The following is a 57,671-nucleotide window of genomic DNA, read 5'->3' as shown; positions in this document are numbered from 1 at the left end:
AATGGGAGCCGCCGTGTCCTCTATAGGGAGAAGGCGCCCGTCCCGGCGGTTGACAAGCAGGGTGTTGGACAAGGTCAGGGGCTTGCCCTGCTCCAGCACGGCTTTTACTGGATCGTCGATCGGGTCGCGGGTCTCCTCATCCAGGATGGTCAGAATCTGGCTCCACTCCTTGCCCAATGCCTCCTGCTGTCGGCAACCGGCAATTGCCTCGGCCGCCGGATTCATGAACGTGATGCGACCGGCGGCATCGGTGGCCACCACTGCGTCACCGATACTGCGCAGGGTGGTGGCAAGCCACTGTTCGCTCTCGCGGAGACGACGCTCCAGGGTGTGGCGGTAGAGTGCCATCTCCACGGCTGTGTGCAGCTCGCGCTCTTCGAAAGGCTTGAGCACGTAACCAAACGGCTGCGTGATCTTGGCGCGCTGCAGGGTGGTCTCGTCAGAATAGGCCGTCAGGTAGACCACCGGGATATCCAGGTGGCGGCGGATCTCCTCGGCCGCCTGCACTCCGTCCATCTCCCCCTTGAGCTTGATGTCCATGAGCACGAGGTCCGGCCGCTCGCGCTGCGCCTTGGCGATGGCATCCTCGCCCGAGGCTGCGATGCCCACCACCTGGTAGCCAAGAGTCTGCAACCTGCGCTTGATGTCCATGGCGGTGATGGCAATGTCCTCCACCACCAATATTCTCGCCTTCGTGCCCATTATCGTCTGCATGTCCTCCCTATGGCCCACTCAGCGTCTTGGAACGCTCGCTATGGCCGATTCCTCCGCCCAGGGGAGCAAAGAGGCAATCCCTGCTTCGCCGCCGCGCAAAGGCATCTCAAGAACTCCCAACGGCTGTCAGTCTACCGCCCTCCCCTAGCTTCTCTTCTTTCGATGAAAATGATATCAAGCTTGAGTAGGCTCGACAGCGAGCGGTTGAGCCGGGCTCGTTTGCCCTGATTTGCCTGCCACAACCGCTCCGCCGTTCCCCGGATCCAAACGCTCCCGCAACTCCTCAATTTGGCGCGAGACGCCGAGGACGAACTCATCTTGGTCCCAGAAAACGTTGCCCAACTTGAGGCCCTCATCGGTAATGAACAGCTCGCGCAACTCAGAGACGTGGCGCATGCCGCGCGACTTGACGACCAGTAGTCCTCGGTTCAACCGCTCGGCAGTACTGACCTGACGAAGGCTGATGATGGTGTCCGCCAGACAGTTGAGGCCTGAAACCCATGCGTTGCACGAGTGGGTGTCCCCACCAACGTTGGCCGTCACCAGGAGCGTGATCCCTCGATTCTTCGCCTCGCTGATCAGGTAGAGTGGAAGTTGCAAGTCGGTTGCCTGACTCTGGATACGTTGCAAGGCGGAAAGAGAATCGCATGCCACCACTGCAGGGTGAAAACTGTCGATCTCCCTCAGCAGCAAGGTGAGGTGCTCCTCGCTGCCGTGCGCCTCAGGCAGCACGCCGATCAGGCGCATGAGCCCTTTGCTCTCCCACTGTTCTACGTTCATGCCCACACTGCGAAAGTTCCGACGGAGTTGGGCAGGCGACTCCTCGTAGGAGACGTACAGGGCTCGCTCGCCACGGGCGCAGGCAGCATCCAGGCACGACATGGCCAGGGATGACTTGCCGGTCCCTGTTTGCCCCGCTATTAGCACTGCGCTCTCGCGATAATAGCCACCCCCCAGCATATGGTCCAGCGCCAGCACGCCTGTGGAAATTCTCTCCTCGCTCACCGCGCTGGAAAGACCAAAAGTGGACAACGGCAAAATTAATAGGCCGTCGGGAGTGATTTGGTAGGGACATTCGTGCGCGCCATGCGAGGTACCTCGGTACTTCAACACGCGTAATCGCCGGCTTGCCACGTTGTTGATCATGCGGTTTTCTAGGCTGATCACGCAGTCAGCCAAGTACTCCTCGGCCGCGCACCGCTTTCCATTGCGGGCCTCTGCCGTGGCGGTCATGACCAGCGTAACACCTAGCTGCTCGATGCCGCGCATGATCACTTTCAGGTCCGACGCGTCGTAGTGTCCCTCCCCAGGAGATGGCAAGGTCAGGTTCGTCTCATCCAGGGCAATTCGCTTGGCACCGGTATGTTTGACCGCATATGCAACGGCTTCCACCAGCGCCTCCGGTTTGAGAAACGGTTCCTGGACCCCGTCGCCGCGCTTGGTGTGGAGGTCGGCGAGAACCAGACGGTTGTCGCGCAGCAAAGGTTCAAGGTCCCAATTCATCGTTTTCAGGTCCGCCAACACCTTGTCACGCGGGTCACTAAAGTTAACATAGATTCCTGGTTCACCGTACTGGGTGGCACCCCGGTAGAGGAACTCCATGCAGAGGATGGTTTTCCCTGCACCTGGCGAGCCGACCACTACGGTGGTGCGCCCATAAGGCAGCCCGCCATTGGTCAGGTCATCCAGACCCACTATGCCGGTCAACGTCTTCGGCAGAGCAGTTCTTTTGCCCATTTGATTCATGTGCAGCCTTCTCCTGTCTTACACGGCAGCAGGTTGTTGCACCGGTTTATCGCATGAGTTTGCGCGCGTGCATCTCCAGGTCCTGCTGCTGATGCTCACGGTGGATCTCCAACAAGATTGAGGGCTCAAACGTCATGCTCGGTGGAAGCTCGATGCCACAGGCCTTGAGCTTCTCGGTGCACTTAGGTCGCACTCCTGTTGCCTTGAAGCTTCCTACCACCGTACCGTCAGGAGCAATTCCGGTTTTCTCATAGACAAAAATGTCTTCCATGGTGATGGTATCGCCTTCCATGCCCGTCACTTCGGAAATGCTCAACACCTTGCGCGTGCCATCACTGAGGCGAGAGATCTGCACCACCAAGTCGATGGCGGAGGCCATGTATTCCCGAATGGCCCTCTCCGGCAAATTGGAAGTGGCCATCAAGACCATGGACTCGAGACGGCGCAGAGCGTCCCGGGGCGAGTTGGCGTGGAGCGTGGTCATCGAACCGTCGTGGCCGGTGTTCATGGCTTGCAGCATATCAAAGGCCTCGGCGCCTCGGCACTCGCCCACGATAATCCGATCGGGCCGCATCCGCAATGCGTTGATCAGGAGCTCCCGCTGCGTGACCGCTCCCTTGCCCTCCACATTTGGCGGCCGTGTCTCCAATCGCACCACGTGCTCCTGGTGTAGCTGCAGTTCCGCCGCATCTTCGATAGTGACGATGCGCTCCTCTCCAGGTACAAAGCTCGAGAGCACATTGAGGAAAGTGGTCTTTCCTGAGCCGGTACCGCCCGAGATAAGGATGTTGAGTCTCGCCCGCACTGCCCCCTGCATGAGCACGGCCATGTCGCGGGTCAAACTACCGATCTCTATCAGGTCCTCCATGGTGAACTTGCGCACACCGAATTTGCGGATGGACAGGGCCGGCCCATCGATGGCCAACGGCGGGATGATGGCATTCACGCGCGAGCCATCCGGAAGGCGCGCGTCCACCATGGGACTGGACTCGTCCACGCGCCGTCCCACCTGGGAGACAATGCGATCGATGATGTGCAGAAGGTGGTCGTCATCCTTGAACACAGTGTCTGTGCGCTCCAACTTACCGAAGCGCTCCACATAGACTTGCTTGTGGCCATTGACAAGGATGTCTGAGATTGTGGGGTCGGCCAGGAGTGGCTCCAGCGGGCCCAAGCCAAATGTCTCATGCTGGATCTCCGCCAACAGCCGCTCTCGATTGACGCCCGCCACCGGGAGGCTTTCGCTCTCCGAGTCCAGCAGCTCCTCGACAATCTTGCGCACTTCCGCCCGCAGCTGCTGTTCCGGGATCGCCCCGATCTGCGACAGGTCCAGCTTGTCGATGAGCTTGCGGTGGATGCGGGTCTTCAGCTCCTGGTAGGCTTTCTCCCGCTCGCCGCTCGCGGCCTTCCTCGGTACCGGCCCCTCAATCACTCCTTCACCCGTCAGGCCAAATTTTGCCAGTCGCGCACTTACCGCCGCATCCATCCTCTGTCCACTCCCATGACCCTACCGTTCCGTGCTACGCCGCCTCACTGAAGCGCTTGTCCAAGAACTCCGCCAGTTCCATCAGACTCTTGTTCAGCTTCGACTTTCCATCTCGCGAAGCGAAAGGCTCCCCCTTGTTTACAGCCGCCACACAGTCGCCGTACTTGTGATTCGGGATCCTCCAATCGATAGAACGCTTGACCAACTGCTGAAACTCCTCCAGCATGTACTCGTTCTGACTGGCATGCCGGTTCGAAACCAACAAGGTCTTGCTCAGGTCGAACCCCAGTTTCTGCAGAAGATCGAGCGTACGATTGGTGTTAACCAGCGATGGCACGTCCAGGTTCACAACCAAGAGGAGCAGGTCTGTCTCATCCAGGAACAACGCCGTTGTCTCATCCACAAACCGGTCCAAGTCTACCACGATATAGTCGTACTCTTGGCGCAGCAAGCCAAACATCTTGCTGAGGTCACCTGGCAAGACCTTGTAACTCCCGTTGGTGGCTTTGGGTGGCGGGAGGAAGTAGATCCCCGACTGGTGCTTCGGGAGCACGCGCTTTAGGGACTGAGGGTCGATCTGATCGATATCCCGTAACAAGTCCGTGAGCGAGATCTTAGGTTGGATGTCCAGAAAAATTGCGACCGAGCCGGTTTGAAAATTGGCGTCCATAACCACCACCGTCTTCTGCAAAGAAGTAAGGTGGACGGCAAGATTTGTTGCGATGGTGGTCGCCCCGAGCCCTCCCTTGACGCCGTACACAGAGACAACTTTGCCCGCCTTCTGCGGGATCAAACCTAGGGTGACCTTTGTGTTCAAGAAACGGCGGACCGCTGCCGCCAATTCATGTCGGTCAATGGGGCGCACCAGATACTCACGCGCCCCCGCTCGCATAGATTCCAACAGTAGCTCTGGCGAACCACTGTCCGCAGTAAAGAAGGCCGTCATATTTGGCAGGGACAGGGCCGCCCGCGTGAGGAACGACAGCGCTTCGCTGGCGTTAGGAACTCCACTGAGAATAAGTAGGTCCGGGCGGTGAGTACGCACCTGCTGCATCCCATCAGTGAGATTTGGGCTTTTCACCACCGGGTCGAACACACCAATCTCATTGAGCACTTCCTCAATCAGCTGCACGGAAGCCTCCTCAGGCTCCACAATGACCGCCGACAATTTGCGCGTCTCGGCCACTTCTTGCGGCTTTTGCTGCTTTCGCGACTTTCCAAGCATTTCCACACCCACCCAGTTTCTTTGCCTGCTCGGGCTCGTCCTACACTCAGCCCGCGCTCATTCCGTTCGTATCTCCTCCACCTCCGCCGGCCGCATCGGCTTCACAATGTGCGGCACAATCAGGATGATTAACTCACTCTCCTCTGTTCCGGCACGCTTGCTCTTAAACAGATTGCCCAGGATGGGAATATGTCCCAGCACCGGGATGCGGGACATGGTGTTGATCATCTCCCTGGTCATCAGGCCGCCGATCACCAACCCTTCGCCGTCCTTGAGATGAACCGTGGTCGATGCCCGCCTGCTCAGGAGGGACGGAATGCGGAACCCGTTTAGGATTATTCCATTCTCGAAATCTAAACTGCTCACCTCCGGTGCTACCCTGAGCTGGATTGTTTCGGAGTCTAAAATGGTGGGGACAAATCGGAGTCGCACGCCGAACTCCTTAAACACGATGGTCACACCCTGAAAGTTGACGATGGGTACAGGAAACTCGCCTCCGGCCAAGAAGCTGGCCGTGTCGCCGTTTGCTGCCACCAGGTTGGGCTCGGCCAGGGTGGTCAACACGCGGCGTTCCTCCAAGGCGCGAATTACCGAGGAAAGCTTCTGGCTGGGGATGGAGAAGAAGAAACTTACGTTCTCATCGACAACTGGAGGGATTTGCGGGGTGTTTACCCGTCCGGCAAAGCTGCCTGCGGTGAGCTGCTCGGAGCCCACCCTCAACTGTTCGATGATGAAGTGTGCCCCCAATTCGCGCAACGCCCCACGGGTCATCTCCGCAAAGCGCACCTGGAGCATGACCTGCTCGGCTGATTCCTTGCGCGTGACCTCCACCGTGTATTCCTGGTACGAGGTCTCGTTGGTCCACACCACCACGTTGGTGGTGCCGACCTTCTTGCCTACCACTAACATGTGCCTTGGTGTGGTGACCGTGACGTCGGCGATCTCCGGGTCGGCAACGAACACCTTTGCTATGCTTGCCGGGAATTCCAAGACCGCCGACCGCGAAGGCTCCAGCTCCACGTAACGTCCATTCCATTTTTGACCGGGGGCCGCAATGAGCTGGACGCTGACGGTCCACACCAGCAGGGGGAGCCACGCACAGAAGGCTTTCCACCGCTCTCCCCGTCCTCCGTCACACTCTCTGTTCCTCATCTTCCTCATCCCTTCCTCTTCCCATCCTTACATTGTCGCCCAAAAAGACCGGTGCTCAAGGCTCTCTTGGTTCTGCACCCTCCTTGAAACTAACTTCCGATTTTTTCCCCTGACGAAAAACCTCCACTGTGTGCTCTTGCTGTTTTGCCTGAGGCGTGGGAGCAGACCTCGGACGGTAGCTTGGCTGCGGAGAGGCCGGTTTGGGGACCTCGATGAGCTCAGTGAGCGAAGCCCCTTTTGTTTCATGACGCAAGGAGTCGGCAGCGTTCCGGAGGATGAGCTGCAGCTTGCCCTCGGTGCTCGCCAAGGCCAGTTTCTCCGCCTCCTCTGGTGTGACCAGCAAGGTCACCGCCTGCACCGACATGGGTGAGTCACTCTCGCGTTTTGTCTCCTGGTCCACTGCCACCACCTCCACGTTTTGCAGAATGATCTTCGTCTTGGCCGTTTCCTTCGAATAACCTGTGGAGGTGGTGACAATGACGTCCACACGACAACCGGGCAGGATGAAGCCGCTCACGCCACTGACCACATTGACCCCCACGGTCATCGCCACCTTTCCCGGGGGAATGACACTGGAAAGGCCCTTGCGGGAACCAACCGGGGCCAGCTTCCGCTCCGTGATGGGGTCGCCGGCCAGGATCTCGTACCGCACCACTCTGCCCACTACCTCGTCGATGCTTCGGAAGCCGTCGCTGGGGGCGATTTCCACGGGCCAGCTCTTCACCGTCAGGACGTCCCTGTTTAGTTCGGCGCCGATCTTGAGATCGGCTGCAGCGACTACCACGCCGACCGTGGTGGGCTGCACGGGGGACTCGCTCTCCGCCCGCGCCGACAGCTGGGTGATGCGTCCCTTGGCAATGTATGCCGCCCCCAGCGAACTTGCCAGCGCAATCGGCACAAGGATCTTAGCCTTCACCATGGTTGTCCTGCTACCTCATTATCAGTCCACCATCCCAAGCGGGGTTTCTTCCCCGCCCCGTCTGCCACGTATCCAGCTCACCCCTCCCAGCGCATTACCGCCGTGTGAGAGATGTTCAGCTGCCCCCCAAGGCCCGGCACTAGACCGCCGGTCAGAAAGGTGTGAGGGATCGTCACTGTGCAGCGAACGCTGTTGTTGCCATCCGGGCCCGACACGGACACCGTGTAGTTGTTGTAGCCCGCAGCAGTGATGACGTTGATAGCTGCCTGCCGTGCACTGCCGGAACCGGCACCGGTCGCCGCCACCCGAGCCCCCTCCCGCGCCGCACCGCTGGCCACGTTGAGTGTCATCATCGCCCGTCCAAATTCGATGATCGCCGCCAGGATCACGAGCATCAGAGGCAACACCAGCGCGAATTCCGCTAACGACTGCCCCCGTTCGCCAAACAAACGTCTTTTTGTGCCTGGTCGTAGCACTTTTGCCTATCGCCTCCTCGCTTTACCACACCATAGCCAGCAGTGCGCCTCCGCCGATGGCCACGCCGTAGGGAACGGTCAGACGTGTGTTCTGCCCTGTCGCGGCGCCCAGTCGATTCTCTCCTGTCCATCTTTGTTTTCCCATACCTCGTTGGGCAGCCATGAACAGAGAGAGCATTGCGCCCAACACTGCCATAAAAAAGAGGGAACGAGGCAGCGCGGCCAATCCCACCCATGCCGCCATTGCTGCGGCCAGTTTCACGTCACCGCCCCCCATCATGCCGCCAGCATACAGCAACGCCATCAGTGCAAAAGCAAACGCCATCCCCCCTGCCCCGTCAAGTGCCATGACTGCTCCCCCCAACAGCCCCCGCATCAGCAGGGCTAATGCCGCTGCTGGATATGTTAACCAGTTGGGTATGCGGCGCCAGCGCCAATCGTAGTAGCCTGCCACGAAAGCCAGGACACACACTGCGCCGCCCACCACTGCTTTGAGTAGGGTCGTTTCCATCCTGCCTGTCCACTTTCTCACCGGCATGAGGAGGGAGGGCACCGCCTCTCCCGATGAGGAGGCTATGTCGGCACCGGATTCGTTGGTGCTTGAGGCGCTTGCCTCATCTTGTTTTGGTGCCAGGCCCCCCCTCCTCCACGCTCAGTGCGTGCTGCTACGCGTCACAACGCATTGGCAATCTGGGTCAGCAGGTTGTTAATGTTGCCGCCTAGCAGCGTCAGGGCCGCGATGCACACGATCGCCACCAGGAAAATGATCAGCCCATATTCCGGAAGGGTCTGACCTTCTTCCCGCCTGACCAGTGACCAAAGCTGCTTGAGAGCCATCACGCACCTCACCTCCCTTCGTCCACAAGTTTGGGGTTCTTAGCCTATGTTAACAACCAACTACACGTCTGCCACCACGAAGCACGTCTGGCTGGAGCACATGCCTCCTTATTGCAGTGCCCCACCGGCCGTCGTCAATGGAAGACTCACGCGGACCCCCAGTGCCGAAAGCAGAGCAATACAGGCAATGACCACGAAGAAAACTGTAATCGCGTATTCGAAGAGGGTTTGACCTTGTTGGCAGTCAGAGATCAGTCGCACCCATCGGCGTACCACTGCCACCACACCTGTCGCCACCCTACCCATCACACCTGACCTCACCTTTCGCGCTGCTGCGCCCACCACCCGACATGCATCGGTACGACACCCCACCTCAGGCTGCCGGGGTACTACACAAGCGGGGATTCGTAGACCGGGCGTCAACCGCCCGCCACATGGGCATCCTACCGCCCATCAACAGGGGAGAGGTTCCACATTCTGTGACAAGCGCGCTTCGTCCACCTCCGCATGTTGCTTTCTTTCTGCACGATTTTGCCACCGCCCACAGGCTGACAGGGGCGGCGTTCCGGCCATCAAACTTACAAGATGTGTGCCACCCTACGCCCAATGGATGTCCAGGCCTTCAAGTGCCAAAATATTAGACAGTTATTTGGCCTGAACCCCTCGTGTGAGTTAACAGTGTCCGGGATGGAAAGCGCGAAAGGTGTGGCGTGGAAGACACAGTTAGGGAAAAGAACCTGCTAATGCCATGACATTACTGAAGGTTACCTTTGTGGCAAAGACTCCACACAGCTTGCTTGTGCTGTCCACGTTGTGCCACACTCTGCGGCCCGGACGGACAGCCGCACTACTCCTTGATGAAGCGAAAGGATTTGGATATGAAGAAGACTCAGAAAGCAAAACAGGGGCGCTATGAGACGGGAGAAAACGGCAGGACTGGCAGAACCAACTCTTGACCTAACTAGCTATCGGAGCGGGTCTCTTCCCGTGAGGAGCGTTTTGACCTGGTCCAGACAGTCAGCAAATGTCTGGAACGGGGCGTGAGGCAGGTGCTTGGTGCGACAGTAGCGAAGCAGGTCCCCTTTTGCCAGCACAAAGTCCGCCTCCTCAGCACCGCAGCGGTCGGACAGCCCGTCACCCACATAGATGACCACCTCGCCGTCGGCGCGATGGGTGCGAACATGGTAGCCCTTGCAGTTGCCACACACTCGACATCCCAGCTCAAAGTAGGGAAACTCAGGGATGATGACCCCATCGTCGCCGAAGATCAGATGGTTGCTGCGAAAGGGGATATGCCCAAGGCCATGCCGGCGAAGGATTCGCTCGATGTAGAAGTCAAGACCGTCGCTGAGCACCATGAGCGGCACCTGGTGCGCGGCGCAGAAGGAGGCGAAGCCGGAGAAGTACGGGTCCAGCTGCTGTTCGTCGGCATAAGCAGCAATGCTATCGGCGGTGGCGCGGGCCAACTTGCATTCTCGCTCCAAGCACTCCCGCGAGGTGATTAGACCCTGCTTCCATGCCTGAACCGCTTTCTGCCAATCGGGGTGGGCAAAACGTGCGAATAGGCCGTCGCCCACGTCCTTGGCCGCTACCGTGCCGTCAAAGTCTGTGAAGATGCGGAGCTTCATCGGCGTAAAAAGAGGCGCCCGCTCAAGGCAGGCGCCTCGGTAGCTTTCCTGAAGATGTTCTACTTGGACCGTTTTTGTCCACCGTAGCGAAGTGCCGCTCGCGCCGCTGCGAGCCGGGCAATGGGCACCCTGAACGGCGAGCACGAGACATAGTCAAGGCCCACACGGTGGCAGAACTCGATTGAGGCAGGGTCACCACCGTGTTCACCACAGATGCCGATTTTCAGGTCCGGCCGCACCGAGCGCCCTTTCTGGACTCCCATCTCCACAAGCTGCCCAACGCCGGTCTGGTCCAGAGTCTGGAATGGGTCCTCCGGCAGAATTCCCTCTTCCAAGTAGGAAGCCAGGATGGCGCCCACGTCATCACGGGAAAAACCGAAAGTAGTCTGAGTCAGATCGTTGGTGCCGAAAGAGAAGAATTCAGCACTGCGCGCGATCTCATCGGCTGTCAAGCAGGCGCGCGGAATTTCGATCATCGTACCCACAAGGTAGCGGAAAGTTACCTGGTACTTGCTCATCACCTCTTCGGCAACCCTGCGGATGATCTTCTCTTGGTGCTGGAACTCTTTGAGGGTCCCCACCAGGGGCACCATGACCTCAGGGTAGACCTTCACCCCCTGCTTGGTCAACTCTGCGGCCGCCTCGAAAATGGCGCGCGCCTGCATCTCAGTGATTTCCGGGTAAGCAATACCAAGGCGGCAGCCGCGGTGGCCCAGCATGGGGTTCGCCTCATGGAGCGAGGCAACGCGCGCCTCGATCTTCTTAGCCGGCACGTTCAGCTGCTCTGCCAGCTCCTTAATCTGCTTCTTGTTCAGGTTGATGAACTCGTGCAAAGGTGGGTCAAGCAGGCGGATGGTAACCGGCAATCCTTGCATCGCCCGGAAGATCCCCAAGAAGTCTTTCTTCTGATAGGGCAACAGTTTAGCCAGGGCTTTGCGCCGCTCGCGCTCATTGTCCGCCAGGATCATCTGCCGCATGGCGAGGATGCGCTTCGGATCAAAGAACATGTGCTCGGTGCGACACAGTCCGATGCCCTCTGCGCCGAATGCGCGAGCTTGGGCTGCGTCCTCGGGTCGGTCGGCATTGGTGCGCACGCCCAAAGTGCGGAATTCGTCTGCCCACTGCATGAGCTGCTGGTACGCCTGGTTGCGCTCCAAGTCGGGGACCACCAAAGGTAGTTTTCCCGCGTACACACGGCCGGTCGTGCCGTTGATGGTGACCCAGTCACCCTGCTTCAGCACCTGGCCGTTAACGCTCATCTTCTTGTTGACCGCGTCGATCTCCAACGCACCGCAGCCAACGATGCAGGGTTTGCCCCAGCCGCGTGCGACGAGCGCGGCATGACTGGTCATCCCCCCTTTAGAGGTCAGAATGGCCTCTGCGGCGTGCATACCGTGCACGTCCTCCGGCGAGGTCTCGGTACGCACGAGGATGACGCGTTGCTTCACCTTGCCCAGTCGTTCTGCCTCGTCGGCAGTAAACACGATCTGTCCTGTGGCGCCACCCGGTCCCGCGGGCAGACCCACGGCCAGTGGCTGAACATGACGCTCCTTTATCGGGTCCACCATGGGATGGAGCAGCTCGTCAAGCTGCGAGGGCTTGACGCGCATGATGGCTTCTTTCTTATCGATGAGCCCTTCGTTGCACATGTCCACCGCCATGCGCACTGCTGCCTGTCCATTCCGCTTGCCCACGCGCGTCTGCAGCATCCAGAGCCGACCTTCCTGGATGGTGAACTCGATGTCCTGCATGTCCCGATAACGCTTCTCCAGCGTCTGGCGGATGCTCTCCAGCTGCTTGTAGAGCTCAGGCATCATCTCTTCGAGGCTGGGCAAATGCTTGTTGTCAGGAGTCTTGTTGGCTTTGTTAAGTGGATAGGGGGTGCGGATGCCTGCGACCACATCCTCACCTTGGGCGTTCACCAGCCACTCGCCGTAGAACACGTTTTCGCCAGTGGCGGGGTTGCGCGTGAAGGCCACTCCCGTGGCGGAACGGTCGCCCATGTTACCGAACACCATGCTCTGCACGTTCACTGCGGTACCCCAGTCGTCGGGAATGCCCTCGATGCGGCGATAAGAGACCGCCCGCTTACCCGTCCACGACTGGAACACGGCGCCGATTCCACCCCAGAGCTGTTCCATCGGATCATCGGGGAACGGTTTCCCCAACACCTGCTCCACCTTCTTCTTGAAAATGTCCACCAACTTCTTCAAGTCGTCAGCCGTCAGTTCGGTGTCCAGTTTCACCCCGCGCTTCTTCTTGAGCTTATCCATTTCGTGCTCAAGCTGCTGCCGAACGCCCTTGCCCTCCTCCGGCTCGATGCCCGCGGCCTTTTCCATCACCACGTCTGCGTACATCATGATCAGCCGGCGGTAGGCGTCGTAAGCGAAGCGTTCGTTTTGGGTCTTGGCGATCAGTCCGCCAATGGTGCGGGAGGTCAGCCCGATGTTGAGCACAGTCTCCATCATCCCCGGCATGGAACTGCGCGCCCCTGAACGGACAGACACCAGAAGCGGGTTCTCCGGGTCACCAAAGCGGCTCCCCATGAGTTGCTCAGTACGCCGCAACGCATCTTCCACCTGCCGCTTCAAGCCTGGGGGGTATTGTTTGTTATTGGCATAGTAGTAGGTGCAGACCTCAGTGGTGATGGTGAAGCCCGGAGGCACAGGCAGGTTCAGGCGACACATTTCCGCCAAATTGGCTCCTTTGCCGCCCAGCAACTCCTTCATGTCCGCATCCCCTTCTGCCTGCCCTTGAGCGAAAAAGTAGACGTACTTCTTCTCTCCCATCCGAATTCTCCTCCTCAACCTAATTCCGAAGCGTTGTTATCCACTCTCCCTGTACCTAGCGGCCCTAGTGGCCGATGCAGCACTTCGGCCACATCCGGGATAGTTCGCGCTCAGCCGCCAATGGTAGCCTTTTTCCCTAAGATGGCGCTGTAAGTGCGCGGACTGTTCAAAACCTCAAGCGCCTTCTGCACCACCTGGTCGTCATCGAGCGTCGCGGCAATCCCCGCCGAAGTGCCCCACACTTTGGTCACGATCTCTCGCTCCAGCGACTGGCGGATGTAGTCCAGGCTCTGTTCGAACTCACGTTTCTTCTGTTCCGCGATTGCGGCGCGAATAGCCTGAACCTGGGGCGCGACACTGGAAAGGTAGCCACTCTTGCGTGCAGCCTTTTCGAAGGCATCCAGCTCGGCCTCCCCATCCGTCTTGTACTCGAACTTTTTCTCTGCCAGGAATTGCCTGAACTCACGCACCATCTTCTCGTCCGCCACAAACTCGCGCGGCAGGTCCGGATGGCGCTGCACATAGTTCACGGCAAAGTTGAAGAACATCGACTGACTGAGCAGAGCGAATTCAAGGCGACTCAATGTATCAGGATTCACCTGAATGTCGGGCACAATGCCGCCGCCGCCACGCACCGTCCGCCCGGAGGAGGTACGATACTCCTTTTTCGGATCCGCGGCCTGTTCAAGACGCGCAATCCCTTCGGCGTAAAGCACGCTGGTACGACCCTTGTCAAAGACGTCGGGATTCTGGATAAGGCGGCCGCTGGGGATGAAGTACTCCGAGGTGGTAATCCGCAACGTGGACCGTGGCCCCACGCCCACCACGCGCTGGACCAGCCCCTTGCCGAAGGTCGTATTGCCGATAACTACACCTCGGTCCAGGTCCTGAATAGCACCGGCCACAATCTCCGAGGCAGAGGCACTATACGAGTCCACCAGCACCGCCAGCGGCAGGTCCTGCCACACGGGGTCCTTTTCCGCTCGATACTCGCGGTCATCGCTCTTGACCCGCCCCTTGGTGGAGACAATCAGCTCCCCTTTGGGGACGAAAACGTTTGCCACCTCGACTGCCGCCTCCAACAATCCTCCTGGGTTAGAGCGAAGATCGAGGATGAGTTTCTTCGCGCCCTGCTCCTTCAGCTTTGCTACCGCGCGCTCCACTTCGCTGCCCGCATTGCGGCCGAAGCGGGTCAGCCGTATGAATCCCACGTCGCCATCTATGATCGTAGCACAGTTGATGTCCTCGACCGTGATGACATCGCGAATGAGCCGGAAGGTTAGTACCTCATCGACCCCTTCGCGCCGGATCTTAACGACCACTTCGGTGCCTGGCTCTCCACGCAGAAGCTGCGCGGTCTCGGAAATGGTCAGGTCCTTGGTGCTCTTCCCGTCCACTTCGAGGATCTGGTCCCCCTCGCGAATGCCGGCGCGAAAGGCCGGCTTGCCGTCGAACGGTTGCTCCACCACCGTAGCCCAGCCATTGCGCATGCCGATGCGCATGCCCACGCCCCCGTACTTGCCTGAGGTGAGGATCTCCAGTTCATCGTCCTCTTCGGCCTTGAGAAAGACGGTATAAGGGTCCAGGCGCTCCAACATGCCGTCGATAGCTGCCTGGACGCACTTCTCCGGGTCGACCTCCTCGATATACCGCTGCACCACCGACTCATAGACGTTGCTGAACAGAATGATGCTCCGCCGCAACTGCTCGTTGTAGTCGGGGCCGCGGTTGCCGACTACCGTGGAAAGCCACCCGCTCAGGCCCACAGTGACCACTATGAGGGCGGCCACCAACCCCACCTGCTTCTTGGTGCTCATTGTGCACCTCCATATGACACAGCCATAGACTCCTACTCCCCCAACACGCGGTCCACCAACTGCCGGATCTCCTCGGCAATCGCCTGCACAGTTCTATCGCCTTGAACCACCTTGACTCTTGACGGTTCCGCGCGGGCAATCTCCAAGTAGCCTTTTCGCACCCGCTCGTGAAAGGCTCGCTTTTCCTGCTCCAAACGATCAAGAGGCGCGCGCCCTTTCCTCTGCAGGGCCGCCTCCACGTCCAAGTCGAGGATGATGGTCAGGTCCGGAATCACACCACAGGCGCCGAGGCGGTTGGCCAATGTGACCTTCGCCAGGTCCAGCTGCCTTCCGTACCCCTGATAGGCAGTGGTCGAATCGTAGAATCGGTCACAGATGACCACCATATCCCGGGCCAGGGCCGGTCTAATGCACTCCTCCACCAGCTGAGCGCGCGCTGCCTCGTAAAGCAAGAGCTCCGTCCACGGAGAGATGGCGCCGTTAGCCGGATCAAGCAGGATCGCCCGGATCTGCTCGGCTATCGGAGCGGTGCCAGGGTCGCGCACAATGATTGCCGCGCGGCGCTTGGCGCTTTCTAACCAACGGCGCAGCTCGGCCGCCTGCACGCTCTTGCCCGCCCCGTCGATCCCCTCAAAAGTTATCAGCCGCCCTGCCACTTCACACTCTTCGCGCCACTTCGCCGCCATTGCCATGCAGGCGCCTGTAGGTGATCCCCAGCCGGGTCACCTCCCCAAAGCCGTGCACGGCCCAAAGACCCACAAGGCCCCACCCTATTATGAACGCCCCCACATAGTTCAGCCCGACCTCGAAAACGAGGACAGAGACGATAGTCAACCACATCAGAAAGCGCAAATCACCTGCGCCGCGCAGGCTCCCGGCCACAGATCCCAGCAATGCCTTGGGGATTTGTGTCAGGGCAAATACCCAAATGGCCATGGCGCCCTTGGCCATCACCGCGGTTTCACGTCTGGTGAGGAACAGCGACATAATTTGCCGGCTGAAGAGTACCAGACCCGCCGCGGCCGTCACTACAAAAGCCAGCGTAACCAGCATGGAGAGGCGGGCGATGCGGAGGGCACGCTCGGAGTGCCCCGCACCCAGCTCCATCCCCACCAGGGTCATCGCGCCCAGGCCGAAACCCATGTAGGCCATCGACAGCACTGCCTGCACCCGAACAAAGACCGCATGCGCCGACAGGGTGGCCAACCCCAGCTGGGCGGCGTAGCTCATGACACATAACACGCCCACCGAAGTGGCCAGCTGCTCGACCGTTGCCGGCAGACCGGTGCGCAGCAAGCGCCTGAAAGTTTCGCCGTTGGGATGCAGGAATTCCCGCATGGGCAAAAAGAGTCGCGCACGCCGGCTCCGCAACAGTGCGAACGTGAGAAAGAACCCTACCGAGTGGGCAATGCCCACTGCAAGTGCTGCTCCTTGCACCTCTAAACGGGGCAACCCGAACCATCCGAAGATCAGCGATGGCGCCAGGGCCAAGTTCAACCCGTTGACCACCATGTTAATGACCATGGAGTGCCCTGTGTCGCCACTACCGCGGATGATACCCACCCCAATGAAATTGGTGACGATCAACGGTGCAAAGAACGCAACCGTACGCAAGTAGGTGACACCGGCCCGTTCTGCCGCCAGACCCGCCTCCTCCGCACCGGCCCTGCCGATCAGCTTGAACAGGTGGATGGCACCCGAGTACCAGATCACGGCGAAGAGGAAGGCCGCCGCCACGCCGATGATCATGGTCTGGCCAAGCACATGATTGGCCTCCCACCGGTCACCGCGCCCGAGAGCCCGGGCGATAACAACCGAGCTACCCACCACGAAGGTGAGAAGAACCGCGAAAAAGACTACCACAATCTGGATAGCCATGGCCACGCCAGCAAAGGCGGCGGCGGAAAGCCTCCCCACCAAAATGGCCTCAATGGTCCACATGATGGTCTGGGAGGACAGATCCACCACGGCGGGCATCGCGGTTTTGAGGATGGTCCTCAGGTGACCAGCGCGTTGCACGCGGAACAGGCCTTAGTCGTAGTATTCAAGCCCTAAGTGGGTGATGAGCTCCTCGCCACGGAGATGGCGCAGAGTATTCTTCAGCTTCATGAGCTGAATGAACAGATCGTGCTCCGGGTAGAGTTCAGGAGCACACATCGGGCTCTTGAAATAGAACGAAAGCCACTCCTGGATGCCATGCATCCCGGCGCGCTGCGCCAAGTCCATGAACAACACAAGGTCCAACACGATCGGCGCGGCAAGGATACTGTCCCGACACAAAAAGTCCACTTTGATCTGCATCCGATACCCGAGCCAGCCGAAGATATCCAGGTTGTCCCACCCTTCCTTGTTGTCCCGGCGCGGTGGGTAGAAATTGATCCGCACTTTGTGGTAGAAATTCCCGTACAGCTCCGGATACAGGTCCGGTTGGAGAATGTACTCCAGCACCGACAGCTTGCTCTCCTCTTTTGTCTTGAAAGAGTCGGGGTCGTCCAGTACCTCGCCGTCGCGGTTGCCGAGGATGTTCGTGGAAAACCAGCCATCCAGGCCCAACAGGCGCGCCTTCAGGCCTGGGGCGATGATAGTCTTCATCAGGGTCTGGCCAGTCTTGAAGTCCTTCCCCGCAATGGGCACGTGCTTTTCCCGCGCAAGCTGCACCAACGCCGGGATGTCCACCGTCAGATTGGGGGCGCCGTTGGCAAAAGGCACGCCGCTCATGATGGCCGCATAGGCATAGATCATGCTGGGCGCGATGGCCGGGTCATTGTCCTTCAGGCCCTTCTCGAAGCTGCGGATGTCCTGGTGCACAGCGCTGGGGCGCATGAAGACCTCAGTGCTCGCGCACCAGACCATCACCATTCGGTCCAGGCGCTGCTCAGTGCGGAAGCGCTCGATGTCCTCCATGAGCATCTTGGCAAGCTCGTACTTTGTGCTCGCCTTTTTCACGTTTGGGCCGTCAAGACGACGCACATAGTCCCTGCTGAAGACGGCCGGCCAGGGGTGAATAGCCGCAAGTTCGTCCTTCACCTTTTCCAGGTCGCTCAGCTCCAACACCCCCGCCTTCAGCGCCGACTCATAGCAGTTGTCGGGGAAGACATCCCACCCACCGAACACCAGGTCGTCCAATTCGGCAAGCGGCACAAAGTCTTTGATTTTAGGCACCCGCTTTTCCGTGCGTTTGCCCAAACGAATAGTGCCCATTTGGGTGAGGGAGCCAAAAGGCTTACTATGTCCTTTGCGCACCAACTGCACGCCGGCGATGAACGTAGTCGCCACTGCTCCAAGCCCCGGCAACAACACCCCAAGCTTCCCCTGCGGTTGTTTGATTTCCACTGGCTGGCTGCTCAACTTCGTTCCTCCCTTGCTAACCATGACACCACTACTTGCCAGAAAGCGATGTTGGCTTGACAACCCTATTCCGGTCATCAACGTGGACGATCTTTGTGCGGAATGTGCGTGCCTCGTCCTCGGGCACCCAGGCGAAGGAAAGCAGAATCACCAAGTCGCCTGGATGCGTGTGCCTGGCTAACGCCCCATTGGCACACACGATGCCAGAGCCGGCCTCCCCTTCGATCACATAGGTTTCGGCGCGGCTGCCGTTATTGAGATTGAGTACGTGCACCTTCTCGTTGGGAAGCAGGTCGGCGGCCTCCATGAGCAGCCGATCGATCGTCAAGCTCCCCTCATAGTTCAAGTTAGCGTCCGTGATGCGGGCGCGATGAATCTTCGATTTACACATTTCGCGAAACATCTACCGTTGCATCTCCTCCCTTAGACCTGTTTTCCGGCCTTGGCCGGCACGCTACGCTTTCGGGGTGTCCACCGGCTTGTCCATGCTCTGAGAACGCGCCACTTTATCGGCGGCCCACACGTGATGGAGCCGCTGGGCTGCGGTGAAGTTGGACAGCACGGCGATGATAAAGATTGCCCCGATCAGCGCATACTCATGGATCAGGCTTCCCAGCCCCACGAGTACCAGCCGCTCCGGCCGTTGCATCAGCCCCACTTTGCATTCAAATCCCAGCCCCTCCGCGCGGGCGCGCACGTAGCTGACCATGAGCGAGCCGGCCAGAGCCACGCAGATCGCCACCGACACCAGAAGGTGCTGGCGTGCAACAAAGTAAAACGCCATGCCGAAGAAGGCTATCACCTCCGCGTAGCGATCCAGGGTTGAATCGTAAAGTGCCCCAAATCGCGTAACACGATTGGTAGCGCGGGCAACTTTGCCGTCCAAGGTGTCCAAGAGCCCGCACAGGAGCACCAAGGCCCCGCCCCAGCGCAGGCGTCCAGCCCCGTAGCATACGCCAGATGCGGCCCCCACCAGCAAGCTAAAGGTGGTGAACCAATTCGGGTTCAAATCCAGCCTGACTAGCCACCGCACCAGGGGGTTCAAGCTGTCGAGAAACCCCTCTTTTAGTTTCGGCGGCAGAATAAAGAACTTCATGACCGCAACAGACCTTTCATCTTTTCATTCGCTGGCCTTGACCAATCTCTCCCCTCGAGGTTTTCCTGCCACGATGAGCACCACCTCGCCTTTGACCTTTTTGCGCTCGAGAGTGGACACCAGCTCGCTGAGAGAGCCGCGGATGACCTCCTGGAACTTTTTCGTCAGCTCGCGCGCCATTACCGCCTGCCGGTCACCAAGCACCCGCAGCAGGTCGCGAAGGGTGCGGAGGAGGCGATGTGGCGACTCATACAAGACCAGCGTACGAGTCTCCTCCCGCAAGGATTCCAGGCGTGTGGTGCGCCCCTTTTTCGCAGGCAAGAACCCTTCGAACGCAAACCGGTCTGTGGCCAGTCCGGAAATAACCAGCGCGGTCACCAAGGCCGTAGGCCCAGGAATTGCCTCCACCCTGAGGCCGTTGGCCAACGCCTCCCGCACCAGGTGCGCCCCCGGATCTGAGATGCCCGGTGTGCCGGCGTCTGAAACCAGGGCCAACGACTGGCCACTCTGCAGGCGCGCGATAAGCTGCGGTGCCTTCCGCGCCCGGTTGTATTCGTGGTAGCTGGTCATGGGCGTATGGATGCCGTACTCGGCCAGGAGCACGGCCGTGCGGCGCGTGTCTTCGGCCGCAATGAGGTCCACCTGACCCAGCACATCCAGCGCCCGCAGGGTGATATCCCGCAGGTTACCGATAGGGGTGCTCACCACATAGAGCACCCCGGACTCCACCACGAATTTCTCGACCGCGACTGACCCTCCAGGACTGAAAGTAGCCGCATGCCTCCCTACGCCGGCCTGAGGACTTCAGTACTCTCCTTACACTTGATGCCCAGCTTCTCCAGCTCGTTGAGGATGGGCACATAGATCTCCGGCCACACCGGAATGATCACACCCTTCCTGGTGATCTTGCCTTCCAAAATGTAGCGCGCGCCGATGGCGGCCGGTAATCCCACCGTACGCGACATAGAGGAATCACCGCCCGGTATCCCAAAGTCAATGAGGCTGGAGGTGATTTTTTCCCGACGCTTCTCTTTGGGAAAATCGGCTACAAAGTCGTGTACAAGAACGATCATGTCCCTCTCATTGGGACGATAGGCCATCTTCTGCAGCATGCGCGCCGCCAGAATATCAAGGTTGGAGCCTTCTTCCATTGGTAGCGGATCACTGCTGAACAGCCCCAGCCACTCCAGCCTGTGCATAACATCCGAGTCGACCGGTAGTTTCAGGAATTCGGCAGCCGCTGCCCGTAGGTCTTTCCCAGGCGCCGCACCCACGAGTTGGCGGGTGAGATCCGCAAACGTCATCCCCTTCACTTTGCGAACCTTATCGTCAAGCATACCAAGCTCGACAATCTTTTTCATTGTCTTGCACCACCCCAGATTCCGGAAGGTGCCCCGGAACATAGTCTTGGTCTCCTGGATGCCATAGGTGTTAATGTACGGCAAGGAGTTGCGGTTAGGATAGACTTCCAGCTCACCCAGGGTATCTACCTTCCTTGTCCAGTAGTGGTCAAAGAGTGCCTCGCCAGGTATTTCGACCACCTTGCCGTCTTTCAGGTACTTGGCGGCATTGCGACCGGCCATGACTACGCCCCGCGGGCTCCAGGAAAACTTGTACCCAAAGGGATTGTCGTTGGCTTCCGGTGCGGGGAGTCCGCCGCAGCAGGACTCAAAACTCACGATCTGTCCGCCCCTACTGTGCACACCGTCGATGATACGCATTGCCGACATGTGATCGATGCCCGGGTCTAAGCCCAGCTCATTGAGGATGGTGATGCCGGCTGCTTTTGCTTCGCCATCCAGGGCGGCCATGGCATCGCTCACATAGGAGGTGGTCACCATGTGCTTCTTGTGCTTGATGCAGTGCTTGGCGACCACGACATGGTACGTGTACGGGACCATGCTGATGGCGAGGTCGCACCCTGCCACAAGCGCATCCAAATGAGCCTCGTCGTCCACCAACAAGGCTTCTGCCACGCCGCGCGGATGTCCCTCAATGAGGGCCTCAGCCTTCGCCACCGTGCGGCTCGCTACTGTCACCTTCAGCCCTGGCTGATCTAAGAGGTACCGAACCAGCGGCCGCGCCACCAGACCTGCGCCAAGAATTAGAACATTCTGCATACCAATTTCCTCCAGCCGTTCCTCTATGGGTTTGCCACGTACTGCTCCAGATACCGATAGTCAGGCGTCAGCGTGCCACGATGTACGATGACCGCTCGCTTGATTTCCGGCGGAAGCGCCAGCTCGTCAAAGCTCACCTCGTAGTTGGCGGTGACGATGGCCGGCACATACTCCTTGAGCACGCCGCTAAAGTAGACCGACGCAGCGCGGGGGAGCTCACACGGCAGGTTATCCACGGCCAGCACCACCACGCCGCGACCCTGGTGCCCCGGAGTGATGGTTTCCGTAAGGGGGTCATATACAAAAATCGGGTCGTCTGGGGTAGTGGCCCGCAGCGTGCACTCGATGGAGCCTTCCACATCGCAGGATATATCGCCGATGACGCGCAGGCGAGGTCGTTCGTTCCGCGAGAACAGAGCACGCAGGTCCTGTTTGGTCACCAGCCGCGGGTAGCGCGCATCCCAATAGATGCCATTGACCAGCACCGACAACTGGGGTACGTATTCTGCAAACCGCCCTTCGTATCGTTCCGGGTGGCAGTAGTAGTCCTGCAGTTCGAAGCGCCCATTTGGCATCACGGGTCTCACCATATCTTCTTCACGAAAGACGACCTTGTAAAGCGTCCTGGCGCCACACCATCCATCTTCTTGCAGCTCCAGCAGCTGGGAAGGCGAGATCTTGCGATGGGGCAGAAGATCGAAGATCTCCTGTGCTCCCTGGGACACATGCCCATACCCGGCAAAACCGCACACGAAAGGAACCAAGCCCTCGGGGAGCCCAGTGGTTGCGATTGCCTCTCCCACGCGCTGGACAGCCTCTTTGGCCTCTTGCAAAGTAGGGTAGCGGTGTGCCGGCTGTAGCGCCGCAAAGGGCGTGTCAAGACCCTCGTAAGCGAGGCGCTGCCCTAGGGCCCATAAAGTGTCAATCATGCCGGCAAGCCCGGCGTGTCGACCGAAGAAAATGAGCCGCTTTCCGCTCTCGTCCACGATACGCTCATAGTCAATAAGCGTGCACCCCAGCTCCATTAGACGGCGCAACATGGACATGTTGTGCTTCTGCCCCTTTATCACATGAGCAAAGAACACATAGGTACCGCCAGGCCGGAAAAACTCGGCCGGGATTTCCTTCACGGCGAAAACCACCGGACAGTGGCCGATATCCTCTGCGACCTCGATACCAAGTTCCCGGTACTGCTCGTCGCTAAACACACGGATCGGCGAGCTCTGCACCACACACTGCAGGCCATGTTCTGCACAAAGAGCCTGGACATGGTGGGGCGTCAATGGTACCCGCCGCTCCCAGCGGTTCTTGTCCTCGCGCCTTATGCCAAAGAGCCTGTTCACGCGTTCCTCAGTCTGGTCTACTCAGTCCCCGAACTTGATCCCTTGCGCCAAAGGCAGCTCGGTTGACCAGTTGATGGTATTGGTCTGCCGGCGCATGTAGGCCTTCCACGCGTCGGAGCCGGCCTCGCGCCCGCCGCCCGTCGACTTTTCGCCACCAAAGGCACCGCCGATTTCCGCCCCGCTTGTGCCGATGTTGATGTTGGCAATGCCGCAATCGCTTCCGCGCGCGGAAAGAAATGTCTCTGCGGCAAGCAGGTTGGTGGTGAACATGGCGGAACTCAGGCCCTGCTCCACACTGTTGTGAATCTCGATCGCCTCATCCAGCGTGGAAAAGGGCATCACGTAGAGAATAGGCGCAAAGGTCTCCTCGCCCACGATGGGCATGTCCGGGCGCGCCTTCACGATGGTGGGCTCCACATAGCAACCTGACTTGAACTGGGGTCCTGTCAACACGCGACCACCGTACACAATCTCGCCCCCCTGCTCCTTGATGATTTCGATGGCGCGGAGAAAGACCTCCACCTCGGAGCGCGCCACCATGGGACCCATGAGCACACCCTTTTCCAGCGGATTGCCGATGCGCACCTGCTTGTAGGCGTTGACCAAGCGCTGCAGCAGCGAATCGAACACCGTCTGCTGCACGATGAGCCTCCTGGTAGTGGTGCAGCGCTGACCGGCGGTTCCTACCGCGCCAAAAAGCACCGCCCGCACAACCAGGTCCATGTTGGCATCTTCCATGACGATGATCCCGTTGTTGCCACCCAGCTCAAGGATGGTCCGCCCAAGGCGCTGGCCCACCACCGCGCCGATGCGCCGCCCCATCTCGCAGCTGCCGGTGGCGCTGATCAACGGGATGCGGGTGTCGTGGATCATCCTCTCGCCCACCACCCGACCGCTGCCCACGGCCAGATTGACGATACCTTCCGGAAGGCCATTGGCCTTGAGCACGTCTGCCATGATCTTGTGCACCGCGATGGCGCAAAGAGGAGTTAGAGACGAGGGCTTCCAGATCATGGTGTCCCCGCAGACCAGCGCAATCATCGCATTCCATGACCATACGGCCACGGGAAAGTTGAAGGCAGTGATAATCCCCACAATGCCTAGCGGGTGCCATTGCTCATACATGCGATGCATCGGTCGTTCCGACTGCATGGTGAGTCCGTAGAGCTGGCGCGAGAGACCCACGGCAAAGTCCGCCATATCGATCATCTCTTGCACCTCTCCCTCCCCCTCGGGAAGGATCTTGCCCATTTCGAGGGTGACTAACTTGCCAAGCGGCTCCTTGTATTCGCGCAGTTTTAACCCAATCTGACGGACCACTTCGCCCCTTTTGGGCGCCGGCACCATCCTCCACCATTTGAAGGCTTCCTGGGCTTTAGCTACGATCGCCTCGTATTCTTGCTCATCCACTTGCCGCACGGCGGCGATAACCTCCCCATCGATGGGCGAGACCGACTGCAAAAGCCCGCCGTTCCCTTTCAGCCATTGGGTGCCTGTGCAGCCGCCAGAGTTCTCCTTCTCAATGCCGAGGGTTTTCAGAAAGTCATACATGAACCAGCTCCTCCGTCGCTAGTGCACCATCACCGCCTTTGCCCTAAGCCCCCAGAGAACGCCCAGGGCTGCCTTCCGAGCCGTTAAGTATAGCAAAATTCCTCGTAAATATCAAGCTCAAACGCCTGGCATTGTGCCTCACTGTGCCAGCGCCACGTTGAGGAGGCTGCCCACAGTGAGGCTTGCGAGGACCATGATCACGCTGGCCCCCAGCATGTCCTTCCACCCCAACTCTCTCAGCATAACCACGAAGGTCGCCATGCACGGAAAGTACATCGTCAGCACCACGCTGGCAATAACCAGCTGCTTCACGGTCAACCCGAGGGGCGCCAGCATGCCCACTGCCACGTCTTTGCGCAAAAAGCCGACAATCATCGCCGCCACGGCCTCTTTGGGTAAGCCCAACAGGCCCGTCACTACTGGCGCAGCGAGTTTTCCCATGAACGCCACGACCCCAAATCTGTAGAGAAGATTCACGACAAAGACGCCGAGGAGAACGAACGGGACCGCCTCCTGCAAAAACCACCGTAGGCGGATGAAAAGCTTGCGCAGCAATCCAGGCACGAAGGGGAACCGGTACGGGGGAATCTCAACAAAGATCTCCGGACTCTCTCCGGGCAGAATGAGGTTCATGGCGATACCAAGTACGATACCAACGGCAAAGAGGACCCCAAATACCATGAGCAGTGCTGCGGTGCCATGTCTCCCCACAAGGCCAATGATCACGGCGGTCTGGGCGGTACATGGGATGGCAATGGCCATGAGCGTCGCCGCGATGAAGCGCTCGCGCCGCGTCTCTAATACCCGGGTGGCCATGACACCCGGCACATTGCACCCGCACCCCAAGAGGAGCGGCACGATTGCTAAGCCATGCAGGCCCAGGCGGTGCATGATGGTGTCCAACAGCACACCAAGACGAGGCAGGTAGCCCGAGTCCTCGCCCAGGCTCAACACCAAATAGAACGCCACCACATATGGCAGCACTACCGCAAAGTCCACAAACAGGCCGGTGGTAAGAAGACCCAGCGATTGGAGAAAATCGATCCTCCCGTCGATGAGTCGCCCTACCAGCACATCGTGGAGAATGCCGCCCGAGCCCAAGAGGCGCGACAGGCGCATCATCAGCGGCCCCCAGTACCGCTGGAATGCCGGCTCCATCAGACCAGTGGCCAGCCCCTCGCCGAGGAGGCGAATGATGCGGAAGGAGAGATACAGCACGGCCGCCGCGATCACCGTCCCGGTGAAGGGCTGAAGGGATGCGTCACTCAGCTTTTCCAGAAGCGTATGATGCCGGTGCCTCACCTCCTGGACTGCCCGCACCACCTTCCCCACTTCTGCCCAGCGGTCTTCCTCATTGAATTGCCACCGGCCAATGCGGGCGTTGGCCAAGCTCTCCACGAGGGCACGGATACCCTCTCCGGTAATAGCGACCGTCGGAACCACCGGTACACCGAGAAGCTGCGCGAGCCCATCCACATCCACCGTCACGCCAATGTGCCTGGCCTCGTCCCACATGTTGAGCGCCACCACCATCGGCACCCCGGCCTTGAGGAGTTGCAAGGTCAGGTTGAGGTTCCGCTCCAGGTTGGTGGCGTCCACCACGTTGATGACGATGTCCGGCCTTTCGCCCTCCGTCGCCGCTTCCCGCAGCATGAGAACCGCAACCTCCTCGGCACGGGACGACGGAGACAGCGAGTAGGTGCCCGGTACGTCAATGACCTCGACCTCCTCGGCACCGAGCCGCATGCGGCCCTTGGTGTACTCGACTGTAGTACCAGGGTAGTTGGAGGCTATGACGTGTGCGCCGGTCAGGCGGGAAAAGACCACGCTTTTCCCGACGTTGGGGTTTCCCATCAACAGGATTCTGCGGGGTCTCTGGCCGGCTTCTCGGCTCATCGCCTCACGATCACCTTGCGCGCCACGCCGAAGCCGATGGCGTATTGGCTTGCGCCTACGCGGAAAGCCACCGGCCCGTGCAGCATCTGCCCCGCCACCTTGGTCACGGTGACCCCTGGCTGCACTCCAAGTGCTTCCAATCGCCTGATCAGTCCTGGGCCGCCCACAATTCTCACCACTGTTCCGCTCTCACCTGGTCGCAATTCGGTCAGATCCACCTCGTCAGCGCTCACGTCTGTCTCGCTCTTTCTTAGGCCCTTCAACCACCGCGCGAGCCACCATCGGCACCTTGCGGTTGTCCTGTACGTGAACCACCGCCTCATTTCTCCATCATGAGTCTACACGTTCCTGTAGAAAGATGGACTCTCTTTCTCGCCCCCGCGCGAAATTCCTGCTGGGCGAGTGGGAGAAGGACTCCCTGCTGGCAACCCTTGCTTCTGGCCCGTGCAATGATACAAAAAAAAAGGCTCCTGTGCAAGGTCTTTCTCGGCCGTTTGACCCTGCCAGGAGCGCAAGCAGTGCGCTAAACAGCCGTCTCAGTCGGCGGGCGGCACCTCAAAGTGCTCCAGGCACCGCGCGCAAGGACCTCTTTGGCACAACATCTTGAACAGCTGAATGAGCCCCTGTTGGCGGCAGGCGGTATCCACAACCCCTTTACCCTGCGCCCCGAATAGCCTCAGGGTCATTTCTCTCACAATGGCGTTCTCCGCGAGGAGTGGCGCCTGCACATAGACTTGGGCGAGCAGCGTCTGCAGTTGTCCATCCCCCGTCTCTCTTGCATAAGCCATGAGGCAAGGCAGCACGACATTGACCACCATGTCCGCGGCACGCTCAGGTCCTACCAGCTTGCCGCCGCCCGTCATCGGACTACTCCCAGAAACGTCAAAGCAATAGTGTGTCCGCCAAAATGGATCGGATTCCACAGTAAGGGATGCGCTCAGCTGCCTGCCGACTTGTGGGATGCGGCGTTGGCCCGCCTGAACGATCCGCATCAGGCCACCGAGGAAACCGTGTTCGTGGAAGCGTACTGCCAGGGCAGCAAGAGCAGCGATGCGCCGAGTGGGAAAATTCTGCGGACGCAGCCGAAAGAAAAGCCACTCCTCTCTGTGCAACGGGTCGATTTTGCGACGATAAGGGAAATGCTCCCACTCTGTCCGCAGCTGGCCGAGGAAGTCACGGAGCTCATGGTCCGCTTCTACCAGGGACCCTTCTGAGGGCAAGAGCCCGGCGGCGCCGAAAAGGTAAGCCTGGGCACGCACCCATGCCGTGTCGGCGTCCAAGCCCCTAATAGCTCGGGATAGCTCGGCGTAAGGGAGTCGGTCGGCAAGCTTCCGAAATGCGACTTGGTTCTTAGCGTAACCCAGCGCTTCTGCGAGGCCACGATAGAGGATCTGGTCCCAACCGTCGATGAGGCGCTCTTCTTGGTACCGCATGCACTTGGTGTTCAGCCGCTCATCCCCCGCCAGCTCCACGATGTGGAGAATGCGCGGCCGGCTGGCCTCACGCAATGCACAAGCTACCGGCTCCGGGCCCGGTGGGGCTTGCCCTTCGGCAGCCAACTGCTCGGCCGGCTTGACAAGAAACTGGTCGAGGTTCAATACCGGGATCTCCTCGCCGTCTTGGCGCAGAGTGCGCTCCTCGGGGTCCACGTCCATAGTCACCACATGCAGCACCACGCTGTTGTACCGTGGATCGCGGTGGTGCCCATGCCGGTACCAATCAACGGCCACAGGATGAATCTCAATGTCGCCGCAGCACATCTTGCCGTCGACGATCAAGGTGGCGCCCCGAAAGTCGGGGCCGGCATCCGGGTTGCGGGTGCCGCACGCCACCACCTCCACGGTTCTCCCATCCACGGTGTGCATCCTGCGTCCCACCAGGCTTCGGTCGCCCCAAAGCCGGTAGAGAAAGTGTTCCGGTGCAGGTTCCTCGATCTTCATTTCCTCCCCCTCTGTTTAGGACGGCCGTTGGTGCCCTCAGAAAGGCGCCTCTTGTTCAGCCAGCACCCACGGCCTGATGACTCCTACCGGATGTTGCGAAGGCTGTCTCTCTTCCTCCTTGCGCCATTCGCTAGAGGCAGCAGGAGAAAGTATCTGCCAAGACCTATGCGCCTATTGATCTCGCTAAATGTTTGCTGCACCAAGATCGCCGTGGGCACAGCGTGCTTTTCGCGCAGTCTCCGCAGCAGAAATAGCCCTGGAAAGCGCAGGACCGAGGTGAGGATGAAGAGGAAGTGATAGTTGCCCAGTGAAAAGCCGGCCACCTGCACATTGAGGCCGCTCAGGCGCAGAGCTAACCACCCGCCAAACGTAATGGCGATGAAGTTCATTACGCCGCTCCACGCGGAGTACGCGGCCGTGTAGCCTGGTCTTCCCTTGGCGGGCAGCGCTGCCAGCACCAGGCTAAAGATGGCCAAGTTAAAGCCGGACCAGAACACCCCCGTAAGAACAGCGTTGAGCCAGATGGGCCACGAAACGCCTGGAGGACAGAAGGCGTAGTACAGCGGCAGGTGAAGGATAGCCACCTCGCACACGGTCAACACCGGCTTGTGCCCGAATCGATCGATGAGTCTACCCCAGAAGGGTTGGGAAAGGATGGTCATCGCTGCGGTGACGATGTTTAGGTACGCGATGCCCTTAAAGTTCCAGCCCAAATTCTTCAACAGGTGGGCGGCAAAAAACGGGGTAGAAATGCCAACCGCGAACAGCCAGTAGAGGTAGAATACCAAGATGCGCCGGTAGGTGCCATCTCGAAGCGGGCGCGCCACATACTCCCCGAGTGGCGGCATGCGTTCTGGGCGATACGCGGGCTCGGGTTGCCTGCGAATGTAGTAGAAGGCCACCGCCGCAGCGCCCACCGCGATCAACTGGATGGTCAGGAATCCGCCTCCTTCCCTGCCATGATCTCGCGCCAGATCGAGGATGAGGCCGGCCACGATGCTGGTGACCATGGTGACGATTCCCACCACACGGTTGCGCCAGCCAAAGTAGCGACCCCGTATCTGTCTTGGAACCAAGTCACCCATCCACGTGAGCCAGGCAGGTGTTGCCAAGTTTTGAAGCAAGGTGCCCAGCGCGTACAGAGCTAAGAAAAGGACGATCACCTCCCCGTGCCAGAGGAACGGCAACAGTGCCATAGGCAACCACACCAGACGCCCTATGAAAGAAAGCCAGGCGCAGATTGCCTTCCGCCTTCCGGTGCGCTCCACTAGCCTTGCGCCGAAAATCTGAAAAAGCTGCATCAGCAATGGCACGGAGGTGACCAAACTCAGTTCAAAGTCATTGCAGCCGAGGAACAGCGCATAGCCGGTGAGAAACGCGTTAGTGGTCAACACAATGTGCACCGTGGCCCACGAACCCTCGATCACCGAAATGCGCAGTCCTCGCCTTGTCGCTTCCGGTGCAAGAGCGCTTGTCTTTCGTCGCCTCCTTGTATCTGAGATAACCGCCTTCTGTTCCACCTCAACACTCCGCCGCCCCGCGTGTCCTTGATTCCGTTCTAAGAGAACCTTAGAGCACCACCTCTCAGGAGCCTTTCCGCCCTCACGCGGTGCTCGCCACGCTCCCTCAATCTATCGCCTGGTGCCCTCGGCTCTTGGGCCATCACCGCCACGAGAGCATCACGAACCCATCTTCATCAATGAGCCGTGCCACTCCGTTCAACTGGCTGGGAAACCTCCTAATCCTGCTTAACGCAGATGCCTCTGTCTGCCCACGTAATAGGCGCGATTGGAAGATCACCTAGCGGTTGTGGCCGCCAATCGGTACCATATGCGCAAGAACAGGACCCTGCTAGTGAAAATACATTTTGAGAACCACAATCGTCCTGTCCGACCCAGCGCACAAAAGGCCAGGTTTCGTAAAGCATCGGCGAGGACGTTCTCAGGCTACACCTCAGGTTCTTGCAGCACCTGGGCGTGGTGCCCAAGAAGGAGATCGGCACCGTAGTCGAGTGCTTGGTGCGCCAACAGACGTTGGCAGTCCTTACGGCTCGCGTATGCCCCTTCGCCTCAACGGAACGCCACCACCACATGGGTAGGTCGAGCTTGCGCCTGGCGGAGGACCTGCTCCATCCTGAGCTGGAACGGGAAGCACGCACCCGTACGGGTCTTTTTCGCCCAGAACGCGTGCGCAACGGGTAGCCATACCCCTTGTTCTCCGGCACCCGGCTTGATGGCCCGTCCACCATCACTTCGCCCAGGGCGATGATTCAGACGATGCTGCGCCCCTGGATGAGCGTCGACAGGCCAACAGGTATGGCGCTATTCCGAGCACAGACGCCAGTTTCGCCTGCATCTCGCCACCATGATGGCGCTTCTGCTTGCATGAGCAGGACGGCCACGCCAGTACGCCGAGCGACAAGGCGAAGAAAAAAACGCGAAACAAGCAACGTCAGGTACGACCCCATTGCCCTCAAAAAAAGCACCCCACGCACGTGCAATGGGGATCAACACGTAGTTTCCCCTTCCTCCTACCGAGGCTCCCCCATGCGTATACGATCGAGCCGACAAAAAGGCCGCAGAAAGAACCTTACACCCTCGACGATTCGTCCTCGGTGGGCTTTGCAGAGCCGGACGTCGACGCTCTGCCTTTGCGCCTGGGCTTTTCGACCTCAGCTTCGGCTGGCGGAGGAGTCGGTTCCTCCGCGGCGCTCTGCTTCTTCTTCCGCTCTTCCTCTTTGATTTGCTTGATGTGCTCGATGTCCGCCTCCTTCTTGCGGAGCTTCTCCTCCAGTGTCTTGATCCGCTCCACAAGAGAGCTCACTTTCTCATCGCTCGCAATCCCGGCGCCGCCGCCCTGTGAGATGAGCTCATAGACCCTGCCGCCTAGTTCCGCGAAGAGGCGGTTGATACTATGCTTGATGGCAGCAACATCTACTTTCAGGCGGCCGATCTTGGTGTACTCGTCCGTATAGTCCGCAACCTTCTCCAAGCCCTCTTTCAAGCTCTTGCGAATGTCATCCCACAAAGACCCCATTGGTCTCACCTCCTCGGAATCTGACCACGGCTATGCTGGCGGTCTAAATTAACGCCATGGCTCGCTCATCGCAGAAGCAGGAGCTTCTCTGTCGCGACAAACTTCCCTGCCCGCAGGCGAAAGAAATAGACGCCGCTCCCCAGTGCTCTGCCCTGCTCGTCGCACCCGTCCCAGACCACGTAGGACTGGCCGCCTCTGATGCTGCGCACCTGGCGGCCGCGCGCGTCGAACAAAGTGATGGTGATCTGGTCAGGCGTTTGGTTCTCGGGAAACTCATACCTGATCACTGCGGTGTGGCGGAACGGGTTCGGGTAACAAGGGAACAAGCGGAAGGCCGTTGGCAATTGTTCCTCACCAGGTGCGGCCGCCGTGACCGCATACGCCCAGACCTTCCCATAGCCCCACCGGTCGTTTGGCACGAGGCCAGTAAAGGCGTCCCTGCGCGCAGAGTCTTGCAGCATCTGGCGGATTTGCACACTGGTAAGATTGGGGTCGCGCTCCAGTGCCAAGGCCACCACTCCGGTCACGTGCGGGGCAGCCATGCTGGTCCCGTGACCGATGCCGTGCACCCCGTCGGCAAGGACGAAGCCGTTGGGAAACTGGTTGCTGCCGGTGTAGAACATGCTGGTCGGTTCTGCAGGGTCGGCGTCGGCGGAAAAGGCGGCCCCGATCATCTCCCCTGGCGCTGCCAGCTCTGGCTTCACCCGTCCGTCGCGGGTAGGCCCAGGATTGGAAAAGTCAGACAGCTCGCCATCCTGCTTGCCGCTGAGCCCCGGCGAAGTCAGGTGGTTGCCGTCAAGGTCAATCCAGGTCCGTTTGGTGATGTAAGAGCCGACGGTGATAGCATAGAGCGCCGTGCCAGGGATGCTCACCTTCATCGTCGGATCCACAGGCTCAACGAATTCTGCTTCCATGGAAGAGGCGGCTATCCAGCCATCGAATCGGCCCGAGGTGCCGCTGATGGTGAACTCCCATGTGCCGGAGGCTGGTTCCCAGCCAGCCGTCCGGTCGTAGATCTGGATTAGCAACTCTCTGTCGCCATTGCGCGGGTCCGCCCCGCCATGCGCATTGTCCACATAGATAAACCCCTCTTTGCTGTCCTCATAGAAGAGACGACCGCTGGCAAAGGGTCCATAGCTGCGCCCGCTGGGCGTTTTCACTTTGACTGACTGGCTGCTGAATCCTGAGTACCAAAAGTCCAGCACCAGGTAGTCATCCTGCGTGGCGCTGTTCTTGTCGTACGGTGCAATCTTTACCTTGACCGTGATAGCGCTTCTGGTGGTGCTGAGCGAGCCGCTAGCGTGAATGTTCTCCTGGCCGTCATTACCGGCCGCCACTACCACCGCGCGCCCAGGGCGGCCGGGACCGACTAACTGGTCGATCGCCTGCTCTGCGGCATCCGTGCCATCGTGTGCGCCCCAGTTGGAACCCAAGCTGAGGTTCACCACGTAAGGGAGGCCCAGTTCCGTGGCCCTCGTGTGGACAAAGTGCAAGGCGTTCACCTGGTCGTCGTCGTCAATCTTGTCTGCAGCGTCCTGCCGCGTGCCCTTCACGATGATAAAGTCAGCTTCCGGTGCCACGCCCACATACTGCCCTGCAGGCTGCTTGCGACCGGTGGCACGCCCGTTCCCACCTGCGCAACCGGCCACATGGGTTCCGTGACCCACCACGTCCCTGTGCCGCAGCGACGGTCCTCCCCGCAGGGCAGCGTTGATCTCCGCCTCGGTGTAAAGCGTGCCACCGTAGTCGTCCGGACCGTCCAACTTGTTGTCCCCGTTCACGTCGCCGGGGTCGCTAAAGTCCAGCACGTACTTCAAGCGGGTGGTGCCGTTGCTGCGGCGAAAATCTGCGTGACGCCAGTCGATACCGGTGTCAATCACGCCGATAAGCGTGTGCTTGCCAGAAAGCCCGGAGGCGTTACGTACCTCGACTGCGCCCATCTCATGGGTACTGCGATCCAGACACAGCCTTCGTGCCTTGGGCGCCTGCACGTACACAACTTCATCCAGTGCCACAAGCTGAAGAATCTGCTCCTCAGTCACCGTGGCCGTGGCGATATTCCCCATCACCGCCTGAAGCTCGATACCCGCTGCCGCGATTGCCGCCCATTCCCCGCACCCTTGAATGAGCACGCGGAAGTACTGTTCAGGCGTTGTCTTGACCAGCCTAGTACCGGGAATCGAGCCCCGTGCGACTAGTTCTGGGGTTTGTAGCGCCATGCGCAGGCAAGGGTCGAGCTTCGCCCGCTGCGACTCCGACAAATCGGTTGCTGCACCGACCTCAATGCCAGCCACAAGCACAACTGCCCATGCCAATGCCGCGCGGGCGTTCATCCTGCACCTCCAGATTAAGGATCGACCACTCGCGAGCTACTCGGTGGCTGCTTCTACTCGGTGCAAAGATAGCAAAATCGCATAGGCCGAGCAAGGGGAAAATACGGAGAGCTCGGACCGTCGTGCGGGGTACCGACGACCGCGCGCTCGTGTGCAGCCGCCGGCTCTGCCATCAAGGGACCCAAGAGGGGTATTCGTTGGTGTGCTTTCCAAAGGTAACTTGCGCCAGCTCCGAGCCGTCGCTGCGCATGATCACCAAGTGGTCGCCTCGGCCGAACAGAATCTGCGTGCCATCGGCTGACCACGCCGGATGCCAATCGCTCACCCCGGTGGTCAGCCTGCTCGCCACAGCGGTGGCCAAGTCAAAGACCCAAATCTCATCGATGCCACTTACCTGTGCTCGCACGAACGCCACCCGAGTCTCGTCCGGGGACAGTGCGGGGTGTTTGATGATCGCCTGACTCACAGGTACCTCAAGCGAGTACAAGAGTGTGCTCGCCCGATTCCTCAGGTCAAACCGATACAGCCCTGCGTGATGGGCCGTGTCCACGGTCACATAGACAAAAGCGTTTCCGTCGCCCAACCATGCCACCCTGGTGTGGATAGAATCACTCACGTTCACCACATGAGAGGCCGAGTCGGTAGCCAAGTCCGCCAGCCAAATTGAGGAACGCAGATCGCGGTTGGTCCAAAAGGCGATATGGCTGTCGTCTGGCGACCATGCGGGGAAGCTGTCGTCATATTCAGACGGGCAGAGCCGACGCCACGAGGTCGTCGCCAGATCCATCACATACAGTTGCCAGTTGTAGCCCCAAAATGTACTGGCATAGATAAAATAGCTAAACACCGCGCGGTTTGCGTCGTGCGACAGGGCAAAGTTGGCCGGCACGAAGGAGCCAAAGTAGGCCACAACTTTCAGCTGACGACTTGCCGCCTCCAGCAGCATGAGGTAGTACTCGCCGGGACGGTCGTGAAGTGTGCGGCGGAAAAGGATTTTCCCCGAAAGACGCTCAAATGGAACTTGCGAAAGTTCTTCTTTGGAGACAACTTCTGGCTCAGTAGGAATGTGCTCACATGCCAACAACGCCAAAGTAATGAGCACCAAAGCTGTGGCGCCACTGCGACGAAACAGACCGCGCGTCATCGCCGCCCTCCTATTGCCCCACGCCGGGGCCGCTTGAGAATAGGCCCGATAGGTCAACTCGGTCTCTGGGCACCTCGACGTCGCCGCTCCCGCCACCACGTGACCAGCCCTATGCCCAAGAGCGCCCCCATCACCAGTGCAGCCAGCACCCACTCTGGGCGGTTGCCCTCCTGCAGTCCGTCGATCAAGAACCCGAAGGCAACGAAGAAAGCAAGCAAACCGAGCCCCTCTACGATCCACGACACGTATGCTGACTTTTTCACAGTCCCTCCGTGTATGTTCACTCCGCAAATCTCTGGCCCAAAAGAGCGCCGCTCCAGTCCGACCAGGTCCTCCTACACCAGACGGGCGTCACGGTGTGTCCAGCAAACTGACTATGAGTGTTGCCGCCACGATTGCCGCCGTCTCGGAACGCAGCCTCCGAGGGCCAAGGCTCACCGGTACAAATCCCTGGGACACCGCTGTGCTCATCTCCTCATCCGCGAACCCACCCTCTGGCCCCACCAGCACCAGCGCTTCTGGGAAAGAACCTGCCTCCCATTGGTTGACCGCCTGTAGCAGGGGCAAGGCGCCTGCAGCTTCGTGGGCGATGAGCCGCGGCCCGGAGCATGACAAATGTGCCACAACCTCGGCGAAAGGGACCGGGTCAGCGACCTCCGGCCACACCGAGCGCCCACACTGTTTCATGGCGGCAAGGGCCACCCGGCGCCAGCGATCCACCCGTGTGCCCGCAAAGCGCACCGTGCGTGCTGTGGTCATCGGCACGAATCGGGTCACTCCCAGCTCCGTGCACTTTTCCACCAACAGGTCAAAGCGCTCACCTCGCAGCGGGGAAGCGGCGATGGTCAAACAAACGCGCGGTTCGCCCACGCCCGTGTTCCACGCGATAATCTTCGCCTCCCCGCGACTCGGCGATGCAGCCACCAGTTCGCAATGGTAGCACCGTCCCCGCCCATCGACGGCGAAGAAGCGATGCCCAGGTCGCGCCCGTTGCACCACTTGAAGGTGATGCCACTCTTGCTCTACCAACCACAGGCGCTCCCCTGCCACGTTCGTGGGCTTGACATAGTAAAACTCAGCGTGGGGCATTCGCGCCATGGGCAGCCTCGTCAGCCATCAGAAGGCTACATCCAGGTCCAGAATCACCTCGCCGCTCAGCTTTTCATCCAAGGCGTATTCGGCCCGCAGCACATAGCCATACGGCAGGTGGAAGTGAAGGCCGGCGCCAACACCGCGCCACCAAGTGCGCGGCTGGGGAGAGCCCCGAAACCAGACGCTGCCGGCATCGCAGAACAAGCCCCCATTGATGCCGAACTTCAGATTCCGACCATAGTCGCGTATCAACTGCGTTGCCGGCTCAAGGTTCAAATACCTCACAGGCACGATCGTGAAACGCAGCTCCGCACCCAGTAGGACCCGGCTGTCCCCCTCCGCCACCTGGTCGAAGTGGCCTCGAATGCGCTGACTGTACCCGAGGTAAAGACGATCGTACGCAGCCACTTTCCCGTGGGAGGATGACCCGCTGGCACGCAAGGCGAGGGAAAGTGGGCCGGAGAGGACCTGGTAGCGGCGCGCGTCGACCTCCCACAAGAAGTAGTTCACCACCAGGCCCGGCATTCCCACCTTCCGCCCAGTGAAAGCTAACCACCACCCCTGGCGAGGGTACTCTTTGAGGTCCCTCGTGTCATAGGACAGCGAGATCCCCCCTTGCGGGGCACGGTCCACACCATCCTCACTGATGGTCGCCCCTGACCGCGCAGGGGCCACACGCACCTGCCGATGCCCCACAGACACCCCGAGGTAGGTGTGATAACCGAATCGCTGCCCGAACATGCACTCGAAGATCGCCACTTCCTGCTCAAACCGCGGAAACTGAGGACTAAGGTTGCGCACTCGTTGCCGGGAGACCACGAAGGTGATGAACGTGTTACCTTTTCCCAGCAGCCATGGGCTGGTGAAGACAATTTGATAGCCTGGGTTATAGCCCCACCAGGCGGCCACGCCGGCTTGCTCATTGCGCCCGCGCAAGTTCATGTGCCGCAACCCAAGGCCGTAGGAAAACTTGTTCCAATCCTTTTCATGACGCTCCAGAATGGGAACCGGAAAGACGTACCACCGTTCGCTGACCAGTATCACTACCACCAAGCCCTGGTCGGTCCTGACGGGGAGGGCTTCGACTCTAGTAAACAGACCCAGGCTTTCGACACGCAAACGGTCAAGCTCTAGTTTATATGGGTCCAATATGTCGCCCGGCTTCGTCTTCATCTCGCGCAAGATGACAAAGTCGCGCGTGTGGTGGTTGCCACTGACGACAATCTGGACCACGCGCATACTGTCGATCGGGGGAGACTGCCCAAAGCTCGCCGCAGCAATCAGGGCGCATGCGCACACCAATGCCGGCACCACATACCTCTTCCGCAGTGCAGCCATCGCTCACAGCGCGCTCAGCAGACGCAGCGTGATGCGCCAGGAGCCATCACCACCGTGCACCTGCTTGGCAAAATCCACCCGCCCAACACCGTCGCCTACCAGCACCGAGACGCCCGCATCGGCCAATACATGGTAGCCGTCAAGTTCGCTAAACAGGCTCTTCTTCACCCGCTCTACCGCCCAAGCAGAACCGGCATCGCAGAACAAACCGAGGGAAACTCGGTCGTGGCCACCTCGCCGACCTGGGGAAAACACGCGCAAGATATCGCCGCCGAAGTAGTACGCTGCGTTAAGGAGCACCAGGTTTTGACCGGTCTGCGAGTTTTGGCGAAACCCGCGCAACGACCCAACCCCGCCCAGGGCCAGCAGGTGCTGTGGCGCCAAGCTTCTCGCGCGGGCACCCACCATGGCGCGCACCACGAACCGCTGTTCAGCGAAGGTGGGACGAAAGTGCGTCACCGTAACAAAGAGACCGTCGGAGGTAAAATCCTGCCAGGTTTTTTCGTAGATGGCCTGCACCAGGGTCCCCTCAAACGGCAGCAGTGAGCTGTCCCTCCAGTCCAATTCGATGATCAACCGCACACTTTGCTCGTGCCCCTCCACGATGTGGGGATTGGCCCTGAACTGTTTCTTGCCGCCAAACAGCGCACCAGCTAACCCCTCGTCTGCCCCCATGTCCTGGTACCTGTAGGAGGCATATACCACCCTGGCGGTATGGCGGCCTTCCAGGCGTTCATCCAGGAATATCTGCCACCCCGTGCGGCCAAAGTAGTCCATAAAGTCCTCTTTCAGCAGCAGCGCGGCCAGGCTGTTTTCCACCTGGCGCAGCCGCCAGCCGTCGTTGGAAGCGGTCTCGTCAAAAAAGACCGCACCGAGCGTCAGCTGCTCGCCACGAAAGAGCCCCTGGTGTACGCCCAGCGAGTAGCGCCACCTTTTGTTGTGAAATCCGTATCCGGCACACACTGGAAAACTAAGACCAGAAATGGGCACCGGCCGTGCCGTGATGCGGGCGCCGAAAAACAGACCCTCCACGCGGTTGTAGCGCACCGCGGGCGCGCCCGACACTATTCTGCCCTCGCCAAAATACTCCGGGGGATGTAATGACCCCACCTCGAATTGGGCGCGGCTTTCCCCAGGCTGAGCTACCCAGACCAAGCCGAACAGAGTCACCAGCATCAGCACCCTGGTCCACCTGGGGATCCCATCTACGGCGCCTTTCTTCCACACGATGTCTACCCTCCCAATTGTGCGGTGTGCTTCACGGCTATGTATTGCCTTCTCTGCCCTCCATCATCGGAGTCACGGTCTCAGCGCGTCATCCAAAAACACCTTTACTGGTCCCTCCTCCGCTTGACCAAGATAACCTCAGTGCCTGCATGAGAAAAGCAGAATCTGACGTCATCCATTAAGGCACGGAGGATAAAGATGCCCCGGCCGCTCTCCTTGAGCACGTTCTCTGGCCGCAAAGGGTCTTGCAGCTTGCCCGGATCAAACCCCTGACCCTCGTCAATCACGTGCACTACCGTCCGGTTGGCGAAGAGTTCGAAGTAGACGCGTACCTTTTTTCTCTTGTCCAGTTTGTTGCCGTGGTGCATGGCGTTGTTCACGGCCTCTGTCACGGCGATGGCCAGGCTGTCGGCCTCGTCTTCGCTAAAGGCTAACTCGCGAGCCACCCGCCCAGCAAGTCGCTCGACCTGCCCCAGGCGACTGGGATCGCTGGGGACAGTGACAGTGTAAGTCTTGTAGGGCCTCTCGCTCACGCCCATCTCTCGTAGTGTTCAAAACAACCAGGTGAGGCCCAGGTCTACGCTGTTCAGGGTCTGGGGGGCCTGACCCGTAGAGTTCACTCTACGGCGGGCTGCTCGCATCTCAAATCGCACCCCAGAGGGGCCGCCATAGGTAAGACTCAGCACTGGGCCACGACTCCAGTGGTGTTCGTATTCCTCCTGCCGCCACTTGCCCTGGCTATCGAGCGAATGCCGCCATCCCTGCCGCCGATAATAGAGAAAACCTGGCGCAATCTCCATCGTGCTCGTCAGGCGGTACTTCCACGCCAACCGCACCCAGAGGCTGGTGCGCGACATGAGCGGCCGTTCTGCCCACTCGTCCCAATAAAGACGTCCATTCTCCTCCACAAGCAGGCGTGATTCCCCATAGATGCGCGAACGCTCGCTTGCTTGCCAGGACAGCGAGTCGTCAGCCACAAACTTGCGAAAGACAAAACTGCGTGTCTCCTCAAATACCTGCTCATAGTCATAAGCTACGTAGTTGGCGAGCACCTCGAACGACTGGTAGAAGAGGATCCGGGGTGAGGGCAGATAGAATCCCCGAGTGGTGAAGCGGAACACCCTGTTCCAGTTGTTATCGGCGCTGCGCTCCGCAAAGAGGTAGACGATGTGATAGAGGTTTACGCTGGCCATCACCTGAAGTTTCAGCCCCGCAGAGAACAGATGCTCCACAAGCAGAGAAGCAGCGATCCGCAATTCGTCCCGGTCGTCAAAGTTGTTCGTATCCGGCGTGTCGTAACGGAGCAGACTCATTGACAAACGACTCGCGAGGGAGTCGGCTGCGCCCATGCGGAAGCCCACTTCATTGACCAGGCTCAGGCGCGAGGAATAGTTGGCCGGTGTCACGAATGCGGCACGGGGCGAAAAGGGGGAGGGCGCCTGCGTCGCCGGCATGTCATACCGCTGGTCCTGGGCCCAGTAGCCCAGACGCGTGCGCCAACCCAGCCCGCCTCTGGTAAAGGATAACCGGAGCCAGTGTTCAAACTCCTGATCCTGTCGGCGGCGGTGGTCCCTGAGCTTGTCTCCATCGCGGAGCGCGACTTCCACCTCACGGTAGCGGGCCGCATTTTCCAGATCCAAATCCATGCCCTCCATGAGGCGGTAGGACAGATGGTTTTCTATGGCGGCCGGCCGTTCCTGGTATGTCTCCACCTCTCCTGCCGCCGAAAAGTAGTTATCCCGCCGCCTGGTTGAGAAAGACACCCGTAGTGAATCGGAGGTGCCTGGCACGAATTCACGGTGCACGCCGTATGTCAAGGCCAGGTCCTGGTTCTTCCGTACCGGGAAACGATCGCCCCCATATTCGAATTGCAGGGTGTTCTCATACCCTGCGAGCACGGCCCGCTCGATTCCCAACCGGCTCCCGTAGCAGAGGCCGCGGTCATCATGGCCAAAAAGCAGGTCGCGTTTGCCCCCGAACGAGGCTTCAGCCCACGCCCGCTGGCTCAGGTTTGCGCGTGCCGAGCTTTCCACCAGCTCGGTGCGCACGTCGTTGCGATACCCTGATTGGCGATCCGAAAGCGCAGACGATAGTACGCGAACCGAGAGCAACAGATGCGGCGAAAGGTGCCAGCGGGCAAAGGCCTCCAAGTGCTGGTCGTCCTTCCACTTGTCCCCGCCGGGCCCCAGACGTAGCATCGAGGACTGGAAGCGCTCCCGCGCCCCGAAGTGGAGGCGCCCTGTCCGCGCCTGGGCGCCCAAGTCATAGATCCAGGCATAGGCGTTCAGATCCTGACGAAACAAAACGGAACTCGGCGTGCGCATGCCCCCGAGTTGGGGTATGACCTCGCGCGGCTGCGCCTGCACACAATGGGCAACAAGCAGCGTCACGCCCGCAGCGTGCAGGATGAGCATGTACCGTTCTCGCCGCATCAGGATGCATGGTCGTCCAAGCGCCTTCTGAGGTGGCGGGGTAGTCTCTGCCCACCCTCTGAGGCGCGCGGTGCTCGGTTGCGCAGGCGCTCAGCCCTCCGCCCTCTCGCTCTACCCTCCCCCGCAGGCGGGACAATAGTGCCCCCTGAGACAACCAATTTGAGCGCCTCCTCCACTGACATGTCTACCTCTTTCGCCTCTTCCTTGGGCACGAACAGAAGGAGTCCGGAGGTGGGATTTGGCGTGGTCGGAAGGAACACGCTGTACACGTCAGACTCTAATCTATCCTGGATCGGGCCTTTGGTGTCCTGAGTGATAAACCCTAAAGAGTAGAGGCCCTTTCGAGGGTACTCCACAAGGACGACTTTGCTAAAGACCTCTCGTTTGTCGGAGACGAAGGCCTGGAGGATTTGCTGGAATGTTTTGTAGACCCAATTCAGGAGGGGTACCCGCCCCAGGAATTCCTCCCCGGCAGCGATAAGTCGCCGCCCCACAATGTTGCGCGCCACCAAGCCGGTGAGGAAGATCAGCAGCACCAGGGCAACAAGACCCAGCCCCGGGATGGGACGTCCATGGAAAGTCAACCCGATGCGCTGGGCGAGAAAAACCCCCACCACTCCTTTGAAGAGCCCGTCAATGGCAACAAAAAGGCGATAGAGCACAAACAGACTGAGCACTAAGGGAACAATGACCACCAATCCGGTGATGGCATTCGTGCGCAGCACCTTGCGCCATGACTGCCACCGCGCCGGGCCCGGGGGCCGAGTACCTGCAGGCATCCCTTCACTCACTTCTTCGCCCGTTCAGTGGTCTCCTCCTCCAGCTTCATCATGAAGACCACCTCATCCGCGCGACAAAGGCCGTACAGTTCACGCGCCACTTTTTCTTGATAGGCGGGGTCCCCCCTCAGCCGGTCGATCTCTTGCTGCAGGGCAGCCTTGCGTGCCTCGAGAGTCTGGGCCTTCTCCTCCAGCTGCCGTCTCCTCTGCGCCAAGCGGTAGTGGTTAATAAACCCGGCGCTCCCGCTGAGGTAAAGCAAGGAGAGCAAGATAGGTATGAGAGCAAGGAAGAGCTTGCGCAGCCCTAAATGACTTCGGCCTCGCGCAAAGCGCCGCGATCTGTTCACAATGAGCTTCCTCCCCGCCATGGTCGAAGCCCGTGGGGGCCGACCAACGGCCCCCTTTTCCTCTATCGGTTTCGCACGACGCTCAAGCCGGCAAACTGCGCCGCCTCACCCAGGCTCTCCTCGATGCGCAACAGTTGATTGTACTTGCACACGCGATCGGTGCGGCAAGGGCTTCCGGTTTTGATCTGGCCTACGTTGGTGGCCACCACGACATCGGCGATCGTGGTATCCTCTGTCTCGCCACTCCGATGGGACACCACCGCGGTGTAGCCGGCCCGTTTAGCCATCTCCACTGTGTCCAAGGTCTCGGTCAGGGTGCCAATCTGATTGAGCTTGATGAGAATCGAGTTGCACACCCCGCGCTCGATACCCATGCGCAAGCGCTTCACATTGGTCACGAAGAGATCGTCGCCTACCAACTGAATCTTGCCCCCCAGACGCTCGGTCATCAGTTTCCAGCCATCCCAGTCTTCCTCGGCCATGCCGTCCTCGATCGAGTAGATAGGATAGCTCTTTACCAGCCCCTCATAGTAGTCCACCATCTGCTCGGCAGTCAGAGTGCGATTCTCGGAAGCAAGGACGTATGCCTTCTTTCCTGGATCATAGAAGCTGGTGGCAGCGGGGTCTAGGGCGATGAACACCTGCTCGCCTGCCTTGTACCCGGCTTTCTCGATGGCTTCCATGATAACCTGCAGCGCTTCCTCGTTGGAGCGCAGATTGGGTGCGAAGCCACCCTCGTCCCCCACGGCAGTGTTCAGCTTCTTCTTCTTCAAAACGTCTTTCAGTGCATGGTAGATCTCCGCGCCCATCCGATAGGCCTCTGCGAAACTCGGCGCACCAGCCGGCACGATCATGAATTCCTGCAAGTCCACGTTATTGTCGGCGTGCTTTCCGCCATTGATCACGTTCATCATGGGAACAGGCAGCGTGCGTGCGTTCACCCCCCCGATGTACTGATAGAGCGGTAACTCATACGCTGCCGCTGCTGCCTTGCACACGGCTAACGACACGCCAAGGATGGCATTTGCTCCCAGCTTGGACTTGTTCTCGGTGCCGTCCAAATCAATGAGCATCCGGTCAATCACTGCCTGCTGAGTGGCATCTTCGCCGATGATGTGCTCGGCTATGGTGTCGTTGACGTTGGAAACGGCCTTGGTGACGCCTTTCCCCTTGAAGCGCGCGGGGTCGCCATCACGCAGTTCAATCGCCTCAAGCTCACCCGTGGAAGCGCCCGACGGAACCGCTGCTCGGCCCACAGCACCACATTCCAGGGTAACATCTACTTCCACAGTTGGGTTGCCACGAGAATCAAGAATTTCCCGTGCGAATACGTCCACGATAGTGGTCATCTCATCCTCCATAGCTTCATGCCTCCAGGGTTCGACTGTGCGCTACCAGAGAAAACGACGCAGCAGCCATGCGAACAGCACGCCGCTGGCCGCACATGCTACATTTACCACATCATTGTTGACCCATGGCCAGCCACGCAGAAACTCAGTGGGCTGGCCGCAATGGTATAGCTTTTCGGTCACCTTGCCACAAGAGGTACAGCGGTACTGGCCCTGTACGGTGGCCCCGATGAGACTGTCCACCAGGCTTGCACCTACGCCAACCAGCACCAAGACCAGGAGAGCTCTGGCCGTCCAGGTTACCATCCTATGTGGTGCGCCCATCAGCGCTGCAGAACCCGCGACCACAGCCGCGCCAAGGGCGCCGCCCAATGTGCCCCACAGCGTGATCCCCCCTGAGCTGCCCACAGGTAGCCGCCGCCAAGTCAAAATGGAACGCGGGGCCTGTCCGCCCAACACGCCCAATTCCGTGCCCCAGGTGTCGGCAGTCACCGCCACCAGCGACGCCACGTACAACACGTACCACACCGGCTGAGGGAAGTAGTGCCACACCAGCAAAAGGATGCCAGCCACACCTCCGTTGGCGAAAACCTGACCAAAGTCACGTGGCCCCACTTTGGCAAAAGCGTTGGCGACAAGAAGCTGCTTGCGGTGCTCGCCCAAACGCGACAGCAAGCTGGACAGAACGAAGAAAGTGAGAATAGGGACTGCGAACGGCCACCGCCCCACGCCAAACACAAGGGTGGCCAGAATGAACGTGAGTGCAGCGCCGCTTGCCTTCAAGAAGCCGGCTCGGACTGAGGCCACCGCCACCACCAAGGCAAGCCCCAGGCCGGCACTGAACGCCAGACGGTCAGGTCCAGTGTGGGTGAGCATGTAGTGCATGACAAAAGCAGCGCCGAGCGGCACACTCAAGTTGTCAGAACCGAGAGCCGAAACCGCCTCGCACATGGTGGCTACTACTGCCACAACAGCTGCCACCCAGAGAGTCAGGGGCAACCCAAGGACAATTCCCTCACGTGGCCCAAGCAACAGCAGACTTCCCACCACCACCGCGAAGGTAACGAGAAACATGGTGGTGGAGCCCTCCACGGACTTTTTCTCTGCACCCAGAAGATATTCACGCGGATGCGGCAAATTCTCGCCAACCACAGCCGCGGCAGCGTCTGCAAAAGCCATAATCAGCATGGCCGCTACAAATACGGTCTTATGGCTCTGCCACAGCACCGCCAGGAGGATCAGAAAGGCCAGCGGATAGAACACCGTGCCGTAGGTCCGCCGGTTAGTGCCGTGCATGCTCTTGAAAAAACCCCTCTGCACGCCCACCAGGTTCACCACCACGAACACCCCGCCGAGCAGCGCCATGGGCGCGGCATGGCGAAAAATGAAGGGCGTACCCGCTACCAACACGCCGGTGAGCACGTGCACGGCTTTGCGTGTGATCTCCGCAGAACCGCCCAGCAATCGCCGCACCACCTCGGCAAGCCCAATCAGTGCTACCAGGGCGAAGAAGAAGATCGGCAGAAGTACCCAGTCGGACAATTGGTCTCCACAATTCATTCTCTGAATGACCGATGCTCGTGTTGCAATTCTACTGAAATATTTTCTCAAAATCAACCCTTATTTGGCCAGACTGGCCGGCGCTCTTTTCCTGCCGCCGCACCAGGTCACAAGTTATCCACATCCCCTAACTCGCCAAAATCCAAAGAAAGCCACAGGGTGCACACTTTTCGGACATATCGCCCAGTCCACAAGGCCCGCACCGGCTCCCTGAAGAAAAGCGATGGTAGTCGCGTAATGCATTGTAAAACCAATAAAAAAAGGACTGCTTTAGGCAGTCCTTGTACCCTATGCAACAACTCTCTCTTGCCCACCGTCAAGAGGGCTGAAAAGCCAAGCCCACCGGAGCCTCAGGTTATCCACATTCTGTCCACGCCTTTCTTTCCCCCGGACAACCCTAGGAATAGAACCTCGTGGCTATTCGGAGCGTACCAGTTGATAGTCACCTGTCCCAGTACGATCCGCAAACACGAAGCGCCGGTTGAGATGGCGATAGTACCAGATTTCGTAGGCCGGATTATCGAGCTGAGTTGGCTCTCTTTCCACGTCGGTCGGGGGACCGTAGATGATGTAGATGCGCCCGCGGTCTGTCTGCCACCCGTCTTGCTCGCTGGTCAAGACCGTGAACTGACGGTTGGCAAAGTCCACCCGGCGGAAGAATTCCTCGCGCAGCTCGTTCCGCTCCGTGCCAGGGGTAGGGTCACGTCGTCGCCAAAAATCCTCAAAAAGCATTTCGCGTTCGCTTGGCGTGGCAGCCAACATGGCGTCGATGTCCTTCTTCCGCGCCACGTACCGCAATTGCTCAATGGCAAGGTCGATATTGGTCTCTCGCACGCTGAGCGTACCCCACTGCACCACAAACCGCGCTTTGGCGGTTGCTCGTCCCCCTCTGCCGCGCGCCTCTACCACCAGCTCGTACCTCCCCGGCTGCTGCACCATGCCCCGCAGATTCATCGTCAAGGGGACAACCTCTTTGCTGGCCTCCAGGGTCATCTGCTCCCGGAACACGCTTTGCTGCCGGTTGTCAAGGACCTCGTACCGGACTTCTATCGAATCAGCACGAGCAGGGGGATAAACCTCGCAATAGGCTTTGAATTGGGATTTGGGGGAACTGAAAGTGCGCAGAAGATTAGGTCGCAGGTACACGAGGCGTTCATCCACCATCTTGAGCGTGTCCGCAAACACAATGTCGCTGAGGTGAACCCTCGTGCGGGTGAAATCGCGCAGTTCCACATCCCGCCTCCGCTCCAGGGTCTTGCGCGTGTCCAGATCGGTGAGGCCGATACTCACCTGGTAGCGCTGGGGCTCCAGATCGAACTGCACCCATTCCGTGGTAACGGCAGTCCAAGAATTTGTCTCGGCAAATGAGCGCACTACTACCTTGCCCGTTCTCGTGCGAGAAGCAAGCAGATTCCTCTTGCGATCATACACTAACACGTGGACCTCGTAGCTGGCCACGAATGAGTCGGGCTCGAGCTTTACAAACTGCAGCACGTCATTCGCAAAGGAAACGTAGACGTCGAGCCGGCTCTTGGAAGAGTCGCTTGATGCAAAGTTAAACAGGTCGTAAGCGAATAGCGCGCCGCCGAACATGGGCTCGCCGCCAGGCCTGAACCGTTCCGGTGGCGGCATTTCCACTTGAGCTCTGCTTACCTGCAGGCATCCCCCGAACGCAACAAGCGCTACTGCGGCGCCAATTATCCACGGCCTTACTGCGTTGCGCAACGTCATTGGCTATCTCCTGTTCGCATCCTGCAAAGAGTGTAGGGCGCAAGCTCGCTCTAGGAGGCAAGGGCCTCCAGCACCTGGGCGGCCACCTCAGTGCGCTCCTTGCCAAAAGGCGGCATCAGGTAAATGCCTTGCACGCGGTCACGAAAACGGCGCAAGGTCTCCTGCGCCGTGAGGATTCCCACCTCGCGCGCCTCCTCCTTGCTCTTGGCGTGCCGCATGCGTTCAGCGACCGCCGCGCACACATGAACTCCTGGCACCTCGTTGTTGAGAAACTCCACCATGCGAAAGCTCATCAGCGGCATGATACCCAGCAACAGGGGGATGCGGCAGTCGCTAATCCGCTCCAAGAAGTCCGCGAAGAGCTCATCGTCGAAGACCGGTTGGGTAAGGGCAAATTCGGCACCGGCCTCAATTTTTTGCCTAAAACGCTCCAATTCCCGTTCCAAATCCGGCGCCGCGGGGTTGACGCCTACTCCAATGAGGAATGAGGTGCAGGAGCCAATTTGATTGCCAGCAATATCGGCACCACGGTTAAGCCCGGCGATGATGCGCGTCAGACCGATAGAGTCCACATCGAACACCGCGGTCGCACTTGGGTAATCGCCCAGCTTGGGTGGGTCGCCGGTGATGGCCAGAATGTTGCGGATGCCCAAGGCGTGCGCGCCCAAGAGGTCCGATTGAATGCCCAATAGATTCCGATCACGACAGGTGTAGTGCAGGAGGGGCTCAACCCCCACTTGGTCATGAATAATCTTTGCCAGGGCCATGGGGCACATCCGCGCGGAGGCACGCGGCCCGTCCGGAATATTGACTGTGTCAATGCCCAGGTCGCGCAAGCGAGCCACGCTGTGCAGGACCTCTGTGGGGTCGCTGCCCCGTGGAGCCAGCACCTCCACTGAGATCACAAACTTCTTGCCCAGCTTCCGCCCAAGGGCCGATTTTTCCTCGGGTGGCTTGGCCTCGGCTTCCGGCGCCTTTTCCACCCTTTGGGAAACGCCTACGCTGGGATGGCGCGGAATCGCCGCACGCACGGCGTTGACCACTGCGCGAATGTGCGCGGGGGTGGTGCCGCAACACCCACCCACGATGCGCGCCCCGGCGGCAATGAACCGGCGCGCAAACTCAGCGTGGTACTCTGGCGACGACAGGTAGATGTATCTGCCCTCCACCAGGCGGGGCATTCCGGCATTGGGTTGGGCAGAAATGCGGGGCGCTCCGGCCTGGTGCATGCGCTGCACCACCTCCAACATCGGCTGCGGCCCCACCGAGCAGTTGGCACCCACCACATCTGCCCCCTCCTCCATGAGCCGCGACGCCACCTTTTCCGGCAACGCACCCAGCAACGTGCGGGCGTCGTCGCCAAAGGTCATCTGCGCCACCACTGGCCTGTCGGTCAAGGCTCGCACCGCACGCAGCGCCACCACGATCTCATTGAGGTCGGCAAACGTTTCCAACAGAATGAGGTCCACATCTCCGTCCAGCAGGGCCTGTGCCTGCTCCCGAAAAGCCGCCTCTGCCTCAGCAGGGGTAACGGTGCCATAGGGCTCCAGTCTCACACCGAGCGGACCTATTGCACCGGCCACAAAGACCTCATCCCTGGCCACGTTGCGCGCCAGCTCGGCGCCGGCGCGGTTGATCTGGCCCACCAGATGGTCGAATCCATGCGGCGCGAGCTTGAAACGATTAGCCCCAAAGGTGTTGGTCTCAATGATCTGTGCCCCCGCACTCACATACTCCCGGTGAATCTCGCTCACAAGCTCCGGTTGGCTCAGATTCAGCTCATCGAAACACCGGTTGAGGTAGATGCCGCGGGCATAGAGCATGGTGCCCATGGCACCGTCACAGACCAACACCCCCTGCTCAAGCCGTGTCAGGAAATCTTGCCCCACGACTTTTTCCCTTTACATTTCCTGGACATCAGCTCAGAATTCGGCGCCAAGAGACCAATAGTAGCGCGGACTGGAAGACGTGGCATAAAGGTCCGTGGGCCAACCCACGTCGAATTGCAGCACCAAGAACCCGATGTTGGCCCGCATGCCGAAGCCGAAGGCCATTTTCAAGTCCTCCAGCTTGTAGAAGCCGCTGGGCGAACGCGTGAATGCGACGAATCGCTCGCCCCGATATCGGGCCCCCGCCACGTCCACAAACAGCGCGCCGCGGATGTCCTCAAAACCGATAGGGAGCGGCCAACCCATGAGGAAATAACGAATGAGAGGAAACCTGAACTCCAGGTTGGTGAGCAAGAAGGAGTTCCCTGCGAGTTCGTAGTAGCTCCCTCCGCGGAAAGGCATCTCAAAGGAGGCGAAGTAGATATCCTCGATGTTGTTGACCCGTACATAGCCACCAGCAAACTCGCGGTTAATCCAGTTCTCCACGCCGCCGACAAAGAATTGCTGCGGTTGCTTGCCGCCACTTGCCCCTGCGGCGACCCGCACAACAAAGTTGTATTCCTTACCCACTTTGTAGTACCGACGCCAGTCCAGGCGCGCGGTGAGAAACTCCGCGCCGTGCTTGCCGAAAAGGCCTGGGCTCCCCATTAGGCCCACAGCGCTCCGACGTCCGTTCACCGGGCCTGTGATCCCCCACAAAGAGGTGTCGTCAACCCAGGACAGGCCTAACAGCACAAAGCGCCGTCTGGTATTGGGCAGGTACCCGATCTCCTCGAGGAACGCCTGATCTTCCTCGGAGAAATCCAAATAGTCACGGTCGATGCCCACAAAGCCGGCGCTGAAGTCAACCCGGCGGTACCGCGAAAGGGGCAGGCTCAGGTAAGTGCTCAGCCCATAGTTTCGGTCTCGGATGATGCCGAGGTCGTAGGAAAAGAAAAAGTAGGCATTGTGATAACCGCCCACACCGATATCCAGCCTGCGAGGCAAGTAGAAATAGGTGACCATGTAGTCAGAGTTACGGAAATCATAGAACAGATTGGTGTAGATGTTGATGCGGTGATTGCCAAGCACGTCAGAGAGCGCAAGCTGCGTGGTGCCCTGCACGCCGAAGTATTGGCTGTACTCGGCTGTTCCGTAGATTATGTCCGGCGAAAACTTCACCTGGTAGTCGTGCACGCGATAAGCACCGGTTTCGGTCCTGATTTCGGCAGAGTCCAAAACTACCTTCTTGAACTCTGGTTCGGACTCGATAATGGCGTCCGCGAATTTCTCGTCAAAGACAAAGTTCCTGTACTTGTTCTCGCGTTCCCCGAGACTGGGGCGCAGGTCGACCAGGCGCGTACGCTCACTTTCGCGCCTTTCCCTTTCCTTTTCCTGCCGCTCCATCACCCTGGTAAAAAGAGCCGTCTTCGCCGGCGTGATGGAATGAGGTGCAATTTCCAGCGGATTGCTCAGCAGATAGAGGTCATAGCCGCCATTGTAGAAAGCCGTGAAAGCCAGTCGCGTGCCGTCCCCCCTCCAGCTGGGCTGGAAAACGCCAGTCAACACGTCGGTGATCGCCCACTCCTCGCCGGTAGCGAGGTCCTTGAGGTACAGGTTGGTGATGCCAGTGCGGTCGCTGGTGAAGGCGATACGCTTGCCGTCTGGAGAATAGACCGGGGTGCGCTCCACGAAATCCGTCGTGGTCAGCCTGGTGATGGAATTGTCGGTTAAGTTGAGCTCATAGATATCAAAATTCTTGTAGGCTAACTCGTGGGGACGCAGGTCGCCGGCCAATGTTGGGTCTACAAAAGGACCACGATCGCTCGCGAATACCAGCTTGGTCCCATCCGGCGACCAGGATGGTTCCACGTCGCTGAACAGGTCGTCGGTGAGCTTGCGCAGCTGTTCGGTCTGGAGGTCGACGGTGTAGATATCACCCTGGCCATGGTAGGTGCCGGTGAAGGCGATCTGGCTACCGTCCGGGCTCCAACTTGGGTTGAAGGCACCATCGAGGGGGAAGCGCAAAGTGCGCACAATCTTCCGCTGCTTTACGTTCACGATGTGCAACACATCCCCTTCCCCAGCTTTGGACCCGAACACAATCTGTTCGCCGTCCGGCGACCAGCTGATATTGGGCCCCTTCAGCCAATGCAGCTCCTCGAGGTTAGCCGTCTTCTGCCCACTCACCAGTTTGGCCAGGATCTGCCCATCCACCGCGCTCATCAAGTAGACGTCGAAGTAGTCGGAACGGTCGGACAAGAAGGCAATCTTGTCTCCCTTCGGACTGAGGGCGGGGCTTGTGTTGACAAAATTGCGATCCTTCTTATGGTCGGTGAGACGCTTGGCAATGTCCTCTGGCTCGCGATGCGAGCCGATATCAGGCCAATAAAGCTCCTTTACCCATTTATGCCACCGCTTCGATAGGTCTTTGGCATCGACACCCAATGCCTGCTTCAAACCCCGGTCTACGCTCTTGCTGACCTTGATCTTGCCCAGGAGCTCGCCGATCTTTTGCCCCCCATACCTGTCGCTGATGAAGAGGAGGACTGACTGCCCCCCCTTGTAAGCAAGAAACCCGCTGAGCATCTCGATCTCAGGCAGATATCCATTGATGGCCGCGTCGCGCATGTACATGTCAGATTCAAAGTCCCATCCCCGACTCTCGTACTCGGCCAAGCCCTCAATCAGCCAAAGCGGCAACTGCAGCCGAGTGAGGCCGGTGATGATGGATTGAACACCGCTGCCGTAGACCATTTGCAACATCACTGCGTGCGTCAGCTCATGGTGCACCACATGGCGCAGTCTCTCCCACTCTCCGTCGTACGGCACCACAATGCGGTTCTTAAAAAACTCGGTAAAGCCCCCCACTGCCTCGTCTGGGGGAGACAGGTCGACATTCGTCTGACCGAAGTCATTGTGCGAGTTGTGCACAATGATGGTGATGCGGTCGGTGAGCTCGTAGCGAAAGTCCTTCTTGAGGGAGCGGTAACTTTGTTCGGCCACTTCAGCCGCGAACTCGGCGATGCGCTGCCCCCCTTCGGTGAAATAAATGTTAAAGTGTTCCGACTGCAGGTATTGCCATTTGAAGTTGGTGTACTGCACCTTGTTCTTGCCAAAGTATTGCGCCGGGGCATCTGCAGCCGCCAGCGCTACGAGGCAAAGGAGCGAAAACAGGCGGATGAATTTCATCGTCACACTCCTCATTTCGATGTGGCCGCCATGCTCGGCGCTTCGGTCAACCTGAGAGACCTGCAATCTCCTTGCCAGCGCAAGGAGCGCGCTGGACCCGCGCTCGTGCCGAAAAAAGCACGCTGCCAGGTGCAAATCCTGCAGCCACATCCGCAAAAAACCTTACCACCCCACGGTTAGCACTCACTGATCTATTGTACCAAATCCCTCGCTAAGAATCAAGAGGAATTTGGGCATCGGGACAGGCGAGCTAATAGACTCGCGAAACCACTTTCGGCACCCCGCGCGTGCAGGCCCGCCCGCTCAACCCCACTGTACCGGTGTTGAGCAGGGGCCTGCGCCTCAGCCTATTCCTCTGGGCCATTCAATGCAGCAAAGAGGGGGCTCCCCTCCACGCACTTGAGCATACGAACCTGCCGGCGGCGCCAATGTTTGAAACACCCTAACCTAGCTCTTCCTGCGGCACGGTTGTGCTCTCCTCACAGCCATCAATGACTTGCAACTTCTTTCCATCCCGACCAAGCGGGCGCATCCACGGATCCCAGCACCTACTCACCAAGGGATTAGACCTAAGAGGGGTCCCGAATGCATCCCGCCACTTGAAACCGCCCCGAAAGCCACGCAGTTCCCTGAGTGGGAAGCGCCACAGGGGCACAGGTCGCCAGTGGCCGTCTGTGTGCGGAGAAAACTCTTGACAGACAAGGGCGGGGTGCTGTATATTTGTGGCAACCATCCCCGTTGGCAAGTAGGACTAAAGGAAGGGTGCTATGGCTAGAAGTAAGAGCAAACAGAAACGTCGTCGGATGAAGCTGCAACAGAAGCGCAAGGCGCGGAAGAAGCGGGCCAAAGCTCTGCGGGCAACGCAGGTCCAGCAAGCTACCTCTCCCGAAGAAGCCTAAATTTCTACTCCGTAGCACCACCGTGCGCCTATAGTCTAAACGAAAAGAACGGGCTGGCGTGCACCTTCTTGTTCTCAACCGACCCTGGGCCATACCGCGGGGGCAGGGGCCTGGGGTCTCGCAGTGCATCAGCCATCACGGCGCGCGTGGTGTGGGCGTACATGTGCCGGAAGGAGTTGGTCTATTTCTCTCGTTTCGGCCGGAAGGAAAGCTGATCGGAAGGGGCCCCGATACCTTCCGAAAGCGCGCAAGACGCCCATTACGCTCTGACCGTGGGCAGAGAAAACCGCCTCCACCTTCTCTGGGTTAGCATCGATGAGGGGAACCCGGACTTTGCTGTTCTCCGGCAGGCGGTGGGAGAGATTCGCTATAGGACTTGTGCCACCCTGGCCGCAAGCGCGCATAATGAACTGCTGGTACAGGTCCAAGCACATCCCGACCCGAGCAATGATAGAGTACTGCTCCAGCTCTTCCCCAGCTAGCCTTGTGTGGCTACCGTCCACGTGTGTGATGCAGCCAGGCGGCTGGTGCAGACCCTCCTGGAGGAAAAACTGGGGACGTCCCACGAAATAGTCACCTGGCGTGCCTGCCGGGAGGCGTTTTCGTGCCCCACCAACGTCTATTTCTATCGCCTCGCGGCCAGGCCGATTTCGGGCGTGATCGGGCAGCACGTGGTAACCGGAAAGATTCTCTTAATGCGGTGAGGGACTTGGGCGAATGCGAAGGGCTCACTTGCCCACTTGGGTGAGTGGGAAGTTGGCAGCACTGGAGCTGACCTCCAGGCCCAAGCGCTCGGTAGAGAAGGTAAGGGTCCGAAGAAAAGGCGTGTGCCGAAATCAGCAGGTCATGGAGCTGCATTCAGACCAGGGCGGCAAGACCATGACTGCGGGAGGCAAACGGTCGCCATCCAGAACACCCTTCGGCAGGATACGTCTGGGCGGCACAAGCTGGCCGGGCCGGGCGTGAGGAGGTCGCTCATTTCGCCTAAGCACGCACGGGCACTCCGACCCGCCGGTCATGGTCTAAGACAAGGCCGCCTGGCACCTGTCACGTGAACCGAGACCCTTTCTTGCACCAAGCCCCGCTGCGCTGTAGGAACGCGAGCGTGCGCGCTGTCGCGGACTCCTCTGCGCACACTCCCGCAAAAAGGTCCCACGGAGCTTCGCCCCCCGACTTGCATGGGCCGTGAAGTCCTGCGCTTACTTCGGCAGCCGGCTCAGAACGGCCGCATCATACGCGGCTGCTGGCTCGGAAAGATGCGCGCAAGCACCTCCCGTAAGTTGCCCCCCAAGAGGTTAGTGATGTCTCTGTCGGGAAAGCCGTCGTCCTTCAACGCCACGGTGAGTTCAAGCAGCCGATCCAGCTCGTGGAGGCGAAGGGGACGCCCGTAGTCGGGATAGATGGTGAGGTTCCTCAGGCCGACCCGCTGCTCCATCTCGCGCACGAGCGAAACCGCCTGGGATGGCCCCGCATCCACATCGTACGGCAAGGCAAGGAGACCACCATTGTCCTTCAGCTCTTGCACCAACGAGTCGCTCACCGCCCCCCTGGCTGCCACGACCACTGGGGCCTTGCTCGCTGCCAGGACTTGACAAACAACCGGCTCGGGGAGGTTCTGCAGAATGAGCAGCATCTTCTGCTCGTTGGCAATGGCGACCGCCTTTTTGCCCAGCTCCGTCAGCCCGCTGTGGTCGACCCAGCTGCCGTCGCAGCCGTCCAGGATAACAAAACGGGCACCGAGCTTCCCCGCTGCGGAAAGAAACTGCAGGTCCCCGTGGACGCTGCGCGCGCCGGCTAACCCCACAAACGCGGCTGTCTTTTCCCGCCGTGAGCTGAACATCATCGCCATCGCCCTGTCCAGCCGGGCGGGGTCTCCTACCTCCTTCGACGCCTGCTCCAGGGATCGCACCACGTTAGTCAACTGCTCAGACGGCTTGAGAAGCGAGTCGAACGGCACCGTCACGAACTGGAGGTCGATCCATTCCTCCTGCAGCGAGTCGAGCACCGCCATACCAGGGGTGTAGGGTATAGGGTGAAGGTTAGCAATCACTGCCGACTTGTGTATGTAGCGCGGATGTCGGTGCGCGACGATGAGCTCGCCTTGGTGGTCGGCGATCAGTAGCGCCGCCTTGTACACAAAGCGCGCCACCTTTCCCATGAGTTCGGCGTCGATTTTGTGCGCATCGTCGCCCGGCTGGTGGTAGTCAGGATGAGCATCAAAGGGAGAGGTCATTAGCGCGAAGGCCGGAACGCCGCGCGTGATGAACGGTGTGTGGTCGCTCCCCCCGGGGCCGCCACGGCTTGGCTCCAGGAATTCCAGCTCCTCCGGAGCGATGTTCTCCTTGATCAAGCCCCACAATTCCGGCGCATAGTAGATGCCGGGAAAGCCCAACTTCTTCCCCAGCCCCACCATGTCCATGTTCAGATTGGCCACGGTCTTTTCAATGGGGAAGGTGGGGTGGTCGGCGTAGTAGCGCGAACCAAGTAAGCCGCGCTCTTCCCCACCCCAGCATGCAAACACGATGCTTCGGCGCGGTTGCACACGGTTGCGGGCCATGACCCGGGCCACCTCCATGACTGCTGCCGCACCGGAGGCGTTGTCGTCGGCGCCGTTATAGACTTCGCCATACTGTACCCCAACGTGATCCAGGTGCCCACCCAGAACGACCGCTTCTTCGCGCAACACCGGGTCACTCCCGCGCAGCACGGCAATCACGTTTTTGCCCTTGCGCTGGGCGTCAAACATTACCTTCACCGCCAGTTCAGCCTTTTTGCCCGTGGGACGCGAGAGGGGCTTCAGCTCTTTGTCCAGCCTCTCCTGCTCATTGCGCATCCGGCGTTCGAAAGCCCGCTTGTTCTCGTTCTTGCCCGCAAGCAGGAACTGCACCACCCGGTCAGAGACGGCAAAGGCGATAAAGCCCGGCTTGTAGTTCCCAGGGCTCAGTCGCCAGCGGCCCGCGCTTCGATCTTCTTCGCGGAAATGGGCACACATCAGCATCCCGACAGCACCGTGTTGTTGCGCCGCCCAGGCCTTGGCGCTGTCGCTGGCCACCTCCCTCCACTTCTCCTCCTTCTCCCCCGGAAAGCCGTGCATGACCAGCACTACCTTACCTCGGGTGTCCAGGCCCGCGTATTCATCCAGCCCTTTGTCGGGGGCGCTGATCCCGAACCCCACGAACACCACTTCCGCGTTGACCTTTCCTCCGCCCGAGTAGGGCATCACACGAAAGTCTTCTTCGTGGAAATAGAAGGTGCGGCCCGCTATCTTGAACGTTGGCACTTCAATGTCCGCCTGGTAGAATTCGAAGGGGAATTCCTGAAAGTAGCTCCCAGCATCACCTCCAGGCTCCAATCCCCACTCTCGGAAATGCGCCGCAACCCAGGCCGCTGCTTTTTCAAATCCTGGTGTGCCTGTGTCCCGTCCTTGGAGCGCATCGCTGGCCAGGTAGGTCACGTAGGACTTTGCAGTTTCCCCATTCGGCAGCTCCTGCGCGCCGAGGCCTACGGTCATCAGCGCTGCCAAGAGTGCTGCCCACACCTGAACCTTTGTCCTCAGCATCTTCGTCATTTATGCACCTCCACGCCTTCACTCACCGTGTTAGTCAGGAGTCACTCCTTGCGGTAGACGATCTTGCCCGCTACGATGGTCAGCACCACTTCAGTAGTCAGAATCTCCTGGGGTTCTGCACTCAGGAGGTCTTTTGACAGCAGAATCATGTCCGCATATTTGCCCGGCTCTATGGAACCCTTCAGGTGCTCTTGGAATTCCCCGTAAGCGGACCCTAGCGTATACAGGTAGATTGCCTCCTCGATGGTCAGCCGCTGGTCCGGAAACCATCCCTCCTGCGGCTGCCCGCTCTCGATGTTTCTTCTGGTCACGGCGGAGTAGAGGCCGCGCATGGGGTCCAAGGGCTCCACCGGCCAATCCGTGCCAAAGCAGATCCTGCCTCCGACATCAAGGATGCGCCTCCAGGCATAGGCACCTTTGCACCGCTCGTGACCGATGCGCTGTTCTGCCCACCGCAAGTCCGAGGTGCAGTGGGTCGGTTGCATCGAAGCAAGGACACCTAGTTCTGGCAGTCGGGGGATGTCCGCCAGCCTGAGCACCTGGGCGTGCTCCAGGCGGTGACGTCGCTCACGGACCCCGAAGCGCCGCACTGCTTCCTCAAAGGCGTTGAGCGCCATCCAATTGGCGCGCGAACCGATACAGTGCAGTCCCACCTGAAAGCCGAGGCTGTCGGCGGTGCACACCATAGCCGTGAGCTTTTCCTGGTCAATCTGCGGCATGCCTACATTGCCGGGGTCATCATCATACGGGTCGAAGAAGTAGGCCGTGCGCGAGCCAAGGGTACCGTCCACAAAGCCCTTGAGCAGACCTAAGCGGATGTAGCGCCCATCGCAGAAAGGCTGGTGTTCCTTTTTGGCCGCGAGGAGCCAAGCCGGGTCAGAGGCAAGCGCAAAGTCCATCCACTCAGTCACCCGCACGGTGAGCTCTCCCCGATCCAAGAACTCGCGGTATAGGCGCACTGAGCCTATCCCGGAATTGTCCTGAATGGAGGTTACACCTAATCGGCGCGCTTCCGCCAGGGCCTTTTTTAACGCTTCCCGCTCCTGTTCAGCCGTGAGCGGCGGTATGAGGCGCGCCACCAGCGAGGCGGCGGTCTCCTTGAGGATCCCCGTGGGCTCCCCTGTGGACGGGTCGCGGACAATCTCCCCACCCTCCGGATTGGGCGTGTCACGATTAATGCCGGCGCGCGCCAAAGCAACGGAATTCGCCCAGCCCACATGGCCATCTACTCTCGTCAGGAACACCGGATTGTCAGGGCTGACCCTATCCAACAACTGCCTGGTCGGCCACACGCCCTTATTGAACAGCGTGTGGTCCCAGCCGCGGCCGGTAACCCATTGCCCCGGTTCCACCTCGGCCACTCTCGCAGCCACACGTTGCTGCACCTCCTCAGGCGTGCGGCACCCATCCAGCACCACCTGCAGCAGCGCCGCGCCGCCACTGCGAAAGTGCAAATGGGCATCGTTGAACCCGGGCAAGAGCAACTTCCCGGCAGCATCGATGACGGTGGTCCTCGCCCGCTGGTACTTGGCCACGCGCTCTGTCGTGCCCACGGCCACGATCTTGTCGCCGCGCACGGCTACTGCCTCCGCGACCGGCTGCGCTTGGTTGACTGTCCACACTTTGGCGTTAATGACAATCAGGTCCGCGCCAGGCCTACACCCGGCCGCCAACACGCAGAGAAGCACTGAGA

47 protein-coding genes (1 of these 47 running past the window's edge) are annotated in these 57,671 nt (G+C 59.6%); 2 read left to right on the top strand and 45 right to left on the bottom strand.

Features of this window, described 5'->3' with window-relative positions; translation table 11 throughout:
* The 43 genes from ONB25_04835 to ONB25_04625 form a co-directional block, all read right to left on the bottom strand.
* A protein-coding gene (locus ONB25_04835; GenBank protein MDZ7392217.1) for a PAS domain S-box protein crosses the window boundary here: on the bottom strand, positions 1–714 show its 5' portion. 2,052 nt of this gene lie to the left of the window's left edge; 714 of the gene's 2,766 nt are visible here — the first part of the coding sequence; it begins with the start codon at positions 712–714; its stop codon lies off the left edge, out of view.
* Positions 715–888: 174 nt separating this feature from the next.
* On the bottom strand, positions 889–2,460 hold the full coding sequence (gene kaiC / locus ONB25_04830) for a circadian clock protein KaiC (protein MDZ7392216.1): 1,572 nt from the start codon (positions 2,458–2,460) through the stop codon (positions 889–891).
* Between the two features lie 46 nt (positions 2,461–2,506).
* On the bottom strand, positions 2,507–3,946 hold the full coding sequence (locus ONB25_04825) for a CpaF family protein (GenBank protein MDZ7392215.1): 1,440 nt from the start codon (positions 3,944–3,946) through the stop codon (positions 2,507–2,509).
* Between the two features lie 34 nt (positions 3,947–3,980).
* Positions 3,981–5,171: an AAA family ATPase gene (locus tag ONB25_04820; GenBank protein ID MDZ7392214.1), complete on the bottom strand. Its 1,191-nt coding sequence runs from the start codon at positions 5,169–5,171 to the stop codon at positions 3,981–3,983.
* A 57-nt stretch (positions 5,172–5,228) separates the two neighbouring features.
* Positions 5,229–6,332, bottom strand: a complete 1,104-nt coding sequence (locus ONB25_04815; protein ID MDZ7392213.1) for a pilus assembly protein N-terminal domain-containing protein — start codon at positions 6,330–6,332, stop codon at positions 5,229–5,231.
* Between the two features lie 46 nt (positions 6,333–6,378).
* The gene (gene cpaB, locus ONB25_04810; GenBank protein ID MDZ7392212.1) at positions 6,379–7,242 is read right to left on the bottom strand and encodes a Flp pilus assembly protein CpaB; all 864 of its coding nucleotides are present in this window, start codon (positions 7,240–7,242) and stop codon (positions 6,379–6,381) included.
* A gap of 77 nt (positions 7,243–7,319) precedes the next feature.
* Entirely contained in the window at positions 7,320–7,718 is a 399-nt protein-coding gene (locus ONB25_04805; GenBank protein ID MDZ7392211.1) for a pilus assembly protein, read from the bottom strand.
* 22 nt (positions 7,719–7,740) lie between these two features.
* Positions 7,741–8,229: an A24 family peptidase gene (locus ONB25_04800; protein MDZ7392210.1), complete on the bottom strand. Its 489-nt coding sequence runs from the start codon at positions 8,227–8,229 to the stop codon at positions 7,741–7,743.
* Between the two features lie 161 nt (positions 8,230–8,390).
* Positions 8,391–8,555 (bottom strand): Flp family type IVb pilin, encoded by a 165-nt coding sequence (locus ONB25_04795; protein MDZ7392209.1) that lies wholly within the window; start codon positions 8,553–8,555, stop codon positions 8,391–8,393.
* Positions 8,556–8,663: 108 nt separating this feature from the next.
* A complete protein-coding gene (locus ONB25_04790; protein ID MDZ7392208.1) occupies positions 8,664–8,864 on the bottom strand; it encodes a hypothetical protein in 201 nt (66 codons plus the stop codon).
* A gap of 656 nt (positions 8,865–9,520) precedes the next feature.
* On the bottom strand, positions 9,521–10,183 hold the full coding sequence (locus ONB25_04785) for an MtnX-like HAD-IB family phosphatase (protein MDZ7392207.1): 663 nt from the start codon (positions 10,181–10,183) through the stop codon (positions 9,521–9,523).
* Between the two features lie 59 nt (positions 10,184–10,242).
* Positions 10,243–12,972 carry a pyruvate, phosphate dikinase gene (ppdK, locus tag ONB25_04780; GenBank protein ID MDZ7392206.1) on the bottom strand — a complete coding sequence of 910 codons (2,730 nt, stop codon included), beginning with the start codon at positions 12,970–12,972 and terminating at the stop codon, positions 10,243–10,245.
* Positions 12,973–13,082: 110 nt separating this feature from the next.
* On the bottom strand, positions 13,083–14,789 hold the full coding sequence (locus ONB25_04775) for a S41 family peptidase (GenBank protein MDZ7392205.1): 1,707 nt from the start codon (positions 14,787–14,789) through the stop codon (positions 13,083–13,085).
* 32 nt (positions 14,790–14,821) lie between these two features.
* A complete protein-coding gene (gene tmk / locus ONB25_04770; protein MDZ7392204.1) occupies positions 14,822–15,481 on the bottom strand; it encodes a dTMP kinase in 660 nt (219 codons plus the stop codon).
* On the bottom strand, positions 15,447–16,766 hold the full coding sequence (locus tag ONB25_04765) for an MATE family efflux transporter (GenBank protein ID MDZ7392203.1): 1,320 nt from the start codon (positions 16,764–16,766) through the stop codon (positions 15,447–15,449). Before ONB25_04765 ends, tmk begins: the two co-directional genes overlap by 35 nt.
* A 54-nt stretch (positions 16,767–16,820) precedes the next feature.
* Positions 16,821–18,161 carry an inositol-3-phosphate synthase gene (locus tag ONB25_04760; protein MDZ7392202.1) on the bottom strand — a complete coding sequence of 447 codons (1,341 nt, stop codon included), beginning with the start codon at positions 18,159–18,161 and terminating at the stop codon, positions 16,821–16,823.
* Positions 18,162–18,168: 7 nt separating this feature from the next.
* Positions 18,169–18,540 carry an aspartate 1-decarboxylase gene (locus ONB25_04755; protein MDZ7392201.1) on the bottom strand — a complete coding sequence of 124 codons (372 nt, stop codon included), beginning with the start codon at positions 18,538–18,540 and terminating at the stop codon, positions 18,169–18,171.
* 51 nt (positions 18,541–18,591) lie between these two features.
* Entirely contained in the window at positions 18,592–19,233 is a 642-nt protein-coding gene (locus tag ONB25_04750) for a CDP-alcohol phosphatidyltransferase family protein (protein MDZ7392200.1), read from the bottom strand.
* A gap of 24 nt (positions 19,234–19,257) precedes the next feature.
* A complete protein-coding gene (rsmI, locus tag ONB25_04745; protein MDZ7392199.1) occupies positions 19,258–19,965 on the bottom strand; it encodes a 16S rRNA (cytidine(1402)-2'-O)-methyltransferase in 708 nt (235 codons plus the stop codon).
* Positions 19,966–20,018: 53 nt separating this feature from the next.
* Positions 20,019–21,368, bottom strand: coding sequence for a saccharopine dehydrogenase NADP-binding domain-containing protein (locus ONB25_04740; GenBank protein ID MDZ7392198.1), 1,350 nt, complete (start codon positions 21,366–21,368; stop codon positions 20,019–20,021).
* Positions 21,369–21,376: 8 nt separating this feature from the next.
* Positions 21,377–22,696, bottom strand: a complete 1,320-nt coding sequence (locus tag ONB25_04735) for a bifunctional lysine ketoglutarate reductase /saccharopine dehydrogenase family protein (protein ID MDZ7392197.1) — start codon at positions 22,694–22,696, stop codon at positions 21,377–21,379.
* Positions 22,697–22,717: 21 nt separating this feature from the next.
* Positions 22,718–24,247, bottom strand: coding sequence for an aldehyde dehydrogenase family protein (locus tag ONB25_04730; GenBank protein ID MDZ7392196.1), 1,530 nt, complete (start codon positions 24,245–24,247; stop codon positions 22,718–22,720).
* Positions 24,248–24,385: 138 nt separating this feature from the next.
* Entirely contained in the window at positions 24,386–26,143 is a 1,758-nt protein-coding gene (locus tag ONB25_04725) for a ferrous iron transporter B (GenBank protein MDZ7392195.1), read from the bottom strand.
* Complete coding sequence (locus ONB25_04720) at positions 26,140–26,376, bottom strand: ferrous iron transport protein A (GenBank protein ID MDZ7392194.1); 237 nt, start codon at positions 26,374–26,376, stop codon at positions 26,140–26,142. Before ONB25_04720 ends, ONB25_04725 begins: the two co-directional genes overlap by 4 nt.
* Positions 26,377–26,679: 303 nt before the next feature.
* Entirely contained in the window at positions 26,680–28,083 is a 1,404-nt protein-coding gene (locus tag ONB25_04715) for a DUF2851 family protein (protein MDZ7392193.1), read from the bottom strand.
* Between the two features lie 83 nt (positions 28,084–28,166).
* Positions 28,167–29,603, bottom strand: a complete 1,437-nt coding sequence (locus ONB25_04710; GenBank protein ID MDZ7392192.1) for an MFS transporter — start codon at positions 29,601–29,603, stop codon at positions 28,167–28,169.
* A gap of 426 nt (positions 29,604–30,029) precedes the next feature.
* Positions 30,030–30,110 carry a CapA family protein gene (locus ONB25_04705; GenBank protein MDZ7392191.1) on the bottom strand — a complete coding sequence of 27 codons (81 nt, stop codon included), beginning with the start codon at positions 30,108–30,110 and terminating at the stop codon, positions 30,030–30,032.
* Positions 30,111–30,672: 562 nt separating this feature from the next.
* Positions 30,673–31,119 (bottom strand): hypothetical protein, encoded by a 447-nt coding sequence (locus ONB25_04700; GenBank protein ID MDZ7392190.1) that lies wholly within the window; start codon positions 31,117–31,119, stop codon positions 30,673–30,675.
* 65 nt (positions 31,120–31,184) lie between these two features.
* Positions 31,185–33,452, bottom strand: a complete 2,268-nt coding sequence (locus ONB25_04695; protein MDZ7392189.1) for a S8 family serine peptidase — start codon at positions 33,450–33,452, stop codon at positions 31,185–31,187.
* A gap of 172 nt (positions 33,453–33,624) precedes the next feature.
* Positions 33,625–34,596 (bottom strand): hypothetical protein, encoded by a 972-nt coding sequence (locus ONB25_04690; protein ID MDZ7392188.1) that lies wholly within the window; start codon positions 34,594–34,596, stop codon positions 33,625–33,627.
* 53 nt (positions 34,597–34,649) lie between these two features.
* Entirely contained in the window at positions 34,650–34,859 is a 210-nt protein-coding gene (locus ONB25_04685) for a hypothetical protein (GenBank protein MDZ7392187.1), read from the bottom strand.
* Positions 34,860–34,947: 88 nt separating this feature from the next.
* Positions 34,948–35,694, bottom strand: coding sequence for a 16S rRNA (uracil(1498)-N(3))-methyltransferase (locus tag ONB25_04680; GenBank protein ID MDZ7392186.1), 747 nt, complete (start codon positions 35,692–35,694; stop codon positions 34,948–34,950).
* Between the two features lie 18 nt (positions 35,695–35,712).
* Positions 35,713–37,026 carry a BamA/TamA family outer membrane protein gene (locus ONB25_04675; protein ID MDZ7392185.1) on the bottom strand — a complete coding sequence of 438 codons (1,314 nt, stop codon included), beginning with the start codon at positions 37,024–37,026 and terminating at the stop codon, positions 35,713–35,715.
* A 3-nt stretch (positions 37,027–37,029) separates the two neighbouring features.
* On the bottom strand, positions 37,030–38,253 hold the full coding sequence (locus ONB25_04670; protein ID MDZ7392184.1) for an outer membrane protein assembly factor: 1,224 nt from the start codon (positions 38,251–38,253) through the stop codon (positions 37,030–37,032).
* Positions 38,254–38,357: 104 nt separating this feature from the next.
* Positions 38,358–38,786 (bottom strand): ATP-binding protein, encoded by a 429-nt coding sequence (locus ONB25_04665; protein MDZ7392183.1) that lies wholly within the window; start codon positions 38,784–38,786, stop codon positions 38,358–38,360.
* An 18-nt stretch (positions 38,787–38,804) separates the two neighbouring features.
* Entirely contained in the window at positions 38,805–40,685 is a 1,881-nt protein-coding gene (locus ONB25_04660) for a hypothetical protein (GenBank protein MDZ7392182.1), read from the bottom strand.
* Positions 40,685–41,464, bottom strand: a complete 780-nt coding sequence (locus ONB25_04655) for a DUF502 domain-containing protein (protein ID MDZ7392181.1) — start codon at positions 41,462–41,464, stop codon at positions 40,685–40,687. Before ONB25_04655 ends, ONB25_04660 begins: the two co-directional genes overlap by 1 nt.
* An 8-nt stretch (positions 41,465–41,472) precedes the next feature.
* Positions 41,473–41,811: a septum formation initiator family protein gene (locus ONB25_04650; GenBank protein MDZ7392180.1), complete on the bottom strand. Its 339-nt coding sequence runs from the start codon at positions 41,809–41,811 to the stop codon at positions 41,473–41,475.
* Between the two features lie 62 nt (positions 41,812–41,873).
* Positions 41,874–43,160: a phosphopyruvate hydratase gene (gene eno, locus ONB25_04645; protein MDZ7392179.1), complete on the bottom strand. Its 1,287-nt coding sequence runs from the start codon at positions 43,158–43,160 to the stop codon at positions 41,874–41,876.
* Between the two features lie 42 nt (positions 43,161–43,202).
* Positions 43,203–44,702, bottom strand: coding sequence for a DUF92 domain-containing protein (locus ONB25_04640; protein MDZ7392178.1), 1,500 nt, complete (start codon positions 44,700–44,702; stop codon positions 43,203–43,205).
* 435 nt (positions 44,703–45,137) lie between these two features.
* On the bottom strand, positions 45,138–46,451 hold the full coding sequence (locus ONB25_04635) for a GWxTD domain-containing protein (protein ID MDZ7392177.1): 1,314 nt from the start codon (positions 46,449–46,451) through the stop codon (positions 45,138–45,140).
* Between the two features lie 50 nt (positions 46,452–46,501).
* Positions 46,502–48,340: a bifunctional homocysteine S-methyltransferase/methylenetetrahydrofolate reductase gene (locus ONB25_04630; GenBank protein MDZ7392176.1), complete on the bottom strand. Its 1,839-nt coding sequence runs from the start codon at positions 48,338–48,340 to the stop codon at positions 46,502–46,504.
* Between the two features lie 33 nt (positions 48,341–48,373).
* Positions 48,374–51,511: a BamA/TamA family outer membrane protein gene (locus tag ONB25_04625; GenBank protein MDZ7392175.1), complete on the bottom strand. Its 3,138-nt coding sequence runs from the start codon at positions 51,509–51,511 to the stop codon at positions 48,374–48,376.
* Between the two features lie 767 nt (positions 51,512–52,278).
* On the opposite strand from ONB25_04625, the gene ONB25_04620 reads away from it, so the two are divergent.
* The gene (locus ONB25_04620; GenBank protein ID MDZ7392174.1) at positions 52,279–52,410 is read left to right on the top strand and encodes a hypothetical protein; all 132 of its coding nucleotides are present in this window, start codon (positions 52,279–52,281) and stop codon (positions 52,408–52,410) included.
* Between the two features lie 488 nt (positions 52,411–52,898).
* Entirely contained in the window at positions 52,899–53,114 is a 216-nt protein-coding gene (locus ONB25_04615) for a hypothetical protein (GenBank protein MDZ7392173.1), read from the top strand.
* 512 nt (positions 53,115–53,626) lie between these two features.
* Here ONB25_04615 and ONB25_04610 read toward each other — a convergent pair.
* Together ONB25_04610 and ONB25_04605 are read right to left on the bottom strand one after the other, a co-directional pair.
* Positions 53,627–55,978, bottom strand: coding sequence for a M20/M25/M40 family metallo-hydrolase (locus ONB25_04610; protein MDZ7392172.1), 2,352 nt, complete (start codon positions 55,976–55,978; stop codon positions 53,627–53,629).
* A gap of 41 nt (positions 55,979–56,019) precedes the next feature.
* A partial coding sequence (locus ONB25_04605; protein MDZ7392171.1) for an amidohydrolase occupies positions 56,020–57,671 on the bottom strand: 1,652 nt, incomplete at its 5' end.

Source organism: candidate division KSB1 bacterium (genome assembly GCA_034506335.1).
Classification (GTDB): domain Bacteria; phylum Zhuqueibacterota; class Zhuqueibacteria; order JANLFK01; family Oleimicrobiaceae; genus Oleimicrobium.
The sequence above is the reverse complement of the archived record's forward strand: the minus strand, read 5'-3'. Positions and strand labels throughout refer to the sequence as shown.

What these genes read in the sequence shown, in the direction of transcription:
- kaiC (MDZ7392216.1), bottom strand. Translation starts at nt 2,460, where the DNA reads ATGAATCAAATGGGCAAAAGAACTGCTCTGCCGAAGACGTTGACCGGC.
- ONB25_04825 (MDZ7392215.1), bottom strand. Translation starts at nt 3,946, where the DNA reads ATGGATGCGGCGGTAAGTGCGCGACTGGCAAAATTTGGCCTGACGGGT.
- ONB25_04820 (MDZ7392214.1), bottom strand. Translation starts at nt 5,171, where the DNA reads ATGCTTGGAAAGTCGCGAAAGCAGCAAAAGCCGCAAGAAGTGGCCGAG.
- ONB25_04815 (MDZ7392213.1), bottom strand. Translation starts at nt 6,332, where the DNA reads ATGAGGAAGATGAGGAACAGAGAGTGTGACGGAGGACGGGGAGAGCGG.
- cpaB (MDZ7392212.1), bottom strand. Translation starts at nt 7,242, where the DNA reads ATGGTGAAGGCTAAGATCCTTGTGCCGATTGCGCTGGCAAGTTCGCTG.
- ONB25_04800 (MDZ7392210.1), bottom strand. Translation starts at nt 8,229, where the DNA reads ATGGAAACGACCCTACTCAAAGCAGTGGTGGGCGGCGCAGTGTGTGTC.
- ONB25_04795 (MDZ7392209.1), bottom strand. Translation starts at nt 8,555, where the DNA reads ATGGCTCTCAAGCAGCTTTGGTCACTGGTCAGGCGGGAAGAAGGTCAG.
- ONB25_04785 (MDZ7392207.1), bottom strand. Translation starts at nt 10,183, where the DNA reads ATGAAGCTCCGCATCTTCACAGACTTTGACGGCACGGTAGCGGCCAAG.
- ppdK (MDZ7392206.1), bottom strand. Translation starts at nt 12,972, where the DNA reads ATGGGAGAGAAGAAGTACGTCTACTTTTTCGCTCAAGGGCAGGCAGAA.
- ONB25_04775 (MDZ7392205.1), bottom strand. Translation starts at nt 14,789, where the DNA reads ATGAGCACCAAGAAGCAGGTGGGGTTGGTGGCCGCCCTCATAGTGGTC.
- tmk (MDZ7392204.1), bottom strand. Translation starts at nt 15,481, where the DNA reads ATGGCAATGGCGGCGAAGTGGCGCGAAGAGTGTGAAGTGGCAGGGCGG.
- ONB25_04765 (MDZ7392203.1), bottom strand. Translation starts at nt 16,766, where the DNA reads ATGCCCGCCGTGGTGGATCTGTCCTCCCAGACCATCATGTGGACCATT.
- ONB25_04760 (MDZ7392202.1), bottom strand. Translation starts at nt 18,161, where the DNA reads ATGGTTAGCAAGGGAGGAACGAAGTTGAGCAGCCAGCCAGTGGAAATC.
- ONB25_04755 (MDZ7392201.1), bottom strand. Translation starts at nt 18,540, where the DNA reads ATGTTTCGCGAAATGTGTAAATCGAAGATTCATCGCGCCCGCATCACG.
- ONB25_04750 (MDZ7392200.1), bottom strand. Translation starts at nt 19,233, where the DNA reads ATGAAGTTCTTTATTCTGCCGCCGAAACTAAAAGAGGGGTTTCTCGAC.
- ONB25_04730 (MDZ7392196.1), bottom strand. Translation starts at nt 24,247, where the DNA reads ATGTATGACTTTCTGAAAACCCTCGGCATTGAGAAGGAGAACTCTGGC.
- ONB25_04725 (MDZ7392195.1), bottom strand. Translation starts at nt 26,143, where the DNA reads ATGAGCCGAGAAGCCGGCCAGAGACCCCGCAGAATCCTGTTGATGGGA.
- ONB25_04715 (MDZ7392193.1), bottom strand. Translation starts at nt 28,083, where the DNA reads ATGAAGATCGAGGAACCTGCACCGGAACACTTTCTCTACCGGCTTTGG.
- ONB25_04700 (MDZ7392190.1), bottom strand. Translation starts at nt 31,119, where the DNA reads ATGGGGTCTTTGTGGGATGACATTCGCAAGAGCTTGAAAGAGGGCTTG.
- ONB25_04695 (MDZ7392189.1), bottom strand. Translation starts at nt 33,452, where the DNA reads ATGAACGCCCGCGCGGCATTGGCATGGGCAGTTGTGCTTGTGGCTGGC.
- ONB25_04690 (MDZ7392188.1), bottom strand. Translation starts at nt 34,596, where the DNA reads ATGACGCGCGGTCTGTTTCGTCGCAGTGGCGCCACAGCTTTGGTGCTC.
- ONB25_04680 (MDZ7392186.1), bottom strand. Translation starts at nt 35,694, where the DNA reads ATGGCGCGAATGCCCCACGCTGAGTTTTACTATGTCAAGCCCACGAAC.
- ONB25_04675 (MDZ7392185.1), bottom strand. Translation starts at nt 37,026, where the DNA reads ATGGCTGCACTGCGGAAGAGGTATGTGGTGCCGGCATTGGTGTGCGCA.
- ONB25_04660 (MDZ7392182.1), bottom strand. Translation starts at nt 40,685, where the DNA reads ATGCGGCGAGAACGGTACATGCTCATCCTGCACGCTGCGGGCGTGACG.
- ONB25_04655 (MDZ7392181.1), bottom strand. Translation starts at nt 41,464, where the DNA reads ATGCCTGCAGGTACTCGGCCCCCGGGCCCGGCGCGGTGGCAGTCATGG.
- eno (MDZ7392179.1), bottom strand. Translation starts at nt 43,160, where the DNA reads ATGACCACTATCGTGGACGTATTCGCACGGGAAATTCTTGATTCTCGT.
- ONB25_04635 (MDZ7392177.1), bottom strand. Translation starts at nt 46,451, where the DNA reads ATGACGTTGCGCAACGCAGTAAGGCCGTGGATAATTGGCGCCGCAGTA.
- ONB25_04625 (MDZ7392175.1), bottom strand. Translation starts at nt 51,511, where the DNA reads ATGAAATTCATCCGCCTGTTTTCGCTCCTTTGCCTCGTAGCGCTGGCG.
- ONB25_04620 (MDZ7392174.1), top strand. Translation starts at nt 52,279, where the DNA reads ATGGCTAGAAGTAAGAGCAAACAGAAACGTCGTCGGATGAAGCTGCAA.
- ONB25_04610 (MDZ7392172.1), bottom strand. Translation starts at nt 55,978, where the DNA reads ATGACGAAGATGCTGAGGACAAAGGTTCAGGTGTGGGCAGCACTCTTG.